The following is a 57671-nucleotide window of genomic DNA, read 5'->3' as shown; positions in this document are numbered from 1 at the left end:
ATCAGCGGATGGAAAACTGGTATCGACGTAGAAAATGACGAAACCCTTTCTTTCATGGGCACTTTGCTTAAAGTATCTGATGTTTCTTTTGCAGATGTAACTAACAAGTCTACGGGCAAGAAAACAGATGGTACCCCCGCAGCAGCAACTGCAGTATTCACTGAAAACGCAGCAGCAACAGGAGCCGGAAATGGCCTAAACACACCTACATGGGCAGCCGGATGGACATTGGCTTTCTAATCAAAAAAGACATTATAACTAAAAGCACCTCCTCGTGAGGTGCTTTTTTATTTCATCCTCTTGGGGTTTCGCTATGAGAAATCATGTAAAACAAACGCAAAACATAATAAAACACAATTTCCTAAGAACCACTAACTTTGGCTTAATAATTGAAATACATTTTATATATTTACAGCCAAAACCCCCAACTCATGAAAAAACAATACTTTTACTTTATCATACTGCTGCTTTCACTGTCTTCCGTTACAGGATTTGCACAGGCTAAAAGCCCGGACCAACCTATTGAAGGGCTTAACTTTTATCCAAACCCAGTATCAAACGGAAAGATCTACATCAGCTCAAAATCAGCGATGGACAAGGACATTACCATTTTTGATGTCCTCGGAAAAAAAGTACTTCAGGCAACAGTTACTGCCAAAGAGTTGTCAATTGCGACACTTTCACCAGGAGTTTACATTATCAAAATACGCGAAGGTGAGGCAACTGCCACAAGAAAACTGATTGTCAAATAGTTAATAAAAACATACGATTAGTTAATTAATATTTTTTTTACATTGTATTTTTTTAACCTAAAGAAATACTTTCTATATTTGTCACCGAAATAAATTAAAAATCTCAAAAATGAAAAAACTTTACACTTTAGCCATTTTGGCATTTACAACTGTTGCAATGAATGCACAGAACCTTGTGAACAACGGGGATCTTGAAGCATGGGCTAACGCAACTACACCAGAATATTTTACTGCTGTAACTTCAGGAACTTTCAGCGCAAACAATTTGCTTGCACAAGAATCTACTGTAAAACACGGCGGAAGCTATTCTGCAAGCCAAACTTCAGTAGACAGCCCTACACAGGTTTTTGGAAATCAGGAAATTGATGTTGTTCCAGGTCATTCTTACACCATCAGCTACTGGGTATTAGACAATGATTCGACTTCAAGATCAAGAATCTGGTCTGCTTGGGTTTCAGGAACTGGTGCTTCATCTGTTGACTTGACAGACAACGCTGACGTTTTGCACCCAACTGCATATTCTTCTGACAGTGCTAACTGGGTACAGGTAACTACTACATTAACAGCGCCTGCAACTGCTACAAGATTCAAATTCCAAATCAGAACTTACAGAGCAGCAACTGGTGTTTTCGGAGGAAAAATCTATTATGACGATTTGTCTTTCACGGACAACACACTTGGTTTGAAAGGAAGTACAATCTCTGGATTGAAAATGTATCCAAACCCGGTTAAAAATGGTAACTTGTTTATTACTTCAGACAACAACGACACAAAATCAGTTGCAGTTTATGATGTATTGGGAAAACAAGTAATGAACACTACAGTTTCTAACAGCCCAATCAATGTGGCGCACTTGAACGCTGGTGTTTACATCGTAAAAATCACTGAAGCTGGTAAAACGGCTACAAGAAAATTAGTTATCGAATAATTAGTTTTTTAATATATCTGAAAGCCTCAACAATGTTGGGGCTTTTTTATTTTACTTACTTTTGCAAGAAAAATTTTGATCACTGCTGAAAACATCTTTTCGATCCCTTCCCAAAAGCAATTTGAAAAAACAGCTTTAAAGGTTTTTCGTTTCCAATATGAGAACAACACCGTGTATAGGGATTTTTGTAACTTCCTCAATACCGATGTCCAAAAAGTAAAATCGTTACAGCAAATCCCTTTTATCCCGATACAGTTCTTTAAAAGCCATGATGTGGTTTCGAATGACAATCCGATCCAAACTACTTTCACCAGCAGCGGAACCACCGGAATGATCACCAGCAAACACCTCATTACTAACGTGTCTTTGTACGAACAAAGTTACCACCAGGCCTTCGCCCAATTCTACGGAAACATCGAAGATTATGTTGTGCTCGCTTTGCTTCCATCGTACCTTGAACGTGAAGGTTCTTCGCTTATTTACATGGTCGAGGATTTGATCAAACTGACCCATAACGAACACAGCGGATTTTACCTGCACAACCACGAAGAACTCATTGACAAGCTAATCCTTCTCGACAATTCAGGCCAAAACGTCATCCTGATTGGCGTAACTTATGCACTGTTGGACTTGATTGAAAAACGAAAATTCGGCCTCAATAATACCATCATCATGGAAACCGGAGGCATGAAAGGCAAACGCAAAGAGATGATCCGTGAAGAATTGCACGACCAGCTCTGCAAAGGTTTTGGCGTTACCGCCATCCATTCAGAATACGGAATGACAGAATTGCTTTCACAGGCTTATTCCCTTGGCAACGGCATCTTTGAATGTCCAAACTGGATGCAGATTTTAATCCGCGATACCGAAGATGCATTAACATATATTGAAACTGGAAAAACCGGCGGCATCAACGTCATTGATCTGGCCAACATCAATTCCTGCTCTTTTATTGCCACGCAGGATCTTGGAAAAAAATACCCAAACAACACTTTTGAAGTACTCGGGCGTTTTGACAACAGCGACATTCGCGGATGCAATTTAATGGTGATGTAATGAAGATGATTATTGCTTTATCATTTCTGCTTTTGTCTTTTTCGGCTTACAGCCAATTGGAAGTCAGAATCGATTCGATCGTTTCAAATGATTCGAACAGCCTGAAACGTAAATTCTCGCTGGCATATCGCATTACGAATAAGACAGCCAAACCTGTTTCTTTTTTCCTCCTCCCGGAAAGCCTGATCGCAAATGCTGCAAGTTCGCTGACATTGTTTGTAGTTTACAAAATCTACCAAAACCATGTTTTTCAAGATATGGACGGGCCTTTTTTTGAACACCAGATTCCGAAAGCTGAACTGCTTGATGATTTTCCAAACCATAATTCGCCAGAAGCGATAGAAATTATTAAGAAAATCAACGAGAAATACAAAGCCGAATATTTGTCGGTTTTGGAAAATTACAAAAACAATGGCGGTACTGCAACCGACAACAGTTGGATCATGCGAAACTATAGGTTATTGCAGTCGAAAGTGACGCTGCAGCCCAATGAGACCAAAGCGTTTGTGATTAAAACTTCTTGGGATAAAATCCGGGCTACCAGCAATGGTGACCTTGAATATTTCCTCAATGAAAAAGACCTTTTCGAGATCGAATTTGTTTTAGACCTTAAAAAATCGCTTTTTAAAGACGATCTTTCCGCAACTGAATTTTCCGAAATCATGAAAGACCCAAACTTCATCCAGGGCGTTTTTACCTCAGATAAAAAGAAAATCAATTTTGGCGAATAAAAAATCCGGCACTTTCGAAACCGGATTTTCATGAAATATCTTTTTGGATTTAAACAATCGGCAACTGCATTTTCTCGACTGCCGATTCGTCAGCAACCTTTAAAACAAAATAATTTTTCTTACCGCGCTGTAACAAAATAAACTGATTGTTGATTAAATCACTTACCGAAAATTTAAATTCTTCAGTCACTTTTTCTTTGTTTACTGCAATGGAGTTTTCTGTCAGTGCGCGTCGTGCCTCGCCATTCGATTTTAAAAAGCCGGTTTTTTCATTCAGCACCGAAACGATATCCACACCGTCAAGAATATCCTGTCGCAAAATTTCCGCTTGCGGGACACCATCAAAAACTTCAAGGAAAGTCTTGGCATCGAGTGTTTTCAATTCATCTGAAGTCGAATTCCCAAACAATATATTTGACGCCTGGATCGCTTTCTGCAAATCTTCATCCGAATGTACGAAAGTCGTAATCTCTTCAGCCAGCTTGCGTTGCAACACACGCAAATGCGGCGCTTGTTGGTGTTCTTCAATCAACGCATCAATCGCTGCCTTTTCCAAAAACGTAAAGATTTTAATGTATTTCTCCGCATCAAAATCAGTCGTATTAAGCCAGAACTGGTAAAATTTATACACCGAAGTCTTATCGGCATCAAGCCAGATGTTTCCGCCTTCAGATTTCCCGAATTTAGAACCGTCGGCCTTTGTAATTAATGGCGTGGTCAATGCAAATGCTTTCGCAGATTCGGCTCCGTCAGCATTCATCCGGCGCACCAGTTCGGTTCCCGTAGTAATATTTCCCCATTGGTCGGAACCGCCCATTTGCAACACGCAATTGTAGTTTTTATGCAGATGATAAAAATCGTAACCCTGGATTAATTGGTATGTAAACTCCGTAAAAGACATGCCGTCGCCCGTTTCACCGGTCAAACGTTTCTTTACAGAATCTTTCGCCATCATGTAATTTACGGTGATCCGTTTTCCAACTTCACGCGCAAAATCAATGAAGCTGAACGTTTTCATCCAGTCGTAATTGTTAACCATAATCGGCGCATTCGAACTGGTCGATTGAAAATCTAAAAACCGTGACAACACGCTTTTGATTCCCGCCACATTTTTAGCCAATGTTTCTTCGTTCAGCAAATTGCGCTCGTCTGATTTTCCCGATGGATCGCCGATCATTCCGGTTGCTCCGCCTACCAAAGCAATCGGCTGATGCCCGAAATTCTTCAGGTGCACCAACAAAATGATCTGAACCATACTTCCAATATGCAGCGAATCCGCCGTAGGATCAAACCCTATATAAGCCGTAGTCACTTCTTTAAGCAGTTGTTCTTCGGTTCCAGGCATGCTATCGTGGTACAAACCGCGCCACTTTAATTCTTCGACTAAATTCTTCATTTTTTGAAATTCTTTGCGCAAATATAGTTTGTAAGTGGCAGAGTTGCAAAGTAACAAAGTAACAAAGTTTCGAATTTGGGCCTGAAAGCAAAAAATGGCATTGACTTTTTTTAATCAACATCAAAAAACAGCTTTAAAACTTTCCAACTTTGTTACTTTGCAACTTTGCAACTATCTTTACCAAATGATTTTAGTCACAGGAGCTACAGGTTTAATCGGATCACATTTGGCGTTGCATTTGCTCGAAAGCGGCAGGAAAATCCGCGCAATTTACAGGGATAAAAATGGGATCGAAAGGACAAGATCACTTTTTAAGCTTCACGAAAAAGAATCCTTATTTGATTCGATCGAATGGCTTGAAGCCGATATTACTGATGTTCCGTCGCTTGAACGTGTTTTTACCGCTGTTGATTGCGTCTACCATTGTGCCGCATTCATTTCATTTGATCCTAAAGACGAGGAAAAACTCCGCAAAACCAATATTGAAGGTACAGCAAACATTGTCAACTTCTGCCTTGCAAATTCGGTAAAAAAATTGTGTTATGTCAGCTCGATTGCCACGCTCGGAGACCTCAAAGAACACGAAAACACCATTGTTGAGGAAACTGAATGGAATCCCGAAAAACCGCACAGCGATTATGCAATTTCAAAATATGGCGCTGAAATGGAGATTTGGCGTGGGTTACAGGAAGGCCTGGAAGCTGTTGTTGTAAATCCAGGCATTATCTTAGGCCCAAGCCCTGACATTACAGGATGGAAAACCGGAAGTTGCGAAATATTCACTAAGGTCGCGAACGGATTGCCATTTTATACCAAAGGATCAACTGGTTTTGTCAGCGTAAACGACGTGGTGAAAATTATGAAGTTTTTGATGGAAAGCGATGTATCAGGAGCGCGTTTTATCTTAATTTCTGAAAATCTTACATTTGAAAAAGTACTCAAAAAAATAGCTTCCGCTTTAAAAGTAAAAATACCATCAATATATGCAAAGCGCTGGATGACCGCAATGAGCTGGCGTTTCGACTGGATTCTATCGGTTGTGTTTCAAAGAAAAAGAAAACTCAGCAAGTCGATGGCGCACACTTTACACAGCACAGATTTGATTTCATCCCAAAAAATCAAAACTCTAATGGCCTTTGAATTTAAGCCGATCGACAAGGTTATTGAAGAAGTCGCGGCGTTTTACAAAAAATAAATTATTTTACTTGTGGCGAATCCGATGCAGGCGCGGCTGGAGTTGTTTTATTTGAAGGCGTAGTTTTCTTAGCCAAAGAATCTGCTGTATTTTTTTCTTTCTCTACACGTGCGTTCACCTTATCGTAAATCTTTTTATATTCCTGTATATCCGAAGCATAATATTCGTTATTCTGTGCGAATTGCAAACTGTCGACGTGGTACTTTTTGTAGATATAATCCCTTGTTATTCCGTGTTCAGCCGGCGATGGATTTCTCGCACGCATCGCTTCCAATATCGAAACATCATAGATGATGTTGACCATTTCTTCTTTATCTATAAGCTTTTCCGGTTTTTTCACCATAGCATCATTGCATCCGATGAGCAATATCAGCAAACTGAAAAAAAGCAATGATTTTTTCATATCGAATCTTTTATCGGTCAAACAAAAGGCGTTTCCCAGCACGGATCTCTTTTACTTTCGAATTGGAATACACCAATTGCCCGTTTACAAAAGTATGCATAATGCGCGATTTGAAGTTGTAATTTTCAAAAGGCGACCAGGCACATTTGTATAAAATATTTTCTTTTTTGACATTCCATGGCGAACCCGGATTTACAATGACCAAATCGGCAAAATAACCTTCTTTGATAAATCCGCGTTTTTCAATTTTAAATATTTTCGCCGGATTGTGCGCCATTTTCTCTACGATTTTCTCAATCGAGATTTTTCCCTGGTGAAAGGTTTCAAACATCGCGACAACGGCATGTTGTACCAACGGACCACCGGAAGGCGCTTTTAAGTAAGGTTGCTTTTTTTCTTCGAGCGTATGCGGCGCATGGTCGGTCGCAATGACGTCAATCCGATCGTCGAGCAACGCTTCCCAGAGCGCTTTTCTGTCGTCTGCTGTTTTTACCGCCGGATTCCATTTAATCAGGTTGCCTTTTGTCGCATAATCTTCATTGGTAAACCACAAATGGTGAATGCAGACTTCAGCGGTAATTTTCTTTTCTTCAAGCGGAATTTTGTTCGAAAACAACTCCATTTCTTTAGCTGTTGACAGGTGAAAAACATGCAATCTTGCGCCAGTCTTTTTAGCCAGGGCAATCGCTTTTGAAGACGAAATGTAGCATGCTTCAGCACTTCTGATCAAATGATGCGCCGTTACAGGAACATCATCGCCATACTCTTCAATATATTTTGCCAGATTGTCCTTGATCGTTTGCTCGTCTTCGCAATGCACGGCAATCAACATGGGCGTACTCGAAAATATTTTCTCCAAAACCGCTTCGTTGTCCACCAGCATATTTCCGGTTGAAGAACCCAAAAAGATCTTGATCCCGGCAACATTTTTCGGATTGGTTTTTAAAACTTCCTCAAGGTTGTCATTGGTCGCGCCCATCATAAACGAATAATTGGCATACGAACTGGCCTCGGCTATTTTGTATTTTTCTTCTAATATTTCCTGGGTAACCGCATTCGGAATGGTGTTTGGCTGTTCAATAAACGAAGTAATTCCGCCAGCAACTGCTGCCCTAGATTCCGATGCAATGTCGCCTTTGTGCGTGAGGCCGGGTTCGCGAAAATGCACCTGATCGTCAATAGCGCCCGGAATCAGATAATTCCCTTCGGCATCAATGATTTTTGTGGATGATGATTTTACGCTGATATTTTCGCCAATTTCTACAATTAACTCGTCTTCGATAAGCACATCGCCTTCGAAAATCGTTCCTTCATTTACAATCTTGGCATTCTTAATTAAAACCCTGTTCATCTATCTTTTTCTTGCTACAACCTGTTAAATAACTTTCTGATTTTTAAGGAAATCACTCCGAAAACTGCTTCTTTTATAATGGCATTGCTCATTTTAGACTGCCCTTTCGTGCGGTCGGTAAAAATGATCGGCACTTCCTGGATCTTGAAATTTTTAGCGTAAGCACGGTATTTCATCTCAATCTGGAACGCATAACCGATGAATTTGATTTTGTCGAGTTTAATCGTTTCAAGCACCTTGCGCTTGTAGCAAATGAAACCAGCGGTTGCATCATGAATCTGCATTCCGGTAATCATTTTCACGTATACTGATGCAAAATACGACATTAAAACGCGGTTTAACGGCCAGTTTACGACATTTACACCCGTTACATAACGCGAACCTACAGCCACATCGGCATTACCGAAATGGCAGGCATCATATAATTTTTCAAGATCGTGGGGATTGTGCGAAAAATCAGCGTCCATTTCGAACACAAATTCATAATGACGCGCCAAAGCCCATTTAAAACCATGCACGTAAGCGGTTCCAAGCCCCGATTTCTTACTGCGCTTTTCGAGAAAAAGCCTCTGCGGGAATTCTGCCTGCAGCGCAATGATTTTATTGGCAGTATGGTCGGGCGAATTGTCGTCAACTACCAGCAGGTCAAACGATTTGCGCAACGAAAATACTGCTCTCACAATGCTTTCAATGTTTTCAATTTCGTTATACGTAGGGATTATAACAATGCCGTCGCTCATACCAATCGTCCGATTTTAGCGCAAAAATAAACTTTTTACCCCAGTTGTATCCTAATAAAATTATAATTAAAAAAAATGCATCCTTAATTTGGGCTTATTCTTCAAAACGTTGTAAAATCAGGCCTTAAAAACAAATGAAACCTTATCAGAAATGCCATAAAAAATACTATTTTTGCAGCGTATGATGGATCAGATATTAGAGCCGCGAATGATGGAAGCCCGGGATTGGGCCACTGTGATATTTGTAGTCGCGTTGGTCCTGATCGCCATTGTGAGAACCGCATTTGAAAGCCGGTTCAACGACTTTTCGAAATTAATTGCCTCCGACAAATACATCAAAGTATACCGCGACAGTTCAAACTTAATGAGCGGATTTACGATTGTTTTATTTCTGGTACAACTGGTATCACTTGCTTTTTTCATCCAATTGACACTGAATGTCTTTGGTTATGTTTCAAAAACTGACTGGATTGTTTTCATTCAGATATTTACCTTTTTAAGTGTTTTTGTACTGTCGAAATTCCTGATCGAAAAGATCATCGCAACGGCTTTTAACATCGAAGAATTTACCGAACAATTCAATTTGCAGAAAGTCAGCTACCGAACCTATATCGGTTTAGTCATTTTACCCATTGACCTCATCTTGTTTTATAACAATAACTTATCAAAAATCATAATATTTACCACAATCATTATTGTTTTGATAACAAATTTAGTGACTTATTTATTTTCATTGAAGAATTATCAAAATATAATATTTGGCAAGTTGTTTTATTTTATTTTATATCTTTGCGCACTTGAAATAGCGCCCTATTATTTCATGTATTATTGGTTTAGTAAAAGTTAGCATATCAGAAAATGTCAAATATGAAAGTGAAAACGATTTTGGTGTCACAGCCTGAGCCTAAAGTAGAAAATTCTCCCTACTTTGAACTGCAGCAAAAGCATAAGGTAAAAATTGATTTCAGGCCATTCATACATGTTGAAGGCGTAAATGCCAAAGACGTCAGATCCCAAAAAATCGACCTTAACAATTACACAGCGATCATTTTAACGAGCAAGAATTCGGTAGACCATTTTTTCCGCGTAGCCGATGAAATGCGTTATAAAGTGCCGGAAGGATTGAAATATTTCTGCCAATCTGAAGCCATTGCTTTTTACCTGCAAAAATATGTGGTGTACAGAAAACGTAAGATTTATGTGGGCCAAAAAGATTTTGCCGACATGTCACCGCTGATCAAAAAATACAAAGACGAGAAGTTTTTATTGCCGGCTTCTGACCAATTGAATGCTGATGCGCCACAAACGCTGAACAATTTAAAAGTTGACTGGACACAAGCCACATTCTACAAAACCGTCATGAGCGATTTGTCTGATCTTGCCGATGTTTATTACGATGTTTTGGCTTTCTTTAGTCCAACCGGAATTAAATCGCTGTTTAAAAACTTCCCGGATTTCGAGCAAAACAACACAAGAATCGCCGTTTTCGGAAGCACAACTCAAAAAGAAGCTTTAGAGCACGGATTGAGAATTGATATTTTAGCGCCAACGCCAGAAACGCCTTCGATGACTATGGCTTTAGAGCGTTACATTTCTGAAGCGAACAAAGGAAAATAAAAATTTTACACTTATATACGAAAAGTCCCGACATCTCACATCGGGGCTTTTTTGTTTTTGAACCATTAAGTTCACTAAGCGTTGAAACTATTTATTTTTAAAAAACATTAAGGTATCGCTTAATGAAACTTAATACCTTAATGGTAAATTATTTAATTTTTCCATAAAAAAAAAGCTGCCCAAACGAGCAGCTCTTCATAATCCAAAAGTTTTATTACAACTGTGGCCCGGCTTTTACCAGGTTTTCCCCTTCTGAATTGTCTGTGTATTGTGCAAAGTTTTTTATGAACAAACCTGCAAGATCTTTTGCTTTGGTTTCCCATTCTGAAGCATCTGAATACGTTTTTCTCGGATCTAAAATTCCGGTGTCCACACCTTCTAAAAATGTTGGAATCTGGAAATTGAATATTGGCAAATTCTGCATTTCCGAATGTTCGATCGAACCATCTAAAATCCTATCAATGATCGCACGCGTATCTTTAATAGAAATTCGCTTTCCGGTTCCATTCCAGCCGGTGTTTACCATATATGCTTCGGCTTGGTGTTCGTTCATTTTCTTCACCAGCTCTGTTCCGTATTGCGTTGGATGCAAAGACAAAAATGCTTTTCCGAAACAAGCAGAAAATGTTGGTTCCGGTTTTGTAACGCCGCGTTCTGTTCCGGCTAATTTTGCTGTAAACCCAGAAAGGAAAAAATATTTTGTTTGCTCCGGAGTCAGTTTTGCCACGGGTGGCATTACGCCAAAAGCATCTGCCGTAAGGAAAATCACTTTATTCGCGTGTCCGGCTTTAGAAACCGGTTTCACAATATTGTCGATATGATAAATCGGATACGAAACACGCGTATTTTGCGTCACCGATCCGTCTTTAAAATCTATTTTTCCGTTTGCATCAACAGTAACGTTTTCCAATAAAGCATCTTTTCTGATTGCGTGGTAAATGTCCGGCTCGTTTTCCTCGCTCAAATCGATGGTTTTCGCATAACAGCCGCCTTCAAAATTAAATACGCCGTCGTTGTCCCAACCGTGTTCATCATCGCCAATCAATTGTCTTTTCGGATCAGTAGACAAAGTCGTTTTTCCCGTTCCCGACAATCCAAAAAACACCGCCACATCGCCATTTTCCCCTTTATTCGCAGAGCAGTGCATCGATGCAATTCCCTGCAACGGCAAATAATAATTCATCATCGAAAACAAACCTTTTTTCATCTCGCCGCCATACCAGGTGCCACCGATCAATTGGATTTTCTCGGTTAAATTAAAAGCGATGTACACTTCCGAATTGAGTCCGTGTGCTGCAAAATCTGCAAAGCCTTTTTTCGAAGCGTTCATCACAACAAAATCCGGCTCGCCATAATGGTCAAGTTCTTCTTCCGTTGGGCGGATGAACATATTTTTCACGAAATGCGCCTGCCACGCGACTTCAACAATAAAACGCACTTTAAGTCTCGTATTTTCATTCGCACCGCAAAACGTATCGACTACGAATAATTTCTTCTGCGACGACAATTGCTTCACCGTATTTTCTTTCAGTGCATTCCAAGTATCCTGCGAAATTGGCTTGTTGTCATTTGGTGCTTTTTCAGACGGCCACCAAATCGTATCTTCTGTTATCGCGTCTTTAACAATGTATTTGTCTTTAGGCGAACGCCCGGTAAAATCCCCGGTCATGACATTCACTGCGCCAAGTTCGGTGAGTTGCCCTTTTTCAAAACCTTCGAGATTCGGATTTAATTCTTCTTCAAATAAAAATTCATACGAAGGATTGTAGATGATTTCCTCAGCATTTTTAATTCCATACTTTTCCAACGAAATCGATTTCGTAATTTGAGCGTAGTTGTCCATAGAATTTAGTTTGTGTTGCATAATATTTAAAGTGCAAAAGTAAAAATTATATTTTACACAAATGAATTTTGTTGAAATATTATGATTTTTTCCTGATTAAATTAAGAAAAAGCCAAAACCACGCGCTAATTAATAGCAATCCTCCAATTGGAGTAACAATTCCGAAAGCTTTCATATCGATTCCTGAAATACTTTTAGTCGCTAAAATGTAGATTGATCCTGAGAATAATGCAATTCCGGCGACCGTTAAAATAAAAATTCCCTTCTTGTTTTTATCAGATAAAAAAGTGGTCGATCCAACGAACAAAAGAAATAACGCATGGTACATTTGATACTTTACTCCAGTCTCAAAAGTACCGAGTTCTTCAATTGTCAATACTTTTTTAAGTGCATGTGCGCCAAATGCGCCTAAAACAATTGCGATCATTCCTAAAACTGTTGCTGTTGCGGTGATTTTCCTATTCATTTTATTGGAATTTTAGACGCGTAAAGTTAGCCTATAACTATGAATTCTAAAAAATTATAAGTTTGTTTTTTAGAAGCTATTCCGGCTATCCGCTTATATCTTTCGCGCCGCTGCGCTTTGCAAAAGGATACTGCTGCACACGAGCGAAGCGAACTGGCCGAACACAAAATTAAAATTATTATTTTGTGAGGCAATCCGGGCTAAACCCAACCGCAACATCCGATATCGTTTTCGCATTGTTTTTTCCGAAACCAAATTCATACCTTTGTGGACTTTTTATAAAATATGATGAGAGATATCCTGATTATTGGCGCCGGACGTTCGGCATCTTCCCTGATCCAGTACCTTTTGAACAAATCTGAAGCAGAAAACCTGCATTTGACCATCGGTGATCTGTCGCTCGAACTTGCGCAGCGCAAAACGAACGGGCATAAAAATGCAACACCAATTGCCCTCGATATTTTTGACCAAATTCAACGAACGACCGAAATCCAAAAAGCCGATATCGTCATTTCGATGCTTCCGGCACATTTGCATATTGAAGTCGCCAAAGATTGCATCGTTTATAAAAAACACATGGTTACGGCTTCTTACGTTAGCGATGCAATGCAAAGCCTCGATGCTGCCGCAAAGGAAAACGGATTGATCTTCATGAACGAAATCGGACTTGATCCCGGAATCGACCACATGAGCGCCATGAAAATCATTGATGAAATCCGCGAAAAGGGCGGAAAAATGCTGTTGTTTGAATCATTTTGTGGCGGACTCGTAGCACCGGAATCGGACAACAATCTATGGAATTACAAATTTACCTGGGCACCACGAAATGTGGTTTTAGCCGGACAAGGCGGCGCGGCGAAATTCATCCAGGAAGGCACATACAAATACATTCCGTATCCCAAATTATTCAGGAGAACCGAGTTTTTAGAAGTCGAAGGCTACGGAAGATTTGAAGGTTACGCAAACCGCGATTCATTAAAATACCGTAGTGTTTATGGTTTGGATGATGTGCTGACATTATACCGCGGAACCATTCGCCGCGTAGGTTATTCAAAAGCCTGGAACATGTTTGTACAACTCGGAATGACTGATGACACTTATGTAATCGATGATTCGGAGCACATTACATACAGGGAATTTACAAACTTATTTTTGCCATATCATCCAACGGATTCTGTCGAAATTAAACTGCGCATGCAGCTTGGCATCGACCAGGACGACATCATGTGGGATAAACTATTGGAGCTTGATATTTTTAATCCGAGAAAAATTGTTGGATTAAAACACGCGACACCAGCACAAATCCTTGAAAAAATCCTAACAGACAGCTGGACATTGCAGCCAGATGATAAAGACATGATCGTCATGTACCATAAATTCGGTTATGAAATCGACGGCAAGCAAAAACAGATCGACTCTAAAATGGTATGCATCGGCGACGATCAGACTTATACGGCGATGGCAAAAACCGTTGGGCTGCCAGTAGCGATGGCGACTTTGCAGATCCTAAACGGAAATATTAAAACGCCTGGCGTTCAATTGCCAATCAATAAAGAGGTTTATCTTCCGATTTTAAAAGAGCTTGAAGAATACGGTGTGGTTTTTAACGAAAAGGAAACGTCCTATTTTGGATACAATCCGGATAAGTTGTTATAATTTGACAATTGTTGAATTAGCTTTCACTTTAAAATCATTTTATTACATTTGGTTTAAATTCACAATCAAATGAAAATAAATTCCCTCCAAATAGAAATCGATGGCATCGATAAAGAAATCCTTCGTGATTTAATGGAAGATGCCAGAAAACCAATCTTGCAAATTGCGAATAAGATCGGAATTTCGGGTGCGGCAATTCACCAAAGGTTGCGCAAACTCGAACAAGCCGGTGTGATTTCGGGATCGAAATTTACCGTCAGCAATAAGGTTTTGGGCTACAGCACAATGGCGTTTGTTGGGATCTATCTTGATAAAGCTGCGCGAAATCCTGAAGCTGTACGCGAACTCAAAAAAATCCCTGAAGTACTCGAATGCCATTATACCACCGGAAACTGGTCGATTTTAATTAAAATGATCTGCCGCGACAACGAACATTTGATGCATTTGCTAAATACCCGAATTCAGGCCATTGAAGGTGTTTCGAGAACGGAAACTTTTATTTCTTTAGATCAGCAAATTGAACGACAAATTCAATTGTAATTCCAATGCCTAGCCCCGATGGAGCCGGTATCCTTTGTGAGGTACGAACAAAGATAAAGGCGAGAGCGGGAAATTGCTCCTAAAAAAAATCCACAACTTACGCTGTGGATCTTCTAACTAACTCAAAATCTATCTTGGCCGGATCGTGCCTTCGTAAGCGCCTTCGGCAGTTCCTTCATTTGTGGTGACGTTAAAAGTCACTTTGTTTCCGTTTGGCGTGTTTAGGATCGTAACCGTTCCGCCGCTTAAATTGTAGCCCAGCGGATTCAAATCGGTCGTCACGGCACCCGACCAGAAATTGCTTTCTTCATGATACGTTGGGCTGTCACGCAAATTGTTGTAAGTAAACGTTCCTGTTGGGATGCTGCCGGTGTGGTCGGCGAAAATGATCTGTACATAATTGGCTGTTCCCGAGCCGCGGAAAAACAAATAGGTGTCGCCATCTGCGTATAAATATTCAGAATCGACAATCGCAAAAGTATTTCCGGCATACGTATATTTGTTCGGATTGTCTACCGTTGGCGACGCATTGTCGTCGTCTTTGCTGCAGCCTGTCGCAAAAACGATCGCGAACAGGATTGATAAAATGGAAGTTTTCATAGAATCAGATTTTATAGTTGTGATTTCTGATTCAAAACTACGCCGCGAATCGTGATGGTTTTCATCTGATTAAACCAACCGCGCTTTTTGGTAAATGAACTGCAAAAAAAATCCGCTTTGTTCTGCAACAAAGCGGATGTTATAAAGTGGAAACCGATTAATTTCTTCGGCCGCCCATGTAAATCATGATGTAATACAATAATGTTCCAAGCGAACCGATTGCGGCGACTACGTATGTCCGCGCTGCCCAGGTCAACGCATCTTTAGCGCCAGCCTGTTCTTCACGCGTCAGCATTCTTTTATTTTCGAGCCAGGCCAATGCGCGTCTGCTGGCGTCATATTCGACCGGAAGCGTGATGAATGCGAATAAAGTGGTTAAGGCAAAAACCACAATTCCGATCAATAACAATTGCGGAAAAGTGTTGATTAGTAAGATTCCGGCAATCAAGATCCACTGTACGATATTCGACGCGAAGGATACGGCGGGAACCAATGTGGAGCGCAAAGCCAGCCAACTGTAAGCAGTCGCGTGTTGGACTGCATGACCACATTCGTGTGCGGCAACTGCTGCAGCTGCGGCATTTCTTTGGTTGTAAACGGCTTCACTCAAATTGACTGTTTTGTCTGCAGGATTGTAATGGTCGGTCAAACGTCCTGGAGTGGAGATCACGCGTACATCGCGGATTCCGTTGTCAGCAAGCATTTTTTCGGCGATTTCGGCACCGCTCATTCCGTTTTGCAAATGCAGTTTGGAATATTTTTCAAATTTGCCCTGCAGGCGGTTGCTGACGGCCCAGCTTGCAAGCATGATCAATCCCATGATAATCCATCCAATATACATAGTTGTAGTTTTTTATGTTGTTTTTCGCAAGCATCAAATTTTGAACCACTTCAGGTTTATGGCAGGTTAATGAAATTTTGTCAGTTGGGCGTTGCGCTGCGCGCCGGGCTATCGGCTGCACGCGGTGCTTGCCTCTATCCCTAACGCGGATCTGCCAGATTCAGCATTTTAGCACTGACCTGCGTCAAGCAAACCAGTACAGCAATGTTGAATAACAGCAATTATTTTTAAAAATCAGCTATGCCAAGTTAATGATTTTTCCCGGAACATCTTTTTTATTTGAACCATTAAGATATTAAGTTTATTAAGCGCAACGCCTTCATTTTCTTAATCCCTTAATGGTTTAAAAAACGGCATTAAGGATAATTTGTTGTTGCATTTTTTAAGTTATTTTGTTGCAACAAATTTGCCTTTAAAATAAATCAGGCCTGCAAAAAACTGCAAGCCTGATATTTATGATTTTATACATTCGGGAAATATTATCCGACCAGGTTGATGATTTTTCCCGGAACGATAATCACTTTATTCGGCGTCCTGCCCTCGAGTTGTTTGATCGTACGTTCGTCTTTCATCACGATTTCCTCTATTTCTTCCTTGGATAAGTCCAACGGCAATTCGAGTGTAAAACGCATTTTCCCGTTAAACGAAACCGGATATTCTTTGCTGCTTTCAACCAAATGTTCGGCATTGAACTTTGGAAACGGCGCGGTGGAAATGCTCGTTTGATGTCCGAGTTTCTCCCACAATTCCTCAGCAATGTGCGGCGCGTAAGGCGAAATCAAAACCGCTAACGGTTCTAAAACCGACCGTTCGTGGCAATTCATCGCCGTCAGTTCATTTACCGCAATCATAAACTGGCTGACCGAAGTATTGAATGAAAATCCTTCAATGTCGTCCTGCACTTTTTTGATGGTTTTATGCAAGGTCTTCAACGCTTCTTTACTCGCCGGATTCGAATTGATAATCAATCCGTTATCATCAAAATACAGCTTCCAGAGTTTTTTTAAGAATCCGAAAACGCCGGTGATTCCTGCGGTGTTCCAGGGTTTTGCTTGTTCTAATGGACCGAGGAACATTTCGTATAAGCGCAACGTATCCGCACCGTATTCTTCGCATATATTATCTGGCGTGACGACGTTGTATTTGGATTTGGACATTTTTTCGACTTCGCGACAAACTCGGAATTTGCCGTTTGAATTTGTTAGAAAAATTGCGTCATCATAATCTTGATATAGTGGACGCTTTTTAAAATCTGTGATATTGAGCTCATTGGATGTATTCACAAGTGAAACATCAACATGTAACTTGTTTACATATTCAACCATATATGTCATTTCAGTTTTCTCATATACTCCCCACCTTTCTGCAAGTTTCTGATCTATTAATTCGCCTATCTTATCTGAAAGAGATTCCAACTCAATAAAATCATAACCATATCCATGTTTATCTTTTTCCTCGACAAATTCATTACTTATAAGCATTTCAATCTCAAAAAAATCCGTTTTAGTTTGCCCTTCAAGTAAGTTTGTTTTTTTTGTCCCAGTCAGTTTAGATTTATAGAAAAAAGCACTCATCCCCAAAATCATCCCCTGATTAATCAACTTCTTAAACGGTTCATCCTGGCTCACAAATCCGCGGTCTTTCAAAAATTTATTCCAAAAGCGCGAATACAGCAAATGCCCAGTCGCGTGCTCGCTTCCGCCAATGTACAAATCGACATTTTGCCAGTATTGCTCATCTTCCTTCGAAACAAATTCGTCATGATTATGCGGATCCATATAACGCAGCCAATACCACGAACTTCCCGCCCAGCCCGGCATGGTATTCAATTCCAATGGAAAGACCGTTTGGTTGTCGATCAAATCGTTGTTGACAACTGCATTAGTTTCGGTATTCCAAGCCCAAGTCGTAGAATTTCCAAGCGGCGGCTGCCCATCTTCCGTTGGCAAATATTTCTCTACTTCCGGCAAACGAATTGGCAAATATTGCGCGTCGATCATCTGCGGCAAGCCGTTCACATAATACACCGGAAACGGTTCGCCCCAATAGCGTTGGCGTGAAAAAACCGCATCACGCAAGCGGTAATTTGTTTTGCCTTTGCCTTGCCCGAGTTTTTCAAGTTCTTCGATCGCCTTTTTAGTCGCGTCTTTATAGTTTAATCCGTTTAGGAAATCGGAATTTGCAATTTCTACGTTGTCTTTTGAGCCATAGGCTTCCTTTGAAATATCCGCATTGGCGAAAATATTTTTAATCGGAAGCATGCCGTTTTTACCTTTGAAATGGTTCGCAAACGCATAATCGCGCTCGTCTCCGCAAGGAACGGCCATCACTGCGCCGGTTCCGTAACCCGCCAAAACATAATCGCCCACCCAAACCGGAATCGGCTCTTTTGTAAACGGATGTTCGGCATAAGCGCCGGTGAAAACACCAGAAATCGTTTTAACATCGGCCATTCGTTCACGTTCGGAACGTTTGGAAGTCGCTTCTACATATTGCTCGACAGATTCTCTCCATTCCGGAGTCGTGATCTTCGAAACCAATTCGTGTTCGGGAGCCAAAGTCATAAACGTCACACCGAAAATCGTATCGGGACGCGTCGTAAAAACGTCGATTTCATAACCGCTGTAATCGTTTCCGGACAACGCATAATCGACCGTACTTTTATTTTCTTCAGCATCGAGCACTTTGAAAGTCACCAGCGCACCAACCGATTTCCCGATCCAGTTTTCCTGTGAATCTTTTAGGGATTGCGTCCAGTCGATGTCCTTCAAACCGTCTAACAAACGTTGGGCGTAAGCTGAAATCCGCATGCTCCATTGGGTCATTTTTTTACGGATGACCGGAAAGCCGCCGCGTTCGGAAACACCGTTGATGATTTCGTCATTTGCGAGTACAGTTCCAAGTCCGGGGCACCAATTCACTTCGGTTTCAGCCAAATAAGTCAATCGGTATTGAAGCAATATTTTTTCCTGTTGTTCTTTTGAAAAATCATTCCATTGTTCAAATGAAAATGATTCGATATTGTCATCGGAAACCGCATTCACATTGGAGTTTCCAGCTTTTTGAAAAGCTTCAATTAAAGTGCAGATGCTTTCGGCTTTGTCAGAAGTTTTGTTGTACCACGAATTGAACAACTGGATAAAAATCCACTGTGTCCATTTGTAATATTCGGGTGAAGAAGTGCGCACTTCGCGATCCCAGTCGAACGAAAATCCAATTCTGTCAAGTTGTTGGCGGTAACGCGCAATATTTTCTTTCGTCGTTTTATCCGGATGCTGTCCGGTTTGGATCGCATATTGTTCAGCCGGCAATCCAAAACTGTCATAGCCTTGCGGATGCAACACATTAAAACCTTTGTGGCGTTTGTATCTTGCATAAATATCCGAAGCGATGTAACCCAGCGGATGCCCAACGTGCAAGCCGGCTCCCGAAGGATAAGGAAACATGTCGAGGACATAATATTTGGGTTTATGGGAATGGTTTTCGGCAGCGAAAGTTTGGTTTTCGGCCCAGTATTTTTGCCATCTGGCTTCGATTTCGTTCGGATTGTACTTCATAAAAAGTTTGTGAGTTGCTAAGTAACAAAGTGAAAAAGCTCCTGTCTTTGTCTGTAATGCGCGCAAATTTACGCTTATTGTACGAAAATTAAAACTTTGGGCGTTATAAACTGTGTTTAAAGAAATTCTTTATTATTTTTACGGCTTAATTCAGTATTTATGGCATCTTCATTCGAAAAATTTCAAAAACGGCGTTTGATTTCTTCTTACTTTTCGGTCGTTTTAAGTATTTTTCTCGTCCTTTTTTTATTGGGGATTTTAGGCTTGTTCATCATCAATTCGAAGCGTCTTTCTGATAATTTTAAGGAAGAGATCGCGATGACTGTTTTCTTTAAAAATGAAGCCAATGACACGATTATTAAGTCTTTCGACCAACAGTTGAAAGCAGAACCGTTTGTAAGATCGTTTGTTTATGTGCCGAAAGAAGTGGCTGCGAAACAACACCAGGATATTATTGGCGAGGATTTTATGACATTTTTGGGCATGAATCCGTTACAAAATTCGTTTGACATCCATTTAAAAGCCGATTATATCAATGCCGATCAGATCCGGAAAATTGAAAGCAGCCTGCGCACCAACGACATGGTTTCGGATATTGTTTACGACAAACAACTTGTAAGCCTTGTAAACGACAACATCCAAAAAGTAAGTTTGTGGATCTTGATCGCCAGCGGATTCTTAACTTTAGTCGCCGTTTTACTGATCAACAGCTCCATGCGCTTGTCGATTTATTCGAACCGGTTCATTATTAAAACGATGCAAATGGTGGGCGCGACGAAGTCATTTATCAGGAAACCTTTTATCTGGAGAAGTGTAAAGCTTGGATTTATAGGTGCGGTTTTGGCCGTTTTGGCTTTGATCGGATTGCTGTTTTATCTCGACAACAATTTCCCCGGACTCGGACTTTTACAGAATCAGTTGCTTGTAGGCATGGTGCTTTTGGCCGTTTTCTTCGTCGGAATCTTTATCAGTTGGATCAGTACCTTTTTCGCAACACAACGCTTTTTGAATTTACGAACAGACGATTTATATTAATTTCAGATTTTAAATCCGAAACATAAAATTACCTTATGAAAGACACGAATAAAGAACATTCTGATTTTCTTTTTGACAAAGTCAACTACAAGATCCTTTTGATCGGGATTGCAGTCATTGCACTCGGATTTATCCTGATGGCTGGCGGCGGAAGCGATGATCCGAAAGTTTTCAGTGAAGATATTTTCAATTTCCGAAGAATCCGCTTGGCGCCAACGACCGTTTTGATCGGATTCGGAATTACGATCTGGTCGATCCTGAAAAATCCAAAAAAAGACAATTAAGATTGCCGCAATCTGCGTAAATCGTAAATCAAACATCGTAAATTTTAATGAATACTTTACAAGCCATTGTTCTTGCGATTATCGAAGGACTTACTGAATTTTTACCGGTTTCTTCCACCGGGCACATGATCATCGCAAGTTCTTTTTTCGGGATTGCACATGACGATTTTACGAAATTATTTACGATTGTGATTCAGCTCGGCGCAATTTTATCAGTTGTCGTTCTGTATTTCAAACGCTTTTTCCAGACTTTGGATTTTTACTTTAAATTGCTGGTTGCGTTTATTCCGGCCGTGATTTTAGGATTACTGTTGAGCGATTTCATTGACGGATTGCTTGAAAATCCGGTAACTGTTGCTGTTTCTTTAGTTCTTGGCGGAATCATTTTACTGAAAGTTGACGAATGGTTTAAGGACACTTCAGGATCAGAAAATTCTACAGCAATTACTTATCCAACCGCTTTGAAAATCGGATTGTTCCAATGTTTGGCGATGATTCCGGGTGTTTCCCGAAGCGGCGCGAGCATTGTTGGCGGAATGTCGCAGAAATTATCCCGAAAAACCGCAGCTGAATTCTCCTTCTTTTTAGCGGTTCCAACCATGTTTGGCGCCACCGCTAAAAAATGCTACGATTATTATAAAGACGGATTTGTTTTGTCGCACGACCAGATCAATTTTCTGATTATTGGAAACGTTGTCGCTTTTATTGTTGCGATGCTCGCCATCAAAACCTTTATTGGATTCCTGAATAAAAACGGTTTTAAAGTGTTTGGTTATTACCGAATCATTGCAGGACTTATTTTACTTGCGATCCACTTTTTTATTCATCCGCTAACGATCATTTAATGACTGCCGAAGACTATCAAAACGGCCAGATCCTGTTGATTGACAAAGGATTGCATTGGACGTCTTTTCAGGCGGTCAATAAAATGAAATGGCTTTTAAAGAGCAAACTTGACTTAAAAAAAATAAAGATCGGCCACGCCGGAACGCTCGATCCATTGGCAACCGGCCTGCTTTTGGTCTGCACGGGAAAATTCACCAAAAGGATTTCTGAACTTCAGGGACAAATTAAAGAATACACGGGAACGTTTTACATTGGTGCCACGACGCCATCATACGATCTTGAAACCGAAATCAATGAAACCTTTCCAACCGATCATATTTCAGAGGACTTAATCCGCGAAACAACGAAGCAATTCCTTGGCGAAATCGATCAGAAACCTCCCATTTTCTCAGCGATCAAAAAAGACGGAAAACGTTTGTACGAACATGCCCGAGCAGGCGAAGAAGTTGAAATCGCGTTTCGGAAAACGACCGTCCACGAATTTGAAATTACGAGAATTGCACTTCCCGAAATAGACTTCCGAGTGGTCTGCAGCAAAGGAACTTACATCCGTTCGCTGGCTTTTGATTTCGGGCAAGCATTAGAATCGGGCGCACATTTAACGGCCTTGCGCCGTACAAAAATCGGAGATTACAATGTCAATGATGCGATGGATATTATACAGTTTGAAAATTCATTTGGTCCAGATTCAACATCATTGTAACGAGTTCGTTCTGCGTAGAAATTCCTTTGTCATGCAGATACCACAATTGCAGTTCGGTTTTCGCCGTTTCATCAAGCACCCCATATTGCCGTTTGTAGCTTTGAATTAAATCGGAAGCGCCTTTTGGCCTCGGGCCCCAATTTCCCAACGTGTTTTTAGATGCTTCATCAAGCACGATCAATTTTGGGATCGCCTTTCCGCCATTGGTCAGGAACATAGTCATCAACGCTTCATTTTCATCTCTGAACACAATTTTCAAATCAATGTTTGGTGTGATCACGGCTAATTTATTGAGTATCGGAAGAATCTGAGCTGCATCGCCACACCAGCCTTCAGACAAAACCAGCCAGGTATATTTGCTTTTTAAAGTTAGCAGTTTCTGGATATTTTCTTCAAAAATCACCGTCTTTTTATCGAGTCGGTTCATCCGCGCTTCGTTAAGTTCAGAATAATGCGTCAACGCTTCCGACTGCTGGTTTCCGGAAGATTTTCCTTGTTTCAGCAAATTCGAAACCACCGTTCGGTATTTTACATACGAATGGCTTTTAAGCAGGCTTTCGGCAACAGCAACTTTCATTATCTTGAATTTTAGACAACAAATTTACCATTTTAAAAACATTTTATAGCTATTGTTGGGTTGCGCTTAACATCTTTTGAAAAAACCATTAAGTTCATTAAGTTCATTAAGCGCGACGAATCTTAATGAACTTAATGCCCTTCATGGTTAAAAATTTAAAGGTTTATTTGCTCCTCAACATTTTTTAACGACGCTGTTTCACAAAATCAGAATATAACTATATTTGCACTCTAAAAACAACACATCTAAAAATGAAATATAAAAGAATCCTCCTGAAATTAAGCGGTGAAGCTTTAATGGGCGACCGCCAATACGGGATCGATCCGGCAAGACTGGCTGAATATGCCGAAGAAATCAAGCAAATCCACGACAAAGGCGTCCAGATTGCAATTGTCATCGGAGGCGGAAATATCTTTCGCGGCGTAGCCGGAGCCAGCAACGGCATGGACCGTGTTCAGGGCGATTACATGGGAATGCTTGCCACCGTAATCAACGGAATGGCGCTACAAGGCGCACTCGAAGACAAAGGCATGCTCACGCGTTTGCAAACCGCACTCAAAATCGAAGCGATCGCCGAGCCTTACATCAAAAGAAGAGCCGTTCGCCACCTCGAAAAAGGCAGAATTGTCATCTTCGGAGCCGGAACCGGAAATCCATACTTCACAACCGATACTGCTGCTGTTTTGCGCGGGGTTGAAATCCACGCCGACGTGATTTTAAAAGGCACAAGAGTAGACGGCATTTACACCGCAGATCCCGAAAAAGATCCTACAGCGACAAAATTCGACACGCTTTCATTCACCGATGTTTTGGCAAAAGGCCTCAATGTCATGGACACGACCGCATTCACACTCAGCCAGGAAAACGAATTGCCAATCCTGGTATTCGACATGAACAAAAAAGGAAACCTCACAAAAATTTGTGAAGGCGAAAATATCGGAACCTTAGTAAGCGTTTAAGGAAGCATTTTTAGGAGCTTTTTCCTGCTGTACGTTACAATCTTTTTTAATTATGATTTCCCCTACGCGATGCTTCGGGGCAATCCTAAAAAAAAAGGATTTCCACTGCCATCAGGGCTAGGGCTTTGAGTTCCAAATTAAAAGTTGTCAAACGACAAAAATCAGAAACAATGACCGAAGAAATTGATTTTATTTTAGACAGTACAGAAGAATCCATGAGCGGTTCTATTGCGCATCTCGAAAAAGAATTTTTAAACATCCGCGCAGGAAAAGCAAGCCCGGCGATGCTTGGTGCTGTTTTCGTAGATTATTACGGATCGGCAACACCATTGTCGCAAGTGGCAAACATTAATGTTCCCGACGCAAGGACGATTACCGTTCAGCCGTGGGAAAAAGCAATGCTGCATCCGATCGAAAAAGCGATCATGATTGCAAATCTCGGGTTCAATCCAATGAACAATGGCGACAACATCATCATCAACGTTCCTGCCTTGACTGAAGAACGCCGCCGCGACCTCGCTAAACAAGCAAAAGTGGAAGCTGAAGACGCAAAAGTTGGAATCCGCAATGCACGAAAAGATGCAAACACCGAAATCAAAAAACTTGAAAAAGAAGGCACTTCTGAAGACATCTGCAAAAGCGCAGAAGACGAAGTCCAAAACTTAACAAACAGTTACATCAAAAAAGTCGACGAAGTTTTGGCGCTTAAAGAAGCCGAAATCATGAAAGTCTGATTTTCACAAATGTTTTATAAAATCCGCCTCACGCGGATTTTTGTTTTTATAGACTTTGTATCTTGTACGACATCCGAATTCCACTCGCCTTTATGAAGAAAATCGCGTTGCTGCTGTTCTTTTTTTCGTTTGCCGCCCAGGCACAATTCCGCATTAACGGAATCGTGAAAGATGCTTCGACTAAAAAAGTGTTGCCGTTTGCGACAGTTTCAATCGGAAAGATTTCGGCTATTACAGATGTCGATGGAAAATTCGGAATCAACTCAAAAGATTCCATTGCCATTTTAAACATTTCTTACATCGGCTTTTACAAAACTGGAGTTGCCGTAAACAATCCAAAAAAATTCTACACCGTTTTCCTCGAACCTGAAATTGGAAATCTCGATGAAGTGGCAGTCTCGAATAAAAATCCGGCGCTTGAAATCATCCGGAAAACCATCAGAAATAAAACGGCAAACGATCCTGAAAAAAAAGCCAGCAGCTTCGAATTCAAAGCTTACAACAAACTGATTATTACTGCAAATCCCGATTCTGTCAGCGGCAGCATCGACTCCATATTCGTCCGGCGAAACGGCATTCAGAAACTAAAAAAAATAGATTCATCGGATTATAAATTCAAGAAAGTCATCAAAAACCAGCATTTGTTCCAGACGGAAAAAGTTTCCGAATACGAATTTGCCGATAAAACGCTCAAAGAAACCGTACTTGCCACAAAAATGGCCGGTTTCAAACATCCGATCTACGAAATCATGGCGTTTAATTTACAATCGTTTTCAGTGTATGACAACCGCTACGAGTTGTTCGAAACTAAATACAACAGCCCGATTTCTGACGATTCATACAACGATTACAACTTTAAATTGCTCGACAGTACAACCATCGATAATCGGAAAGTATACATGATTTACTTTAAAAACCGCTTAAAGCGAAAAGCCGCCGGACTCGAAGGCATGCTCTTCATCGACAGCCGGAATTTCGCAATTGCAAAAGCGATCATGCGCATCAAAGGCGTTTTAGACATCAGCGGCACGCATGAATTTACGTATCTCGAAAAGGAAAATTTGTGGTTTCCGACAAATAAAAACTTTAAGGTTGTCAAAGGAAAAAACAGCCAGGACATTCATTTTCTGGGCGAGACTTTAAAATTCGATACCGAAGACAACAACCAGAATGTGCCTCGCCAACGCTTTGCTTCTGATTTTACTTATGTCTTATCAGAAACCAATTATTTCGACATCCAATACAACAATCCAATCAAGGTCAGGAATCCATTTATTTCCATAGAAGTCAAAGACGACGCAGAAAACAAACCCGAAAGTTTCTGGAACAAATTCCGAAAAGACAGCCTAGACGTGCGCAGCCGCAAAACATATTTCGCACTGGACAGCATTGTTGGCAAAGAACGCATCGAAACAAGACTGTTTCAAGGCAGGAAATTACTGAACGGTTATGTGCCGTTTGGCCAATTTGACTTGGCGCTGCGTTCGCTTTTAAGCTACAACAATTACGAAGGTTTTCGTGTTGGAATTGGTGGACGAACAAATGAAAAATTCTCCAGAAAATATAAAATCGAAGGTTATACTGCTTACGGAACCAAAGATGGAAATTTCAAATACAATCTCAGTTTCAGCACCAGAATCGGCAAGTTTTCAAGCTCCTGGATCGGACTTTCCTATACTGATGATTTGCGTGAAATTGCAAGCACATCATTCGCAATTGATCCGAAAGGTTTTAAATTATATGATCCGAGGCCTATTAACTTAAGTACGTTTTACGGTTATCAAAGCTGGAAAATATTCCTGGAAACCAAAATCATCCCAAAAACTGAAAGCATCTGGCAACTCGATTACAGTACGGTCGAGCCAAAATTCAGTTACATTTTCAATTATAATGATGCATCGTACCAAAGCTACACGATAACAATCGCCCAGGCGGCGCTGCAATGGAACCCGTTTAGCGATTACATGCAAACGCCTTACGGCAGACTGGAAGTCAAGAAAAGGTTTCCGAGATTTACGTTTCAATTTACACAGGCTTTGCCAAAGATCCTCGCAAATGATTTTGTTTTCAGCAAACTCGATTTTCGTACGGAATATGAAAAAAACTTCATGAACGGTCAGAAAACGACATTATTGCTCGAAGCCGGTTATGCCTATGGTGATGTGCCGCTGACGCATTTGTACAACATCAGCCCGAATAATTTGAATAAAAACGGTTTGCTGCAGCGGATTACAATTGGCGGTAGAAATAGTTTTGAGACGATGTTTTTCAACGAATTTTTCTCCAGTAAATATGCGTTCATCCAAATGAAACACGCTTTTCCGCGCATTCCGATCATTGGAAACATCAAGCCTTCACCGGTTTTTGTAACCCGAATTGCTTATGGCGGACTCGAAAAACCGGAGCAACATTCCGGAATCGATTACAAAACACTTGAAAACGGCTATTATGAATCGGGCATAGAAATCAACCAGATTTACAGCGTTTTGGGACTATCTGCGTTTTACAGATATGGCGGAAACCAACTGCCGCGCTTTGAAGACAACATCGCGATCAAGCTGACTTTTGTGCTGAACCTGGGCATTTGATGTACGATTTTTGAACGCCGATCATGTAAATCGTACATCTGAAATCGTAAATCAGTTTACCTGAATTTATATCCAATTCCAAACGTCCATAACATCTTGTCTTTCGAGTCGTAGCCGTAATACGGCGTGATCAGCATCCATTTTTTGTATTCGACAATGGGCGAAACGGCCAGTCTTGGCACCGCTTTTTTATCCATAATAATCAACGATGGAAAAGCACCGACTCCGATTTTGAAGTCTTTTATTTTTAGTTTGAGGCTTGGGCCGCCGACATTGATTCCGACAATTCCGTCACCGACAGAAATACCGATCATGCCTTCAAGTGTAAGATTGATTTGCTTTTCAGCTTTAGTTTCAGTTGCCGGAATTTGTGTAACTGGCTGCGTAGGATTTTGCGTTTGGGCGAATGCAAATGTGCTTAGAAAAAGCATTGGAATGCCGATCCAAAAAGTTTTGAATGTTTTCATTTAGAAAATGCGATTGGTGATGGAACGCGGATTGACGCAGATTCACGCGGATTTCTGAGCTTCTGGAAATCCGCGAAACCGTGCGAAAGTTTAGTTGGTTATGGTTTAATGATTAAAACGGATGGCGTATTGTTGAGCCAGATGCTGTGTGAATCGATTAATTTTTTCCAGCTTTCAAGGCTGATGAGCATTAAATCCTGATCGTCAAGAAATTCTTTTTTAATCGTTTTTTCGTTCGTCACCATAATGTGGTTTGGCGCAGTTTGCTCAATCGACCGAATGCTTTCGCGGATCTGGGCGTTGCTTTTTATTTGCCCGACCGCATCCAAGACGACAATTTGGGAACCGTTGTTGTGGATTAATTTCTGTGCATATTCAATCAGGAAGGCGTCTTCTTCGGAAAAGATCGGCATGAAAACTTTGTTGATGTCATCGAGGTTTTTATCGACTAAAATCCCGACAGCCATTTTGCTTTTGGTTACGATCTGGCGTGTTCTTTCGTCGAATGGCGAGTTTTCGAACAAGCCTTCTTTTCCGGTGAATTTATCGATCAGGCGATCCGGATTGATGATTCGTGTAGTTAATCCGAGTACTTTTCCAAGCAATGTGCCTTCGAAAATCGATTGGCCCAAGCCAACCAATAATAAATCATATTCGCCTTGGTTTGCCGTTTCGACGATATCGGAATTGATATCGCTTGACGCTTTAAAAAGCGTATGGATTTTTTGGTCTAAATGTTCCGATTCTGAAACTACAGGCTCAAAAATATCACGTTCGTAATCTTTGACATCAAACGAATGCAACTCGGAACTCAACGACAAGTGCATCGCCGTAATTGCCGTATTGCTGCTTTGTTTTTTAACAAGGCTATTTGCCACTTTGAGCAAAATTTTTCCCTTATCCGGCGCACCGAAAGAAAGCAAAATCTTGTACTTGCTTTTACTGCTGATTTCTTCGGGAATGATCGTTTGTTTGTCTTTAAAAATATAGTTGATCAGATCCAATGCCGGGCCAGTCATAAAAGTCGTAACCAATGCCATGATGACCATCATCGTAAAAATTTCTGTTGATAAAACGCCGAGGTCGTAACCGATATTTAATACGACCAATTCCATCAGACCGCGTGTGTTCATCAAGGCTCCGATCGATAAGCTGTCTTTCCAGCTTTGCCCGACGAATTTTGCTGCGATCATGCTTCCGAAGAATTTTCCGGCCACACCGACAAAAATGATCAATCCGGTAATTTTCCATAAATACGGATCATTCAACAATCCGATCTGTGTGCGCAATCCGGTGAAAACAAAGAACAACGGCAGCAAGATCACAACTGAAACATCTTCGACTTTTTCGATAAAAATATTGCGAAAACGGCTGTTTTCAGGCATGATTGCTCCGGCCATAAACGCCCCGAATAATGCGTGAATTCCAATCAATTCTGAGGCATAAGAAGATAATAATAACGTCAAAAAGAAAATCGCAACGACCGGTTTGCTCAAACTTTCGCGTGTCGATTTCAAGTCTCCAACCCTTTTCAGAAACGGGCGAACGACTTTCAACATCACCAAAACATAAATCAATGCGAGGGCAATAACGTAAAGTGAACTCACAAAAGATCCGGCTTTTACAATCGCGATTACAGCGGCCAAAATACACCAGGCCGTGATGTCATCTGCGGCAGCGCAAGTAATCGCAATGGTTCCGAGCTTGGTTTTCTGGAGTCCGCGCTCCTGAACGATTCTCGCTAAAACCGGGAAAGCGGTTATACTCATCGCGATTCCAAGAAACAATCCGAATGATGCAAATTCAACACCTTTTGGCGCAAATTGTGTATAAATGAAAAAAGCCAATCCAACGCCAAGCGAAAACGGGATAATGATGCTCGCGTGGCTAATGACGACTGCGTCGTGTGCTTTGTTTTTTAAGGCTTTTAAGTCGAGTTCCATTCCGATGACGAACATGAAAAGGATCAATCCGATCTGGCTTAAGAACTGCAAATTCCCGAGTGATTCTTTTGGAAAAAGCATGCCTGAGAATTCCGGCCAGTACATGCCAACCAGCGATGGCCCGAGCACAATTCCGGCAATAATTTCACCAATAACCGACGGCTGCCCGATTTTTCTGGAAACCCAGCCGAAGAACCTCGCAACTAAAATAATGGTTACAATTTGCGCCAATAAAATAGCTAATGGATGCTGTAAATTGTGTGCCATCGAATCTATAAAATCCTTCCAATGGCCGTTTTCGACTGTTTTTGCAACGATATTTCTTCCGGTTTCGAGCGATTTCCCTTTTGTAATGATCCAATACATGACTGCCGAAAATCCTCCGATGATGACAATATAAAAGAAGGAATTTTTAAAATTTCTCATAGTTGCTAGTTTGATTCTGGTAAATTTTGCTGCAAATATGGGAAGTCTGTATGCTGAAATATAATTTTTAGTAAACCATTTTTGGCTTTATGTAACAAGACGGCAAAACTTTGTAACAAGTCAGGTTTTTGCTTTTGACAGAAAATCAGGACGGTAAATTTCGCTTAAAATTACGTTCAGAAACCTACCGTTTTTATCTTGCAAATTCATCGTGATCTCATTATGGCTAAAAAACTTTACGGCTTTCATCGCGATAATTTCTTTTTTGCTGATGCGGCAGAAATCCACTGTTGGAAGTTCATTTAATAGCGTTTCGAATTTAATATTTTTTAAAATCAGGACACTGTCATCATTCAGTAAAACCTCTTTATCGCGGCTTTCAGTTGCCGATGTCCGTATTAAAACGATCGTATTTGAATATAAAATCATCTTTCCTTTATCAGTGTTTAAAGTGATCGATTTTACAGGTGTTTGCTGGTTGAATTTCTCGACCGCTTTGTGAACCGCTTTCTGCAAACGTTCCATTTTTACAGGTTTCGTAATGTAGTCGACGGCATCGATATCAAATGCATCGGCGGCATATTCTTTATAAGCGGTCGTGAAAATGACAAGTTTATTTTTGAAGGATTGTGCCAATGTGAGTCCGTCGATTCCTGGCATTTCGATATCGGAAATGACCAAGTCGAAATCGAGCGCAGGCATTTCGTCCAGCAGTTTTTCCGGATCGGTGAATGATTTGACAATGTCGAGTTCGGGAATTTGTTCGCACATCATTTTGAGGTACGTTAAACCCGGAATTTCATCATCCAGCAGCAAGCATCTGAGCTTTGTATTCACGCAAATCGATTTTTAAATGGGCGATGTAAATGTCGTTTTCAACGAATTTATCGAGTTTGAAATTTTCTTTGTAAATGATTTTGAGCCGTTGTTCCAAAGTCGCTGCACCAATGCCGCTGCGTTCTTTTTTAAGCGCTTTTTTATCGGAAATCTTGTTTGAAACCGTCAGAAAAAAAGTGCTGTCTCGGAATTCAAACAATACTGAAATAAACGCATCGGCACTTTGCAGGTCTGCATGTTTAAAAGCATTTTCAATCAAATCGGTAGAAATTAAAGGTGCGATTAATTTTTGCTCGAATAACGGCTCCGACTCGTTGATTTTGGTTTTTATCTTGAGTTCAAAAAGCGGGCTGACTTTGATTTTATTGATCTCGATCAGGTTCAACGCAAATTCGATTTCTTCTTTAGGTGACACGAATTTTTTCTGGCTTTCATACAAAATATAATCGAGTACATTGGCGAGTTTGTCCAAAGCAAAATAGGTTTGATAAGCATGTGATTGGATCGAATTCAGAATGTTTTTAAACAAATGCGGATTGAGTTTCGACTCTAAAGTTTCGAGCTGTAAATCGTTGACTTTCGCCTCCAGCAGAAAGAATTTTTCCTGTGCCGATTTTTTGTTTTTATCCGATTGCAGCAGTTTATAAATCAAAATTACAACAGCAACAAGCAGCAAAATAACGATGCTTCCAAAAGTATAAACCGCTGTTGGGGAAATGTTCATAGTTAATGGCTTGAGACAAATTTGAGTCCGATGATCGAGGCAATTAAAGTTGATAAGAAGAAAATCCGCCAGAAAGTTGCGGGTTCTTTAAAAACTAAAATTCCGACTAAAACGGTTCCGACAGCGCCAATTCCGGTCCAGACTGCATAAGCTGTTCCGATTGGCAATTCCTGCGTCGCTTTATACAACAAGCCCATGCTGATCGAAAGGCAGACGAAAAATCCGGCCATCCAAAGCGTCGATTCGCTTCCCGAAGTTTCTTTGGCTTTGCCCAGACACGAAGCAAATCCAACTTCGAACAATCCTGCGATAATCAGTAAAATCCAGTTCATATTAAGGTTTGATGATTAAAACTGACGGAATGTTACTGAGCCAGATGCTTTGGGAATTGATTAGCTTTTTCCAGCTTTCGAGGCTAATCAGCATAATGTCCTGTTTGGCGAGGAATTCTTTTTTCATCGTACGCTCTTCCATCATTTTGATGTTGGCAGGCATGTCGTTTTTGATCTCAGAAATGTTTTCGCTAATGTCAGAATTGCCCTGGATTGCGTCATTTGGGTCGACAAATGTAATGTGTGAATCGTTGTTGAAAACCAGTTTTCGGGCATAATCGACTAAAAAAGCGTCGTCATTGTTGAAAATCGGAACAAAAATATGATTGAGGTTTTCTAGGTTTTTATCTACTAAAATCCCGACCGGCATTTTTGATTTTGCTACAATTTGCCGCGTTCTTTCGTCAAAAGGCGAATTTTCAAACAGGCCTTCTTTTCCGATGAATTTGTCGATCAAACGGTCCGGATTGATGATTCGCGTGGTATAACCCAGGACTTTCCCGAGCAAAGTGCCTTCAAAGATCGATTGTCCCAAGCCAACCAATAGCAAATCATATTCGCCGTGGTTTGCAATTTCTATAATATCGGAATCGATGTCGTTCGACGCTTTAAATAAAGTGACAAGCTGCTGATCCAAAACTTCAGCTTCGGAAAGCAACGGCGCAAAGCTTTTCTTTTCCTGCTCTTCCAGATCGAAAGTGTGCAATTCATTACTTAAAGTCAAATGCATCGCAGTCACAACAGATTCGCGGTTTTCCTTGCGGACAAAACTATTCGCGAGGCGCAACAACGATTTGGCGCGTTCTGAATTTCCGAATGAGATCAGGATTTTATATTTGGCTGCCGTTTTGATTTCCTCGGGAACCAGCGCGTCTTTTGTTTTAAAAATGTAGTTAATTAGATCCAATGCCGGTCCGGTCATGAACGTCGTCAATAACGCCATGATTACCATCATCGTGAAGATTTCGGTCGACAACACGCCAAGGTCGTAACCGATGTTCAACACGACCAATTCCATCAAACCGCGCGTGTTCATCAATGCTCCGATGGTCAAACTGTCGCGCCAGCTTTGCCCGACGAATTTTGCGGCGACAGCGCTTCCGACGAATTTCCCGACTACGGCAACAAGTACGATTAATCCGGTTACTTTCCACAAATACGGATCGTTGATCGCGTTGATCTGGGTGCGCAAACCAGTAAAAACGAAAAATAATGGCAATAATAAGATCACCGAAACGTCTTCAACTTTTTCAATGATGATGCTTCTGAATTTGGCATTGTCTGGCATAATCGCTCCAGCCATAAATGCCCCGAAAAGCGCGTGGATTCCGATAACTTCAGTAGCATACGCTGAAATGATCAACGTGAGTAAAAAGATCGCAACTACAGGTTTACTCAGGCTCGAACGTGAATTTTTGAGTGTGCCGACCCTTTCTAAAAATGGCCTTACGATTTTCAGCATCAGGAACACATAAGCGATGGCCATTGCAATTATGTAGATCGAACTGACAAAAGATCCGGCTTTTACAATCGCGATTACGGCCGCTAAAATGCACCAGGCCGTAATATCATCTGCGGCAGCGCAGGTAATCACGATCGTTCCCAATCTGGTTTTATGGATGCCACGTTCCTGGACGATCCGGGCCAAAACCGGAAATGCGGTAATGCTCATTGCGATTCCGAGAAACAAAGCGAAAGAAGCAAATTCGACACCCTGCGGCGCAAATTGGTTGTAGATGTAATACGCAAGCCCGATGCCGAGCGTAAACGGGAAAATGATGCTGGCGTGGCTGATCACAACGGCGTCATTTGCCTTATTTTTCAAAGCTTTCAGGTCGAGTTCCATACCGATGACGAACATGAAAAGAATCAGTCCGATCTGGCTTAAGAATTGTAAATTTCCAAGAGATGCTGTAGGAAAAAGCGTAGTGGAAAACTCCGGAAAATACAAACCCATCAACGATGGCCCAAGTACAATTCCGGCGATCATTTCGCCAATAACGCTCGGCTGCCCGATCTTTCTGAAAATCCATCCAAAGAAACGCGCGACTAAAATAATGGTAATGATCTGGGCTAATAAAATGGCCAATGGATGGCTTAAATTGTGTACCATCGACAGCAAAAATTCTTCCCACTGCCCTTTTCCGTTCGGGATTACGACATTCCGTCCGTGTTCCAGCGCTTTTCCCTGCGTTAAAATCCAGTAAATCAGTAAAGAAAAACTGCCCGTAATCGTAATGTAGAAGATGGTATTCTTGTAATTCTTCATGCTTGAAAATATCGGCGCTGATGGTGCAAAGTTGCGAATCCAAATATATAAATTTTAATGACTGGCGCAGACTTTATCGGCGTAGAAAATTTTGAGCGTTTAGCGTATGAGTCTTTTTTAAATTTACGCTTTCAGAAGTACGATTTATGCTATTGTCACTCGTAAATGGCACATCCAATCCCGATACTTCGGGAGTAAATAAATCTGACTGTTAAATTTAAACTAAAACTCAAATAAAACCGGCGCAATAAAACCGGCGAGCCTGATGTTTCAATACCTTTGCGGCCGATAAAAACTTACTATGATTAAATGGTTTAGTCTGGGATTCTGGGAATTGATTGCCAGGGTTGTGCTTCGAAATAAAATCCTGATGCTGTCGATTGTCGTAGTAATTACGATGCTTTTGACACTGCAATGGAAAAACATCCATTTCACTTATACCGAAGCAAATCTGCTTCCTGACGATGATATTGCGAATGTCGAATACAAAGCATTTTTGAGCAAATTTGGCGAAGAAGGCAACCTTGTGATCATCGGCGTGAAAGACGAAAAATTCTTTACGCCCAAAGCCTACGCGGCTTGGAGCCAATTGATGGAATCGCTCAAATCGGACAAAGGTGTCGATCTCGTTGTATCGATTAACGATTTGAAAAAGCTTCAAAAGAACGATTCGTTGCAAAAATTTGAACTCGTTCCGTTTGTCGACAACAGCAAAACATTGGACGAAAATTACCTCAAAAAAATAAAAACCGAACTGTTTCACGACCTGCCGTTTTATGAAGGCTTGTTGTTTAACAAACGTTCGGGAACGATCCGATCAGCGATTTACCTTGACAAAAAAATCGTTAATACGCCGCAGCGAAAAGATTTTATCCTCAAAAAATTAATTCCGGCAGTCGATCAATTCGAAAAAGAAACCGGAATCGACCTGCGTGTTTCGGGCATGCCATACATCCGGACGATGAATACCGAAACGATTAAAAGCGAGATCGGGATTTTCATCGGCGCCTCTTTATTGATTACTTCGTTGTTGTTTTTCTTCTTTTTCAGAAGTTTCCGCGCGACTTTAATTTCAATGGTCATTGTGATCATTGGCGTGATGTGGTCGTTTGGCGTACTCGGATTGCTGCATTATGAAATTACGGTTTTGACCGCTTTGGTTCCGTCATTGATCATTGTCATCGGAATTCCGAATTGCATTTTCTTAACGAATAAATACCACCAGGAGTACAAAGTCCACCGCAATAAAGCCAAAGCCTTGCAGCGCGTGACAACGAAAGTGGGCATGGCAACGTTAATGACAAATTTAACGACCGCGATTGGTTTTGCGACTTTTGTAGCTTCGAATAATAAGCTTTTACTCGAATTTGGCGTGGTGACTTCCATCAACATCATGGCGTTGTTTTTCCTCTCCTTGATCGTCATCCCTATTTTCCACAGTTATGTGCCCGCGCCTGTTGAACGCCATTTGCGGCACCTAGACCGCGGTTCTGTCAAAGCGTTTATGGACTGGATTTTGCGCACTGTAAAACAAGACCGTTTTTCGATTTATGTCGTTGCAGTCGTGCTTTTAGTGATTAGCATCATCGGAATTTACAAAATGCGCATCTCTGGAAGTTTGATCGAAGACATGCCTAAAAAAGCGCCGTTTTTTAAAGACATTGTATTCTTTGAAAATGAATTTGACGGCGTGATGCCGCTCGAGATCATGATCGATACGAAGCGTAAAAAAGGCGTAATGAAATTGTCTACGCTGAAGCGGATGGACGAATTTGAAAAAGAAATCAACCAGATTCCGCAATTGTCAAAACCGATTTCGATTGTGAGCTTAGTGAAATATTCGAAACAGGCATATTACAATGGAAATCCCGAATATTATGATTTGCCGACGTCACAGGAACAGGCTTTTATTTTATCTTATGCAAAGAATTCGGTTAAAGACAACAAGCAGAATCTGATGAAAAGCTACGTCGATTCTACCGGGCAATATGCCAGGATCACCACTTTTATGCGCGATGACAACGGCGATAAAATTCCGCTGATCGAAGCCGAAATCCGCAAAGAAGCCGAACAGGTTTTCCCAAAAGACCAATACAACGTCACGATCACCGGAAAGTCATTGGTGTTTCAAAAAGGAACCGGTTATTTGCTCGACAATTTATTATCATCGCTGGTTTTTGCCTTTTTCCTGACGGCCGTTTTGATCGGTTTTATGTTCCGGTCGTTTAAAATGATCTTGGTTTCGATCATCCCAAATTTATTGCCGTTAATGATTACTGCCGGGATCATGGGCTTTATGGACATTCCGTTGAAACCGTCTACGATTTTAGTTTTCGGAATTGCATTTGGGCTTTCGGTCGATGATACGGTGCGGTTTTTAGCGCAATACCGCGAAGAATTGAAGAAGAACAACTGGAAAATCCGGAAGTCGGTTTTTGCCACTTTTGCCGATTCCGGGCTTAGTATGTTTTACACGTCGATCGTGCTGTTCTTTGGGTTTTCAGTGTTTATGCTGAGCAGCTTTGGCGGAACGATCGCTTTGGGCGGATTGGTTTCGGTGACCTTGTTTTTCGGGATGATGTCGAATTTGATGCTGTTGCCGGCTTTGGTTTTGACGCTGAACAAAACACTCGCAAACGAACAGGAATTCATAGAACCGAAGATCGATATTATCGAACCTTCGGATGAAGAAATTGACAATCGTCCGGGACACCGCGATCTGGGAGCGAAAGATCAATAAATTTTAAAATCCGGTAAAATAATCAAAATAACTTTCGGTTGGTTTTTCAACTTTAATTTTGCGGACCAAATTGCCATTACGAAACAGTTCGAGCGAATCGGTAGTTTTCCTGAAATGATCGCCAACTTTAAAATCGACATCAGGAACCGCGTAAAAAAATTCGGTTGTGGAATAGTAAATTTTAATGCCGCGTCCTTGTTCAATTGCAAGCAGTTCGCCAGTGAAATACTTCTGGGAAAAAGCCTTTTCGTTTTCGTAAGCATCTTTTTTTGAATGGTATACCAATGTCAAAAAAACCATGATGACAACTGCAGCTGCAATAAACTTTGATGCTTTTCCCATATCAAACTTTTTAAGAAGTTCTAATATAAGACAATTTCCAATTGGTTTACGCAGATTTGAAAACCGTTTCGTGTTTTAGCCCGGATTGCAGCGGCATCCTTTTTTGTGGCGCAGCGCAGCGGAGCCATAAAAAAGATACAGCGGAAAGCCGGAAATAGCTCCTGAAAAATAACAAAATCCATTATATTTGCGCTTTGGTTCGCTAATTCAAAAATCATAAATCTTAAATCAAGATGAAGCACACAAAAGTTAAAGACTTGCTCAACAGTACGAAAACGCTACAGGAAATCAATGCAAAAGGCTGGGTCCGCACTTTTAGGAACAATCAATTTATCGCGCTGAATGACGGCTCGACGATCAATAACATCCAATGTGTCGTGGATTTTGAGAACACGCCTGAGGAAACTTTGAAAAGAATTACGACCGGTGCTGCAGTTTCTGTGATTGGCGATTTGGTGGAAAGCCAGGGAAAAGGCCAGAAATATGAAATTCAGGTGAAAAAGCTGGAGATTTTAGGCGATTCTGATGCAGAGAAATTCCCAATGCAGCCAAAGAAACACTCGCTTGAATTTTTGCGTGAAAATGCACATTTAAGGGTTCGTACAAATGCTTTCGGCGCCATTATGCGCGTGCGTTCGGTGTTGGCTTTTGCAGTACATCAATATTTTCAGGAAAAGGGTTTTGTGTATGTGAATACGCCGGTGATTACAGGCGCAGATGCTGAAGGCGCGGGGGAAATGTTTCAGGTGACGTCGTTGCCATTGGACAATTTACCGAAAAACGACGACGGAAGCATCAATTATAAAGAAGATTTTTTTGGAAAACATACGAATTTGACGGTTTCTGGCCAACTCGAAGGCGAAACTTTTGCGATGGCTTTGGGCCAGATTTATACTTTTGGACCGACATTTCGTGCGGAAAATTCAAATACTTCACGCCATTTGGCGGAGTTTTGGATGATCGAGCCGGAAGTAGCATTTAACGATTTGCACGATAATATGGATCTGGCTGAGGATTTTATCCAATATGTCATTAAATATACGGTCGACAAATGTGAAGACGATTTAAAATTCCTTGAAGGCCGATTGCTTGAAGAGGAAAAAGTAAAACCGCAGGCTGAACGTTCAGAAATGCCGTTACTTGAGAAATTAAATTTTGTATTGGAAAACAATTTCAAACGCGTGTCTTATACTGAAGCGATTGATATTTTGAGAAATTCCAAACCGAATAAAAATAAAAAATTCCAATATTCAATTGACGAATGGGGCGCTGATTTACAGTCGGAGCACGAACGTTATCTGGTTGAAAAACACTTTAAATCACCTGTCATTGTTTACGATTATCCGGCGAATATCAAATCGTTTTACATGCGTTTGAACGAGGACGACAAAACGGTTGCCGCGATGGACATTTTATTCCCCGGAATTGGCGAGATCGTTGGCGGATCGCAGCGTGAAGAGCGTTATGATGTATTAATTGAAAAAATGCGCGTGATCGGAATTGATGAAGAAGAATTGTGGTGGTATTTGGATACGAGACGATTTGGAAGTGCGGTTCATTCAGGTTTCGGACTCGGATTTGAAAGACTGGTTTTATTTGTGACCGGAATGACGAATATCCGAGACGTGATTCCGTTTCCACGAACGCCGGGAAGCGCAGAATTTTAATATTACAAAGCCGAAACAAGCTTTATTTTACTTTCTTTCTTTGATAATTTTATCCAAAAAAAGCCGGTAGTTGAAGCTTGTTTTTGTATTTTTATAAATCGTTATTTCAACTTATTTCTATGCTCAAGCAATTCCTAAACCTCAAGCTCTCTCAAAAATTATCTCCGCAGCAAATCCAGCTGATGAAGCTAATCCAGTTGCCTACCCAGGCGTTTGAGCAGCGTTTGAAAGAGGAAATGAACGAAAATCCTGCGCTTGAAGCCGGGAAAGAAGAAGACGAAGAATACGAAAAAGACGAATTCGACAACGAAGAAGAATATGACGATTTCGAGGACAATGAATCCATCGAAACCGACATCAACATTGACGAATACCTCAGCAACGACGAAACGCCCGATTACAAACTTCAGGCGAATAATTACAGTGATGAAGAGCAGCGCGAATCGCCTTTGGCCTCGCCGGTTAGTTTTCACCAAGATTTAATCAACCAATTAAACACGTTTATTCTAAACGACGAAGAACGCGAAATCGCCGAATTCCTTGTCGGAAGCATTGACGATATGGGTTACATTCGCCGCAGCATTCCCGATATTGTGGATGACATGGCGTTTACGCAGGGCATTTACACCGATGAAAAAACGGTCGAAAGAATCCTGCATATCATTCACGAACTCGAACCTTCAGGTGTTGGCGCACGCGACTTGCAGGAATGTTTGATGCTGCAATTGAAGCATAAAACGCCAACAGAATCTGTGGAACTCGCGACTGATATCATTGAAAATCAATTTGATGCGTTTACTAAAAAACATTACGACAAACTCCAGCAGAAATACGGTATTTCAAATGACAGCCTTAAAAAAGGCATCCACGAAATTGAAAAACTGAACCCAAAACCGGGCGGTTCTTTTGCAGGAAGCAGCAAGCTCACCGAACATGTCGTTCCCGATTTCGCGATCCGGATTGTAGAAGGTGAACTCGAACTGACCTTAAACGGACGAAATGCACCCACTTTACATGTTTCCAAAGATTATCAGGAAATGCTGCAGACTTATAAAGATTCGCGTGACAAATCGGCGCAGCAAAAAGATGCGGTAATGTTTATCAAACAGAAACTGGATTCAGCCAAATGGTTTATCGACGCGATCAAACAACGCCAGGAAACTTTGTTTGTCACGATGAACGCGATCATGCATTACCAGGAAGAATATTTCCTTGACGGCGATGAAACGAAACTGCGCCCAATGATTTTAAAAGACATTGCAGATCTGGTTGGACTTGATATTTCTACGATTTCGCGCGTGGCCAACAGCAAGTTTGTGGAAACCCCTTATGGAACCAAACTCATCAAGGAATTTTTCTCCGAAGCAATGAAAAACGATCAGGGCGAAGATGTTTCGACGTTAGAAATCAAAAAAATACTACAGAATATTATCGAGGATGAAGACAAGCACAAACCGCTTCCCGACGACCAGCTTGCCGATATGCTTAAAGACAAAGGCTATCCGATTGCGCGAAGAACCATTGCAAAATACCGCGAACAACTCGATATTCCTGTAGCGCGGATGCGGAGAAAAATGTAGCCTGAAAATCCATTGAAAAAAACACTTCCCGCCATTTCATACCTATTCCACCCGCTTTTCATGCCGGTGTTTGGCGTGCTTTTTTATTTTTTTCTGAATGAAAATTACTTTATCCCGGCGCAGAAATATTTGCTGCTCATCCAGGTTTCGATCATTTTAATCCTAATTCCAATTGCGATTTTTTACTTGCTGCGCACTTTAGGCAAAGCCGATTCGGTGATGCTTTCGGATGTTTCCCAGCGCAAAATCCCATTGGCTGCACAGGCTATTTTAATCGGATTATTGATCATGCAGAGCATCCGCGTGGATATTGTGCCGGAATTGTTTTTCTTTTTTTCCGGTGGATTTATCAGTACGGTGATCGCTTTTATCCTAGCCTTGGCAAATACCAAGGCCAGCCTGCATCAAATGGGAATTAGCACACTGACCTTTTTTGTCATCGGATTAAGCCTGCACAACCACAAAAATGCGATTGCGATCATTGCCGTTTTATTTCTCATCAACGGATTGATCGCGACTTCAAGGCTTTACATGAATGCGCACAGCGGAAAGGAATTGGGGATGGGGTTTTTAGCAGGCATGCTTCCGCAGATCGCACTTTGGTATTTCTGGCTATAAAATGTAAAACATCAGGCCGAGGTTCAGCGAATTCATAGCAACCGCCTGGTTGTTTAGTTTTGCAGATGGTTTAAACAGATCTGTAATTCCATAATAGGCGTAAAAATTCCATGTATTGTAACCTCCGGCAATGTAAGCGCCAGCCTGAAACCTATTGTAATCACTGTTTTTCGTGACTTTCACATTGTAATTGTCGTCTATGTAAACCGATTTTCCGGAAACCAGGTAACTCAGCTTCACACCCGAATACACACGCCAGAACTTATGGCTTTCGGGTGTTGACGTGCGCCATCGGAATTCCAGCGGCACATCCAGGAAAATATGGTCGAGCTTGTTTTTCTTATACGGTGTTCCGCTGGCAACAAGATTGTATTGTGGCACACCATCAAGTTTTGAAATGATCAGATTCTGGAAATACTTGTTATACGTAACGCCAAAACCAGTTGCAAGCGCAACAGTCCGGCTTTTGTTGACTGGCATATCACGCAAAATCCCGCCGGTAAAACCCGTTGAAAATTTGTTTTGTGAAACACCCTGTCTGGTATTTAATAGTAAATTGTAGGTAATACCCACATAAAACTGGTCTTCACGATACAACGAATCTACCGCGATCATTGGTGGCGGATATACTTTTTTCTCCTTTTCAGCTTCCTGGGAAAAAAGTTTGAAGCCCGAAAGTAAGATCATCAAAAAAACTGGAAATCGCATAAGAATTGTTTTGCGGCTTAAAGTTACAAAAAAAAGCGGTTTTACCATTTGTAATATTTGGCGATTCAAATTGGGGTAAAACCTGGTTTTCGTCCAACCCATTTAAAAACAATATCTTAAGAATTACTTAAAATCTACATTCTTTTCAATATTATCAAAATTTCTGCGTTAGTGTGAAACCCCATATGAAAAAATTGATGATAAAAAATCCGGTATTTCTTCTTTTAACCTTTGGTGTTATCGGCCTTCAGGCACAACAAATACCGCAGGACAGTATTATTCTCGATTCAAAATCCAAAAACCTGAATTTCAGTTACAAGCATTTGATCATTCCAACGGTGTTGATTGCGTATGGTGCCTGGGGTTTGAAAAGCGACCAATTGATTCGTTACAATAGGGAACTCCGCAATGAAATCATCGAAAATCCGCACAAGCAATTTCCAATCGATGACTATTCCAGATATGCGCCTGTTGTTGCCGTTTATGGGCTGAATGCCCTAGGAATCAAAGGCAAGCATAATTTTAAAGACCGGACGGTGATCATGCTGACTTCCAATATTATTATGTGTACGACGGTGATGGCTGTCAAAAAAAGCATCAAATCGGAACGGCCTGACGAAAGCAACCTGAGTTCTTTTCCTTCCGGACATACGGCGACTGCTTTTGCCGGAGCCGAATTCATGTGGCAGGAATACAAAGACAAATCCGTTTGGTATGGCATCAGCGCTTATGCTGTGGCGACAGGAACCGGGATTTTCAGGATGTACAACAACAAGCACTGGCTTTCAGATGTTGCAGCAGGCGCAGGCGTTGGAATCCTGAGCACGAAAGTGGCTTATTGGATCCATCCGTATGTCAACAAATTGATTTTCGGTACGAAAGAAACTAAAATGCCAACTTCCTTTATGCCTTATTACAATGGAAAGCAAGTGGGTTTCGGATTGGCGACTACTTTTTAATTCCAGATCAGCCGTAGTGCTAAATTTCGTAACTTGCCATTTGCAATTGTAAACGCAATCCAAAAACATGAAATTATCCGGCCTTTTCAATGATTTTTTCCACAACGAAAAAGCATCGGGAATTCTTTTGATCGCCTGTACGGTTGTTTCGCTTGCGTTGTCAAATTGCGGTTTCGACGGTTATCAGCACTTTTGGCATAGCCCGATGGCCGGGCAAACGATAGAATACTGGATCAACGACGGACTGATGACGGTTTTCTTTTTACTCATCGGACTCGAGCTAGAAAGGGAAATTTACATTGGTGAATTGGCTAATTTTAAAGATGCGCTGTTTCCCATTTTTGGCGCTTTAGGCGGAATGCTTGTTCCGGCGGGAATTTTCCTGATGTTTAATTTCGGAACAGCCACACAATCGGGCGCGGGAATCCCGATGGCTACCGATATTGCATTTGCGTTGGCGGTTTTGTCTCTATTGGGCAGCCGTGTTCCAATTGCACTTAAAGTGTTTTTGACAGCTTTGGCGGTTATTGACGACCTCGGTGCAATCTTGGTCATTGCTTTTTTTTATACCAAATCACTTGATTTTACAAACCTGTTCATCGCATTGGGCATTTTCGGATTGTTATTAATTTTTAACAGATTGAAAGTCAGAAATCTTTTCCCGTACCTGATCGGCGGAATTTTGATGTGGTATTTCATGCTACATTCCGGCGTTCATGCAACGATAACAGGCGTATTGCTGGCTTTTGCAATTCCGTTTGGCAATGGAGACGAGAAATCTACTTCATTTATCTTACAAGATTTCCTGCACAAACCGGTCGCTTTTTTGATCTTGCCGTTGTTTGCATTGGCGAATACTGCGATTTTTTTGGGTTCGGATGTTGGCGAAACATTGTCTCAACATTATAGCATTGGGATTGCGCTTGGGCTGATCGTTGGCAAACCGCTGGGGATTTTTCTGCTTACCTATGTTGCATCGGCGTTTGGATGGTGTAAACTTCCCGAAGATCTGAATTGGAAAACAATCCTTGGCGTAGGCTTCTTAGGCGGAATCGGATTTACCATGTCGATCTTTATAACTTTGCTTGCTTTTGACGATCAGGACATTATTAACAATTCTAAACTCGTTATTTTGTTGTCTTCGCTTGTTGCCGGATTGGCTGGATTTTTATTTCTTAAAATAAATCTGAAAGGGAATACAGCATTGGATATTAATTAAAAGACAAAAAGATAGGATTGCCTGCGGCCATCCCTGAAAGGTAAGCGGTTCAAAGAAAATCATTGCTTTGGCATTTCATGCCTTATCGCATTTTTCACGGCTTAAGCAAACCTTTCGCTTGCTGCGCCTGAAACTAAAAATGCTCCCGCAAGCGGAAGCATTGATTTTCTTTGGCAGAGAGGATGGGATTCGAACCCACGATACCCTTGTGGAGTATACACACTTTCCAGGCGTGCGCCTTCGACCACTCGGCCACCTCTCTAATTGTAACGGCTGCAAAGAACACGAAAAAATCCCAGTTATCGAAATATAATCTGTGAAAAATTATGACAATTCGCCGCGTATCGACGTTTCATAAATGGTTTTGAAAACATTTGGGGCCACTTGCTGCCCAAGCAAATACATCAGTTTCGAAATTGCCGCTTCGGTGGTGCTGTCTTTTCCTGAAATTACTCCGATTTTTTTGAGTGAAGTACTGGTTTCATATTGGCCCATGCTAACGCTTCCGCCTGAACATTGCGTGACGTTCACCACATGAAGCCCGGATTTGATTGCTTTTTTCAGGGCCAAAATCAGCCATTCATCTGTGGGCGCATTTCCTGATCCGTAGGTTTCAAGCACCATTCCTTTGAGGTTCGGAATTTGCAGAATTGCAGAAAGCACCGATTCATTAATGCCCGGAAACATTTTTACAATAACCACATTGTCGTCGAGTTCTTTATGGAAAATAATTTTTTTTGAGCCGTTTTTCGGAAGCATCAGATCGTTATTGATTTTCAGATGCACACCGGATTCGGCTAAAGGCGGATAATTTGGCGATGCAAACGCATTGAAATGTTCGGCATTGATCTTTGTGGTGCGATTTCCGCGGTACAATTTGTACTCAAAATACAAACAGACTTCATTGATCACCGGTTTGTTTTTATGCTGAAGCGATGCAATCTGTATGGCCGTAATCAGGTTTTCTTTCGCATCGGTACGCAAATCCCCAATTGGCAGTTGCGATCCGGTAAATACGACAGGCTTCGCCAGATTTTCAAGCATGAAGCTCAACGCTGAAGCCGAATAAGACATTGTATCTGATCCGTGCAAAACGACAAAACCGTCAAAATCATGGTAGTTGTTCTCAATGATCGTCGCAATCTTGACCCATTTTTGCGGGTTCATATTCGAAGAATCGATCGGATTTTCGAATGAAATCGTTTCGATCCGGCAATCAAGCTGCTTCAGTTCAGGAATTTTTTGCAACAGTTTGCTAAAGTTGAACGCCTTTAAAGCGCCAGTTTCAAAATCCTTCATCATCCCGATGGTTCCGCCGGTATAAATCAGTAAAATGGCCGGTTGCTCAGACATTTTCATATTTCATTTTGTTGACGACCGGATTTGCATACATCGCCAAAAAGCCCTGCATTTCTATAGGATTGTTTTCGTCGATGCGGATTTCGAGCCTTCTTTCAAACAATGATTTTTCGTTTTCGGTATATTTATCGGAGAATTTATCGGTCTTATTCAAAATGTCGTAAGCGATGTAATTTGTTGGCCAAAGTTTATACGAATTCAGGATGGAATCATCAATAACCTGTGCCAATGCCTGAATTTGTTTGTTTGAATTGTCAAATTCGGCAGCGATTTGGTCGAGTTCTGTATAGAGAACATCACCTACGTGAATGTGGATGCGTTTCTTTTGTCCCATAATTCCGCTGAGCAAAGTCATGAAATCCTCATTTTTCTCTTTGATGTAGATCTGGTTGTTTGCTTCGGCGCGCAATTGCGGCATTTTCAAAGCATCTGTTGGGTCGTATTCGTATGAAATCGACACCGGAACAATCTTTACTTTCTTAAAGTAATCCATCAGATTCGTTTCATCCGATGCCATGGCAAGCATTTTCAAAACACCCGGATGCGTGGCATCGTTGCCATCTTTCGTCCTGCCTTCGCGCTGTGCAATCCAAACCGAACGGTTTTCGCGCAGCAGCAGTTGGGCGATGTATTCCGACATTAATTTCGAGCTTTGCAGCAATTCGCGCGGTGGCAAACCCCTTTGAACCAAAAAGTTCCTGTTGAGTTTGGACAAGGCCAAAAGGAACGATTTCTTCACCAGATTGTCGCCAATCGCCGAAGCTGTCATCACCAATCCATGGTCAAAAAGACTGGCATTGAGCAACGATGTATCGAGGATGATGTCGCGGTGGTTCGATATAAAAAGGTAAGCCGTGTTTTTTTCTAAGTTCTCGAAACCCGAAGTCGTAAGTCCGTCAGAGCTTCTTTCAAGCACTTTTTGAACTGACTGGTAAATAAAATTACACTGGAAATCGCGGATCGAATGGGTTTTCCGGAGTTGTTCTTTCCAAACTTCATCATCTACATCGGGAAAGGTAAAATCCATCAGCGCTTTCATCATCGGATGGTTTACGGCTTTCTGGATGTTCTCATTGATCTCGGCGTCATAGAAAGGACGAATCGCGTCAAATTTCTGCATTTTTGTTCATTTTATTTAGGCATTCACAAAAGAACGAAATTTTATTGAAATTTTTTTCGGGTTTCTGCATTAAATGCCAAAAATTGCTTTCGAATTTTCGGTCGTGATGCGGGCGACTTCTTCAGGCGAAATGTCGTAAATCTCTGCAAGTTTGTTAACAACATTTACGATATAACTGCTTTCATTGCGCTTGCCGCGGAAAGGAACCGGTGCGAGGTAAGGCGAATCAGTTTCGAGTACGATGTTTCGGATGTTGATCTGGTTTAAGAATTGGTCGATCTTTCCGTTTTTGAATGTGACGACACCGCCGATACCGAGTTTCATTCCGCAGGAAATGGCTTGTAATGCCTGTTCGTAATTTCCGGTAAAGCAATGGAAAATCCCAGAAAGTTCCGGAGATTTTTCTTCTTCCAAAATCTCGAAAATTTCGTCGAATGCTTCGCGGCAATGAATGTTTATAGGGAGTTTGTATTGTTTTGCGAGCTGGATTTGCTTTCTGAAAGCGATTTGCTGGATGCCAAGTGTGGTTTTGTCCCAATACAAATCGATACCAATTTCACCGACGGCGTAAAATTTCCTTCGGGCGAGTTCGGCTTCAACAAAAGCGAGTTCAGCTTCATAATTTTCTTTGACATACACCGGATGCAGGCCCATCATCAGGAAAACATTTTCGGGAAACTGTGTTTCGAGTGCATACATTGATTCGGTGCAAGTGGAATCAATTGCCGGAATAAAAAATCTAGTAACGCCTTTGTCGATCGCGCGTTGAATCACTTCATTTCTATCGTCTGAAAATTCATCGCTGTAAAGATGGGTATGCGTATCGGTAACAATCATAATGTGATTTTGAATTTGCAAAGGTAACTTTTTGGTTTGAAAGGCGCTTTTATTCCCCAATAATTCCCCTATATTTGGGAATCAATTCGCAATATGAAAGACCTGTACGACATCCTGAAAAAGGAAAAATATAAAAAAATTAAATTCAAAGTGACCAAAACGCATCACTTGCTGATTAAAGCTACAATCAACAATGTCAAAGGTGATTTTATCCTGGACACTGGCGCATCGAACAGTTGTGTGGGCTTTGAAAGCATTGAATTGTTTAAGCTCGCCGCCGGGAATTCAAAGACCAAAGCTGCCGGTGCCGGAGCGATCGGGATGTTTACGCAAATTGCAAAAATGAATAAATTAAAGCTTGGGAATTGGAAAAATGACGATTTCAATCTGGTGATCTTTGATTTATCACATGTGAATTCGGCTTTGGAACAGCATAAAGTGAAACCGGTTCAAGGGATTATTGGAGCAGATGTTTTGATTCATGGAAAAGCGGTTATTGATTATGAGAATCGGTATTTGTATTTAATTTAAAAATCGAATTCTAATTCAAAACAAGCGTTTACTCATTAGTAATGACGGGGTATTCATTTTGCATTTATATTTGTGCGTAACATCTTAATAATGAATCATGAAACTAAAATACTTTTTCAGAGTCCTGTTTTTTGCCTGTATGCTTTTCATGCAGGGTTTTGTAAGTGCCCAACCCATACTGTTGGTTCATAATGACCGTGTTGTATTTGAAAATGGCAACATTGGTCAAATCTCAACAACAAATGTGCTCGACAACGATATACATAACGAAGAGCCTGCGACTCTATCCAATGTCACGCTCGTACAAATCGGTACCGAAAACCCAAACATCAATCTTTCTCCTGATGGTTCCATAATCCTCTCACAAGCAACAATACCCAATGGCCGTTATCGTCTGAAATACCAAATTTGCGACATCCTAATACCTTTTCTCTGTAATATTGGCACTGTTACCGTATTTATTGGAGATTGCGCCGCTCCTGAGTTTCAGGTATCCGCAACGACACCAACATGCCCAGAAAATTTTTCATCTGTAATTATATCCGGACTTCCGCAGGGACGCATCACTTCTCTTCAATATACCATCAATGGAAGTGCAGTCCAAACCATAGCAAGCAGTCCCAATGGAACGGTTTTTTTTTCCGCCTCGGCTTCTTCATTATTAGAATTTGAATATACCGATGCAGTGACTGGATGCAGGTCGGAAATTGTGTCACTGCAAATTGCAAATCCTTCGTGCCCGGATCTTGGAATGGAACTCAACGGCAACTATTCCGATTTCAACAATGACGGATTATTAAACGCGGGTGATACTGTTAATTACCAGATGACCATTGTGAACAGAACAAACATTAATTGTACGATGGTAACAGCCACAAGCATATCTATGAACATTATCGGCTCATTCATTGATCTGCTTCCTGCCGGAACTTCAAATAACAGTGCCTACAGCGGAATACACGTGATTACGCAACGGGAAATTGACAATGGGTACATCAACGGTTTCATTTTACTTTCAGGCCGGAATTTAAACCGCACAACCCAGTCTGTCATTCCATACAGCTATCAACTTACCAGCAGCGGCATGATGACTTTTAATGCTTTTCTTGACACCAATAATAACAATGTTAAAGATGCGTCGGAAGTTGATTTTTCCCGAGGAGGATTTCAGTATGACACTAACAACAGCATGCATAACATTACCAGTGGTGCGCATTTATCGTTGCAGGATAACAACCTGTCGAATACCTATAACGTAGGTTTTGTAGTAGATGGCGATGTGGCAGCTAATTACACTATCAGTCCGGCTGCCTATTTCAATGTTTCCGTTCCTGCTTCAGGCATTAGCAACTATAATTTCGCTGTCCATGCGAGCCCATACACAGATGTTTCTACAAAAATATATGCTTACACCCAGCCAAGACCCGGTTTCAGATATGTCAACGAAGTACTTTTTACAAATAATTCTCCGGTCACATTAAGCTCAGGAAACCTCCTTTTTACAAAAGACCCACTCCTCACCATAACCGATATTTCTGCCCCTGACGCCATTCGAACCGAAACTGGATTTAGCTTATCGTTTTCAGATTTACAGCCTTTCGAAACCCGTCAGGTTAGGGTAACGTGTCAGGTTCCTGTAATGCCAACCGTAAATCTTGGAGATCAGCTGACAAACACAGTAACGGCAAATCTTCCTGCTGGTGATATTAATACGTCGAATAATAACGATTCCCTTACGATGACAGTAATTGGCGCGTATGATCCAAACAATAAAATGGAAAGTCATGGAGGAAAGATCCTGCATGCCGCGTTTGGAGCAGATGATTATCTGACCTACACCATTCGTTTCGAAAATACAGGAACTGCTCATGCGATAAATGTTAAAGTCGAGGATATGCTGGACGAAAAACTCGACCCGGCTTCGGTTAAGATGACGGCAACGAGTTCCAATTGTTTTTTAGATCGGGTTGACAACAAACTGACATGGACATTTGCCGCGATAAACTTACCGCCATCTGTAGAAAATACCGATGTCGGAAAAGGCTACATTGCCTTTCAGGTTAAGCCAAAGCCTGGATTTGCAATTGGAGATATTATTCCGAATACAGCCGAAATTTACTTCGATTTTAACCCAGCCATTGTAACAGATATTTGTACTACCGAATTTGTTTCTGCTTTGGCTGCAGCCGATTTTGATTCATTCGGTTTTAGCAGTTATCCGAATCCGGTTCAAGATAACTGGACGATTTTTTCCGATAAACAGCTTATTGATAGTGTCCAATTTTATGACGTTTCAGGAAAAATCATCCATTCGGAAACCGTCAAAAACATCAAGACCACAATCGATTTGTCGTTTTTATCGAACGGATTGTATTTTGCAAAAGTCATTTCTGATGGAAAATCAAAAACATTTAAATTGATCAAAGCGTAAACGCGCTCTTCATCAACAAAAAATCCCGCTCAATCGAACGGGATTTTTTTATTTAGATTGCTTCGTTTCTTGCAATGACCTAAAGCTCCAATGCTTTCTTCGGATCGTTATTCATCAGCAATTCGCCAGGATTTTCCAAACCTTCTTTTACCGCTACAAGGAAACCAACCGATTCGCGTCCGTCGATGATCCTGTGATCATAAGACAAAGCGACATACATCATTGGATGGATTTCTACTTTACCGTTTACGGCGATCGGGCGCTCGATAATGTTGTGCATTCCCAAAATTCCGGATTGTGGCGGATTGATGATTGGCGTAGACAGCATGCTTCCGAAAACACCCCCATTTGTAATGGTAAATGTTCCGCCGGTCATGTCGTCAACGGTAATTTGGCCATCGCGCGCGCGCAAAGCCAAGCGTTTGATTTCTGTTTCGATGCCGCGGAAAGAAAGCGTTTCTGCATTTCTTACAACGGGAACCATTAACCCTTTTGGTCCGGAAACTGCGATGGAAATATCGGCAAAATCGTAAGATATTTTTTCATTTCCGTCGATCATCGAGTTGACGTCCGGGAACAATTTTAATGCTCTGGTCACCGCTTTTGTAAAGAAAGACATGTAACCAAGCCCGAGTCCGCCATGTTTTGCTTTGAACGCATCTTTGTATTCGTTTCTGATCGCATTGATTGGCGTCATGTTGACTTCATTGAAAGTCGTTAACATCGCGGTTTCGTTTTTCGCGGCGACGAGTCTTTCAGCTACTTTGCGACGCAACATCGACAATTTCGTACGTTCTGAACCGCGGTTTCCGCCAGTTGGCGTTCCCATAGACGGTACAGCGTTTACTGCATCGTCTTTGGTGATTCTTCCGTCTTTTCCTGTCCCGGAAAGGGTTGAAGGTGCGATGTTTTTCTCATCGAGTATTTTTTTAGCAGCCGGTGATGGCGTTCCTGTAGCGTATGTCGCTGCCGGAGCTGGCGCTGATTGTGATTCTACTTTTTTAGGTTCCTCCACTTTTGGAGTTTCGGCTTTCGCTTCTTCTTTTGGGGCTTCAGCAGCTGGTTTTACTTCTGCCGCCGGAGCTGATCCAGCCGGTTTTGCACCTTCGGTATCGATTAAGCAAACGACCTGTCCTACTTTTACCGCATCGCCTTCTTCGGCTTTTAACGTGATGATTCCCGCAGCTTCTGCCGGCAATTCAAGGGTTGCTTTGTCTGAATCGACTTCGGCGATCGCCTGGTCTTTTTCTACATAATCGCCGTCTTTTACAAGCCAGGTTGCAATTTCAACTTCGGTGATCGATTCGCCTGGTGAAGGCACTTTCATTTCTAAAATCATAATTTCTTACTTTATGGTTTTTATATTTTCTGTTGTTTCTTAGAATTCGTTAGCCCTAGCCCTGATGGAAGCGGCATCCTTTTGTGCAGCAAAGCGGAACAAAAGATACAGCGGACAGCAGGAAACAGCTCCTAATTAAATAAATTTTTATCAAAAACCATCGCAACTGCCGCAGCATGGCGTTTTTTAGAACGGGCATAACTTCCGGCAGCCGGCGCGCTGTAGGCTTTTAACGAGGCAACCCTTAATTTTACGAGATGGAAATTCATCAGCATAAAACTGTAAGCGCCCATATTTCTTGGCTCTTCCTGTGCCCAAACGTAATCGTCGGCATTTGGGTAAAAAGCGATAATTTCCTGTAATTGGTCGATGGGCAGCGGAAACAATTGTTCGATTCTTACCAATGCGACATCTTTTCTTTCTTTGGCTTCGCGCTCTGCCAATAAATCGTAATAGAATTTACCGGTGCAGAACACCAATGTTTTTACGTCTTTTTTATCGATGGTGCTGTCGTCGATGACTTCCTGGAAGCTTCCGTTTGCGAATTCATCAACGGTTGAAACCACTAATGGATGGCGCAACAAACTTTTCGGTGTGAATACAATCAATGGTTTTCTGAACGTCGTTTTCATTTGTCTTCTGAGCAAATGGTAGAAATTCGCTGGCGTTGTACAATCGGCAACATACATGTTTTCGTTGGCACATTGCTGTAAATAACGCTCCATTCTGGCAGAGGAATGCTCTGCTCCTTGCCCTTCGTAACCGTGTGGCAGCAACATGACCAATCCGTTTTGGTTGTTCCATTTGTCTTCGGCAGCAGAAATGTACTGGTCGATCATGATTTGCGCACCGTTCGAGAAATCCCCGAATTGTGCTTCCCAGATCGTGAGTGTTTTCGGACTTGCCAATGCATAACCGTAATCGAAACCAACGACTCCGTATTCAGAAAGCAGCGAATTGAAAATGTTGAATTTTCCTTTGGCTTCCGGCAATTGCTGCAATAAAATCACTTCTTCTTCAGAATCTTCGACTTTTACAACGGCGTGGCGGTGCGAAAATGTTCCGCGTTCTACGTCTTGCCCGGAGATCCGAACATCGTAACCTTCGGTCAATAATGAACCGTAAGCCAGCAATTCTGCCATCGCCCAATCGAGTTTGTCCGTTTCGAAATACATCGTTTTGCGGTCGTTGATGAGTTTGGAGATTTTGCTGATGAATTTTTTATCAGAAGGCAATTCGGTGATCACTTTTGCAATTTCCGTGAGTTTTTCTTTTGGGAAAGTCGTATCGGTCGCCATCAGCATTTCTGCCTGGTCTGCCTGGTGAAAACCCTGCCATTCGTTTTGCATGAACGGCGTAATGATCGTTAAATCTTTTTTGCGCGATGCTTCGAGGTTTTCTTCGAGAACCGCTTTGTATTGGTCTTCGAGCCCTTTCACATAATTCGCATCGATGATTCCGTCTGCCAGTAATTTTTCAGCGTAAATATCACGCGGATTCTGGTGTTTCGAAATGATCTTGTATAATTTTGGCTGTGTAAAACGAGGTTCGTCACCTTCGTTGTGGCCGTATTTTCTGTATCCTAATAAATCGATGAACACGTCGCTTCCGAATTCCATACGGTAATCCAAAGCAAACAGCATTGCATGAACAACGGCTTCCGTATCATCTGCGTTCACGTGTAATACCGGCGACAAAGTCACTTTCGCAACATCTGTGCAATAAGTTGAAGATCTTGCATCCAGGTAGTTCGTAGTAAATCCAACCTGATTGTTAATGATTACATGGATTGTTCCTCCGGTTTTATAACCGTCAAGCTGCGCCATTTGCACAATTTCATATACAATTCCCTGTCCGGCAACAGCTGCATCTCCGTGAAGAGCAATTGGTAAAACTTTTGAGAAATCGTCTGGAAAGTAATGGTCTTGTTTGGCACGCGTAATGCCTTCGATCACGGCACCAACGGTTTCGAGATGCGATGGATTTGGCGCCAAATTAATATTGATCGATTTTCCAGATTTTGTTCTTCTGTCGGATGTCAATCCCAAGTGGTATTTTACGTCACCGTCGAACAAAGCATCGTCATCGTAATCTTTTCCGTCAAACTCAGAGAAAATATCCTGGGTTGATTTTTTAAAAATGTTTGCAAGCACGTTCAAACGCCCGCGGTGCGCCATTCCCATCACGAATTGCTCTACGCCTTTTTCGGCTGCAGCCTCAATTAACGCGTCAAGTCCGGGAATGATCGATTCGCCACCTTCGAGTGAGAAACGCTTTTGGCCTACATATTTGGTATGAAGAAAATTCTCGAAAGAAACGGCTTCGTTTAATTTTTCGAGTATGTTTTTTTTCTGTTCTGCAGAAAATTTTGGGATGTTGTCGTTGTAGCCGATTTTGTCCTGAATCCATTGAATGACTTCAGGTTTACGGATGTACATGTATTCAACCCCAATCGATTCGCAGTAGATTTTATCTAAGTGGTTTAGGATTTCCTGAAGCGTACAAGGCGCCAGTTTCATTGCTTTAGCAGCGTCGAAAACCGTATTTAAGTCCGATTTTGAAAGTCCGTAATTTTCAATATCCAACGTTGGCGACCACGTTCTTCTTTCCCGTACCGGATTCGTTTTAGTAAACAAATGCCCGCGCGTTCTATAAGCGTCAATAAGTTTTAAAACGTTAAATTCTTTCTGGAGTTTTTCAGAAATTTTGCTGACATCTGCATTGTCGGCAGCGGCATAATTTGCCATCTGAACGGCTGGCTGCTCGTCATTGTAAGTCTGCATTCCGAAGTCGAAACCCTGAAAAAAACTTCTCCAGCTTGGCTCGACGCTGTCAGGATTTTCTAAATATTGATCGTATAATTCGGCGAAAAAGGCGGTGTGTGCTGCGTTTAAAAAGGAAAACCTATCCATAGTATTATTAAAATATCCTCAGTTAAAAATAGTCCCGCAAAAGTACGACAATTGAAATAACAATTTAAGTATTTTTTAGATACTTTTATGTTTTCAAACCCATTTATCAAAAAAGATGAAAAAGCCTGATTTTTTTACAGTTTGCAAAAATTTGTTTTGCGTTTTCGGGATATTTTTAGCAATCCCGGTTTTCGCGCAAAGTGAGGATAAAAAATTTCAGATCGGCGGCGGATTGGGTTTGAATTTTGGATCAGGATTTACCGATTTGACCGTTGCGCCAAGCGTTATTTATAGCTTTAACAGATATGTCGCAGCCGGCGTTGGGCTTCAGGGCAGTTATGTCCGGGTGCGCGACAATTATGAATCGTATATTTATGGCGGAAGTTTGATCGCGCTTTTGGCGCCGGTAGAACAAATTCAGGTTTCGGCAGAATTGGAGCAATTGCGCGTCAATACCAATTTTTCAGGAACTGAAGTGGATGACAATTTCTGGAATACGGCTTTGTATCTTGGCGTGGGTTATCGGACTCAAAACGTGACAGTCGGAATTCGTTACAACGTGCTTTACCGTGAAAGCCGCAGCGTGTATAGCGAGCCGTTCATGCCTTTTATCAGAGTCTATTTTTAAAAATTTGAATTATGGTAACGAAGCAAATCGCAAAACATTTCCGCGACGTGCATTTTGGTGGAAACTGGACGACATCAAACCTTAAAGGCCAATTGGAAGGCTTGAATTGGGAGCAGGCAACGACTAAAGCATATTCGTTTAATACGATTGCAACACTCGTTTTTCACATCAATTATTATGTCAGCGAAGTGCTGAAAGTGTTGCATGGAGAGCCGCTTGAAGCCAGCGACAAATACAGTTTTGATTTGCCTCCGATCACTTCTGAAGCAGATTGGCAGCAATTGAAAAATAAAGCTTTTCACGATGCCGAAGCTTTTGCGAATTTAATTGAAACCTTGCCCGAAGAACAGCTTTTTGAAGATTTTACCGATGCGAAATACGGGAATTATTATAGAAATTTACATGGAATTATCGAGCACACGCATTACCATTTGGGGCAAATTGCATTGATCAAAAAAGTAATCATGCAGCAGGAAACAATGCTTTAAAATCGGTTTCTAAACCACACTTTTTGCCACTCGCGTTTCAAAATTAAGAACGCAACCTGTTTAGAAAGCACTACCAAATCGGAGCCGTCGAGTTTTTTGATTTCGTTTTCGTTGACATCGATAATATACAAAAGATTCAAATATTCGGCGAATTTGTATTGGATCAAGCGGTAGACTTTTTCGTGCAGTTGCACTTTAAGTTCATTCGGATTCGTGCTCATCGGGAAATCAATTCCTTCGTTTGCGAGGTTGAAATCCTTATTGATCTGCTCGATGAGTTTGAGGTACAGGTTTTCTGTTTCGGCTTCAGCCAACAACAAATCGGTATTGATCGGCGCTACAAACATTATACTTTTCTTCCCATTAAATTTTCACCGAAAGCTTTCAGTACCATTTTCTTTTCATCTAAAACATGCATCTTTTCAAGCGTTTCGAAAGCTTTAAACGTATATTCTTTGATGGCTTTTTGTGTCGCCTCGGACGCGCCGGTTTCATCAAAAATCTGTTTGATCGAATTGATTTTTTCCGTGTTATCTACAGGCTGAACCGAATACAAATGCAGCAATTGTTCTTTGTGTTCTTTGTCTGCAAATTCGGTTGCTTTCAGGTACAAATACGTTTTTTTATTTTCGATAATGTCACCACCAACCTGTTTTCCGAAAGTTTCCGGGTTTCCGAAAGCGTCCAAATAATCGTCCTGCAATTGGAATGCGATCCCGAGATTCAACCCAAAATTGTAAACCGCATTACCATTTTCTTCAGAAGTTTTAGAAATGATCGCGCCCATTTTCATCGCGGCAGCAACCAAAACAGCGGTTTTGTATTCGATCATTTTAAGGTATTCGGGAATCGTCACATCATCGCGGTTTTCAAAATCAACGTCCCATTGCTGGCCTTCGCAGACTTCGAGCGCAGTTTTGCTAAACAATTTGGCGAGTGATTTGAAAACTTCAGGTTCGTATTGTTCGAAATATTGGTATGCTAAAATTAACATCGCGTCACCGGACAAAATTCCTGTGTTCAAATTCCATTTTTCATGTACGGTTTCATTGCCTCTACGCAACGGCGCATCGTCCATAATGTCATCGTGAACGAGCGAAAAATTGTGAAAAACCTCAACCGCCATTGCTGCCGGAAGTGCCTTTTTATAATCGGCATCAAAAACCTCAGCGGCCATTAATGTCAGCACCGGACGGATTCTTTTTCCGGCCAGGCCAATAATGTAATCAATAGGCTCATAAAGGTTGCGCGGTTCCTTTAACAGCTGCTGGCTTTTAATGTAATTGGCGATAAATTCCTGGTACTGTGGAATGGAATGCATGAAAATAATTTTCGGCTAATTTAGGCTATTCGACACAAATGGGCTGTCTTAATCAAATGTTAAATTTTTGTAAATACTTTGGAAACTATTTTTGTATTCAAAGTTTCCAATCTACATTTGCACCGGAATTTTAACATAATTCTGTTCAAGAGAAATGAAAGAGAAAATTATTGAAAAGGCGACAGACATGTTTTTGAAACTTGGTTTTAAAAGCATTACAATGGATGACATTGCCGGTGAAATGTGCATTTCTAAAAAAACGATCTACAAATATTTCATCAACAAAGAAGTCCTGATTGCCGAAAGTACGGAAACTTTAAACCGGACAGTGATGAATATCATTGATTCGATCATCGCTAAAAATTACAATCCGATCGAGGAGAATTTTGAGATCAGGAGAATATTCAAAGGCATTTTCCAATCAACAGAAACTTCACCTTTATACCAGCTTAAAAAACATTACCCTGAAATTTATG

53 protein-coding genes and 1 tRNA gene (2 of these 54 cut by a window edge) are annotated in these 57671 nt (G+C 41.3%); 28 read left to right on the top strand and 26 right to left on the bottom strand.

Annotation, left to right across the window (positions count from 1 at the left end; all coding sequences use genetic code 11):
• The 5 genes from BLS32_RS14165 to BLS32_RS14145 form a co-directional block, all read left to right on the top strand.
• Positions 1-240, top strand: partial view of a hypothetical protein gene (locus BLS32_RS14165; RefSeq protein ID WP_091397238.1) — the final stretch only. The gene continues 969 nt to the left of window position 1, outside the view; only the last 240 of its 1209 coding nucleotides appear in the window; the start codon falls outside the window, past its left edge; it ends in the stop codon at positions 238-240.
• Between the two features lie 191 nt (positions 241-431).
• Positions 432-752 carry a T9SS type A sorting domain-containing protein gene (locus BLS32_RS14160; RefSeq protein ID WP_091397235.1) on the top strand — a complete coding sequence of 107 codons (321 nt, stop codon included), beginning with the start codon at positions 432-434 and terminating at the stop codon, positions 750-752.
• Positions 753-861: 109 nt separating this feature from the next.
• The gene (locus BLS32_RS14155; protein WP_091397232.1) at positions 862-1680 is read left to right on the top strand and encodes a T9SS type A sorting domain-containing protein; all 819 of its coding nucleotides are present in this window, start codon (positions 862-864) and stop codon (positions 1678-1680) included.
• 75 nt (positions 1681-1755) lie between these two features.
• Positions 1756-2736, top strand: coding sequence for a LuxE/PaaK family acyltransferase (locus BLS32_RS14150; RefSeq protein WP_091397230.1), 981 nt, complete (start codon positions 1756-1758; stop codon positions 2734-2736).
• Positions 2736-3467 (top strand): hypothetical protein, encoded by a 732-nt coding sequence (locus tag BLS32_RS14145; RefSeq protein WP_170227569.1) that lies wholly within the window; start codon positions 2736-2738, stop codon positions 3465-3467. The genes BLS32_RS14150 and BLS32_RS14145 overlap by 1 nt, the downstream gene beginning before the upstream one ends.
• Before the next feature lie 49 nt (positions 3468-3516).
• On the opposite strand, the gene tyrS is transcribed toward BLS32_RS14145, so the two are convergent.
• Positions 3517-4863 carry a tyrosine--tRNA ligase gene (tyrS, locus tag BLS32_RS14140; RefSeq protein WP_091397226.1) on the bottom strand — a complete coding sequence of 449 codons (1347 nt, stop codon included), beginning with the start codon at positions 4861-4863 and terminating at the stop codon, positions 3517-3519.
• Between the two features lie 184 nt (positions 4864-5047).
• On the opposite strand from tyrS, the gene BLS32_RS14135 reads away from it, so the two are divergent.
• Positions 5048-6058, top strand: a complete 1011-nt coding sequence (locus BLS32_RS14135; protein WP_091397730.1) for an NAD-dependent epimerase/dehydratase family protein — start codon at positions 5048-5050, stop codon at positions 6056-6058.
• Between the two features lies 1 nt (position 6059).
• Here BLS32_RS14135 and BLS32_RS14130 read toward each other — a convergent pair whose 3' ends face one another.
• Genes BLS32_RS14130 through BLS32_RS14120 form a run of 3 tightly spaced genes read right to left on the bottom strand, consistent with a single transcriptional unit; the run spans position 6060 to position 8552 of the window.
• On the bottom strand, positions 6060-6461 hold the full coding sequence (locus BLS32_RS14130; RefSeq protein ID WP_091397224.1) for a DUF4296 domain-containing protein: 402 nt from the start codon (positions 6459-6461) through the stop codon (positions 6060-6062).
• 10 nt (positions 6462-6471) lie between these two features.
• Positions 6472-7812 carry a dihydroorotase gene (locus BLS32_RS14125; RefSeq protein WP_091397221.1) on the bottom strand — a complete coding sequence of 447 codons (1341 nt, stop codon included), beginning with the start codon at positions 7810-7812 and terminating at the stop codon, positions 6472-6474.
• A gap of 14 nt (positions 7813-7826) precedes the next feature.
• Positions 7827-8552 (bottom strand): polyprenol monophosphomannose synthase, encoded by a 726-nt coding sequence (locus BLS32_RS14120; RefSeq protein WP_091397218.1) that lies wholly within the window; start codon positions 8550-8552, stop codon positions 7827-7829.
• Positions 8553-8736: 184 nt separating this feature from the next.
• Between BLS32_RS14120 and BLS32_RS14115 the strand changes: the two genes are divergently transcribed.
• Positions 8737-9399 carry a DUF4271 domain-containing protein gene (locus BLS32_RS14115; protein ID WP_170227577.1) on the top strand — a complete coding sequence of 221 codons (663 nt, stop codon included), beginning with the start codon at positions 8737-8739 and terminating at the stop codon, positions 9397-9399.
• 20 nt (positions 9400-9419) lie between these two features.
• Positions 9420-10169, top strand: coding sequence for a uroporphyrinogen-III synthase (locus BLS32_RS14110; RefSeq protein WP_091397210.1), 750 nt, complete (start codon positions 9420-9422; stop codon positions 10167-10169).
• 214 nt (positions 10170-10383) lie between these two features.
• Here BLS32_RS14110 and pckA read toward each other — a convergent pair whose 3' ends face one another.
• On the bottom strand, positions 10384-12012 hold the full coding sequence (gene pckA, locus BLS32_RS14105; RefSeq protein WP_091397207.1) for a phosphoenolpyruvate carboxykinase (ATP): 1629 nt from the start codon (positions 12010-12012) through the stop codon (positions 10384-10386).
• 79 nt (positions 12013-12091) lie between these two features.
• A complete protein-coding gene (locus BLS32_RS14100) occupies positions 12092-12478 on the bottom strand; it encodes a DUF423 domain-containing protein (RefSeq protein WP_091397204.1) in 387 nt (128 codons plus the stop codon).
• Between the two features lie 288 nt (positions 12479-12766).
• Between BLS32_RS14100 and BLS32_RS14095 the strand changes: the two genes are divergently transcribed.
• Together BLS32_RS14095 and BLS32_RS14090 are read left to right on the top strand one after the other, a co-directional pair.
• Positions 12767-14134: a saccharopine dehydrogenase family protein gene (locus BLS32_RS14095; protein WP_091397201.1), complete on the top strand. Its 1368-nt coding sequence runs from the start codon at positions 12767-12769 to the stop codon at positions 14132-14134.
• A 69-nt stretch (positions 14135-14203) separates the two neighbouring features.
• Positions 14204-14674, top strand: coding sequence for an Lrp/AsnC ligand binding domain-containing protein (locus BLS32_RS14090; RefSeq protein ID WP_091397198.1), 471 nt, complete (start codon positions 14204-14206; stop codon positions 14672-14674).
• 129 nt (positions 14675-14803) lie between these two features.
• Here the strand turns inward: BLS32_RS14090 and BLS32_RS14085 are convergent, their stop codons facing one another.
• The 3 genes from BLS32_RS14085 to BLS32_RS14075 form a co-directional block, all read right to left on the bottom strand.
• Entirely contained in the window at positions 14804-15274 is a 471-nt protein-coding gene (locus BLS32_RS14085) for a flagellar basal body L-ring protein FlgH (RefSeq protein WP_091397195.1), read from the bottom strand.
• Between the two features lie 157 nt (positions 15275-15431).
• Positions 15432-16115 carry a zinc metallopeptidase gene (locus BLS32_RS14080; RefSeq protein ID WP_091397191.1) on the bottom strand — a complete coding sequence of 228 codons (684 nt, stop codon included), beginning with the start codon at positions 16113-16115 and terminating at the stop codon, positions 15432-15434.
• A gap of 479 nt (positions 16116-16594) precedes the next feature.
• A complete protein-coding gene (locus tag BLS32_RS14075) occupies positions 16595-19672 on the bottom strand; it encodes a leucine--tRNA ligase (protein WP_091397188.1) in 3078 nt (1025 codons plus the stop codon).
• 159 nt (positions 19673-19831) lie between these two features.
• On the opposite strand from BLS32_RS14075, the gene BLS32_RS14070 reads away from it, so the two are divergent.
• Genes BLS32_RS14070 through truB form a run of 4 tightly spaced genes read left to right on the top strand, consistent with a single transcriptional unit; the run spans position 19832 to position 22540 of the window.
• Entirely contained in the window at positions 19832-20707 is an 876-nt protein-coding gene (locus BLS32_RS14070) for a cell division protein FtsX (protein ID WP_091397185.1), read from the top strand.
• A 35-nt stretch (positions 20708-20742) separates the two neighbouring features.
• On the top strand, positions 20743-20991 hold the full coding sequence (locus tag BLS32_RS14065; protein ID WP_091397183.1) for a DUF3098 domain-containing protein: 249 nt from the start codon (positions 20743-20745) through the stop codon (positions 20989-20991).
• 47 nt (positions 20992-21038) lie between these two features.
• Positions 21039-21836, top strand: a complete 798-nt coding sequence (locus BLS32_RS14060; RefSeq protein ID WP_091397180.1) for an undecaprenyl-diphosphate phosphatase — start codon at positions 21039-21041, stop codon at positions 21834-21836.
• Entirely contained in the window at positions 21836-22540 is a 705-nt protein-coding gene (gene truB / locus BLS32_RS14055) for a tRNA pseudouridine(55) synthase TruB (protein ID WP_091397179.1), read from the top strand. The genes BLS32_RS14060 and truB overlap by 1 nt, the downstream gene beginning before the upstream one ends.
• Here truB and BLS32_RS14050 read toward each other — a convergent pair.
• Positions 22494-23117, bottom strand: a complete 624-nt coding sequence (locus BLS32_RS14050; protein WP_091397175.1) for a thioredoxin family protein — start codon at positions 23115-23117, stop codon at positions 22494-22496. The genes truB and BLS32_RS14050 overlap by 47 nt on opposite strands.
• A 251-nt stretch (positions 23118-23368) precedes the next feature.
• Between BLS32_RS14050 and pyrH the strand changes: the two genes are divergently transcribed.
• The 3 genes from pyrH (at position 23369) to BLS32_RS14035 (ending at position 27398) form a co-directional block, all read left to right on the top strand.
• On the top strand, positions 23369-24076 hold the full coding sequence (gene pyrH / locus BLS32_RS14045; protein ID WP_091397174.1) for a UMP kinase: 708 nt from the start codon (positions 23369-23371) through the stop codon (positions 24074-24076).
• A gap of 170 nt (positions 24077-24246) precedes the next feature.
• Complete coding sequence (frr, locus tag BLS32_RS14040; RefSeq protein ID WP_091397727.1) at positions 24247-24810, top strand: ribosome recycling factor; 564 nt, start codon at positions 24247-24249, stop codon at positions 24808-24810.
• A gap of 92 nt (positions 24811-24902) precedes the next feature.
• Positions 24903-27398, top strand: a complete 2496-nt coding sequence (locus tag BLS32_RS14035) for a DUF5686 family protein (RefSeq protein ID WP_091397171.1) — start codon at positions 24903-24905, stop codon at positions 27396-27398.
• 56 nt (positions 27399-27454) lie between these two features.
• On the opposite strand, the gene BLS32_RS14030 is transcribed toward BLS32_RS14035, so the two are convergent.
• The 6 genes from BLS32_RS14030 to BLS32_RS14005 form a co-directional block, all read right to left on the bottom strand.
• Complete coding sequence (locus BLS32_RS14030; protein WP_091397169.1) at positions 27455-27865, bottom strand: hypothetical protein; 411 nt, start codon at positions 27863-27865, stop codon at positions 27455-27457.
• 98 nt (positions 27866-27963) lie between these two features.
• On the bottom strand, positions 27964-30234 hold the full coding sequence (locus BLS32_RS14025) for a cation:proton antiporter (RefSeq protein WP_091397166.1): 2271 nt from the start codon (positions 30232-30234) through the stop codon (positions 27964-27966).
• Positions 30235-30354: 120 nt separating this feature from the next.
• On the bottom strand, positions 30355-31071 hold the full coding sequence (locus BLS32_RS14020) for a LytR/AlgR family response regulator transcription factor (RefSeq protein WP_091397163.1): 717 nt from the start codon (positions 31069-31071) through the stop codon (positions 30355-30357).
• The gene (locus tag BLS32_RS14015; RefSeq protein WP_091397161.1) at positions 31037-31795 is read right to left on the bottom strand and encodes a sensor histidine kinase; all 759 of its coding nucleotides are present in this window, start codon (positions 31793-31795) and stop codon (positions 31037-31039) included. The genes BLS32_RS14020 and BLS32_RS14015 overlap by 35 nt, the downstream gene beginning before the upstream one ends.
• A 2-nt stretch (positions 31796-31797) precedes the next feature.
• Positions 31798-32127 (bottom strand): DMT family transporter, encoded by a 330-nt coding sequence (locus BLS32_RS14010; protein ID WP_091397158.1) that lies wholly within the window; start codon positions 32125-32127, stop codon positions 31798-31800.
• A 1-nt stretch (position 32128) separates the two neighbouring features.
• Positions 32129-34396: a cation:proton antiporter domain-containing protein gene (locus BLS32_RS14005; protein WP_091397156.1), complete on the bottom strand. Its 2268-nt coding sequence runs from the start codon at positions 34394-34396 to the stop codon at positions 32129-32131.
• A gap of 301 nt (positions 34397-34697) precedes the next feature.
• On the opposite strand from BLS32_RS14005, the gene BLS32_RS14000 reads away from it, so the two are divergent.
• Positions 34698-37136 carry an efflux RND transporter permease subunit gene (locus tag BLS32_RS14000; protein WP_091397153.1) on the top strand — a complete coding sequence of 813 codons (2439 nt, stop codon included), beginning with the start codon at positions 34698-34700 and terminating at the stop codon, positions 37134-37136.
• Between the two features lie 3 nt (positions 37137-37139).
• Here BLS32_RS14000 and BLS32_RS13995 read toward each other — a convergent pair whose 3' ends face one another.
• Positions 37140-37478 (bottom strand): hypothetical protein, encoded by a 339-nt coding sequence (locus BLS32_RS13995; RefSeq protein ID WP_091397151.1) that lies wholly within the window; start codon positions 37476-37478, stop codon positions 37140-37142.
• 233 nt (positions 37479-37711) lie between these two features.
• On the opposite strand from BLS32_RS13995, the gene asnS reads away from it, so the two are divergent.
• The 3 genes from asnS to BLS32_RS13975 all read left to right on the top strand — a co-directional run bounded on the left by asnS (position 37712) and on the right by BLS32_RS13975 (position 41343).
• Complete coding sequence (asnS, locus tag BLS32_RS13985; protein WP_091397146.1) at positions 37712-39145, top strand: asparagine--tRNA ligase; 1434 nt, start codon at positions 37712-37714, stop codon at positions 39143-39145.
• 119 nt (positions 39146-39264) lie between these two features.
• A complete protein-coding gene (gene rpoN, locus BLS32_RS13980; protein WP_091397144.1) occupies positions 39265-40725 on the top strand; it encodes an RNA polymerase factor sigma-54 in 1461 nt (486 codons plus the stop codon).
• Positions 40726-40737: 12 nt separating this feature from the next.
• Positions 40738-41343 (top strand): hypothetical protein, encoded by a 606-nt coding sequence (locus BLS32_RS13975; protein ID WP_091397142.1) that lies wholly within the window; start codon positions 40738-40740, stop codon positions 41341-41343.
• Here the strand turns inward: BLS32_RS13975 and BLS32_RS13970 are convergent.
• On the bottom strand, positions 41338-42051 hold the full coding sequence (locus BLS32_RS13970) for a porin family protein (RefSeq protein WP_091397724.1): 714 nt from the start codon (positions 42049-42051) through the stop codon (positions 41338-41340). The genes BLS32_RS13975 and BLS32_RS13970 overlap by 6 nt on opposite strands.
• A 197-nt stretch (positions 42052-42248) precedes the next feature.
• On the opposite strand from BLS32_RS13970, the gene BLS32_RS13965 reads away from it, so the two are divergent.
• Together BLS32_RS13965 and nhaA are read left to right on the top strand one after the other, a co-directional pair.
• Positions 42249-43010: a phosphatase PAP2 family protein gene (locus BLS32_RS13965; protein ID WP_091397721.1), complete on the top strand. Its 762-nt coding sequence runs from the start codon at positions 42249-42251 to the stop codon at positions 43008-43010.
• 67 nt (positions 43011-43077) lie between these two features.
• A complete protein-coding gene (gene nhaA, locus BLS32_RS13960) occupies positions 43078-44229 on the top strand; it encodes a Na+/H+ antiporter NhaA (RefSeq protein WP_091397139.1) in 1152 nt (383 codons plus the stop codon).
• Between the two features lie 171 nt (positions 44230-44400).
• On the opposite strand, the gene BLS32_RS13955 is transcribed toward nhaA, so the two are convergent.
• The 4 genes from BLS32_RS13955 to BLS32_RS13940 form a co-directional block, all read right to left on the bottom strand.
• Positions 44401-44491: transfer RNA gene (locus BLS32_RS13955), tRNA-Ser, on the bottom strand.
• A gap of 62 nt (positions 44492-44553) precedes the next feature.
• Entirely contained in the window at positions 44554-45582 is a 1029-nt protein-coding gene (locus tag BLS32_RS13950) for an asparaginase (protein ID WP_091397720.1), read from the bottom strand.
• Positions 45575-46708 carry a 1-acyl-sn-glycerol-3-phosphate acyltransferase gene (locus BLS32_RS13945; protein WP_091397136.1) on the bottom strand — a complete coding sequence of 378 codons (1134 nt, stop codon included), beginning with the start codon at positions 46706-46708 and terminating at the stop codon, positions 45575-45577. The genes BLS32_RS13950 and BLS32_RS13945 overlap by 8 nt, the downstream gene beginning before the upstream one ends.
• A gap of 69 nt (positions 46709-46777) precedes the next feature.
• Positions 46778-47545, bottom strand: a complete 768-nt coding sequence (locus BLS32_RS13940; RefSeq protein ID WP_091397133.1) for a TatD family hydrolase — start codon at positions 47543-47545, stop codon at positions 46778-46780.
• A gap of 93 nt (positions 47546-47638) precedes the next feature.
• Here BLS32_RS13940 and BLS32_RS13935 point away from each other — a divergent pair, with 93 nt between their 5' ends.
• Positions 47639-48076, top strand: coding sequence for a retropepsin-like aspartic protease (locus tag BLS32_RS13935; protein ID WP_091397131.1), 438 nt, complete (start codon positions 47639-47641; stop codon positions 48074-48076).
• Between the two features lie 97 nt (positions 48077-48173).
• The gene (locus BLS32_RS13930) at positions 48174-50507 is read left to right on the top strand and encodes a T9SS type A sorting domain-containing protein (RefSeq protein WP_091397129.1); all 2334 of its coding nucleotides are present in this window, start codon (positions 48174-48176) and stop codon (positions 50505-50507) included.
• A 79-nt stretch (positions 50508-50586) separates the two neighbouring features.
• Here BLS32_RS13930 and odhB read toward each other — a convergent pair whose 3' ends face one another.
• Both odhB and BLS32_RS13920 read right to left on the bottom strand, forming a co-directional pair.
• Positions 50587-51846, bottom strand: coding sequence for a 2-oxoglutarate dehydrogenase complex dihydrolipoyllysine-residue succinyltransferase (odhB, locus tag BLS32_RS13925; RefSeq protein ID WP_091397127.1), 1260 nt, complete (start codon positions 51844-51846; stop codon positions 50587-50589).
• Positions 51847-51977: 131 nt separating this feature from the next.
• Positions 51978-54758, bottom strand: coding sequence for a 2-oxoglutarate dehydrogenase E1 component (locus BLS32_RS13920; protein WP_091397123.1), 2781 nt, complete (start codon positions 54756-54758; stop codon positions 51978-51980).
• A 115-nt stretch (positions 54759-54873) separates the two neighbouring features.
• Here BLS32_RS13920 and BLS32_RS13915 point away from each other — a divergent pair, with 115 nt between their 5' ends.
• Positions 54874-55386 (top strand): lipid-binding SYLF domain-containing protein, encoded by a 513-nt coding sequence (locus tag BLS32_RS13915; RefSeq protein ID WP_091397120.1) that lies wholly within the window; start codon positions 54874-54876, stop codon positions 55384-55386.
• An 11-nt stretch (positions 55387-55397) separates the two neighbouring features.
• Positions 55398-55874, top strand: a complete 477-nt coding sequence (locus BLS32_RS13910; RefSeq protein WP_091397118.1) for a DinB family protein — start codon at positions 55398-55400, stop codon at positions 55872-55874.
• Here the strand turns inward: BLS32_RS13910 and BLS32_RS13905 are convergent.
• Positions 55871-56221 (bottom strand): hypothetical protein, encoded by a 351-nt coding sequence (locus BLS32_RS13905; RefSeq protein WP_170227568.1) that lies wholly within the window; start codon positions 56219-56221, stop codon positions 55871-55873. The genes BLS32_RS13910 and BLS32_RS13905 overlap by 4 nt on opposite strands.
• Positions 56221-57195, bottom strand: a complete 975-nt coding sequence (locus BLS32_RS13900) for a polyprenyl synthetase family protein (RefSeq protein ID WP_091397113.1) — start codon at positions 57193-57195, stop codon at positions 56221-56223. Before BLS32_RS13900 ends, BLS32_RS13905 begins: the two co-directional genes overlap by 1 nt.
• Positions 57196-57349: 154 nt before the next feature.
• On the opposite strand from BLS32_RS13900, the gene BLS32_RS13895 reads away from it, so the two are divergent.
• Positions 57350-57671: the 5' portion of a TetR/AcrR family transcriptional regulator gene (locus BLS32_RS13895; RefSeq protein WP_091397112.1), read on the top strand. The gene runs 275 nt beyond the window's last position; only the first 322 of its 597 coding nucleotides appear in the window; the start codon lies at positions 57350-57352; its stop codon lies beyond the right edge, outside the window.

It is taken from the genome of Flavobacterium noncentrifugens (assembly GCF_900100375.1).
In the GTDB taxonomy this organism is placed as follows: Bacteria; Bacteroidota; Bacteroidia; order Flavobacteriales; family Flavobacteriaceae; genus Flavobacterium; species Flavobacterium noncentrifugens.
Note: the sequence above shows the minus strand (reverse complement) of the source record. Positions and strands in the feature narration are given on the sequence as shown.

Excerpts from the sequence above, each read along its gene's own strand:
- BLS32_RS14035 (WP_091397171.1), top strand. The coding sequence starts at position 24,903 with ATGAAGAAAATCGCGTTGCTGCTGTTCTTTTTTTCGTTTGCCGCCCAG.
- BLS32_RS14090 (WP_091397198.1), top strand. The coding sequence starts at position 14,204 with ATGAAAATAAATTCCCTCCAAATAGAAATCGATGGCATCGATAAAGAA.
- BLS32_RS14120 (WP_091397218.1), bottom strand. The coding sequence starts at position 8,552 with ATGAGCGACGGCATTGTTATAATCCCTACGTATAACGAAATTGAAAAC.
- BLS32_RS14135 (WP_091397730.1), top strand. The coding sequence starts at position 5,048 with ATGATTTTAGTCACAGGAGCTACAGGTTTAATCGGATCACATTTGGCG.
- asnS (WP_091397146.1), top strand. The coding sequence starts at position 37,712 with ATGAAGCACACAAAAGTTAAAGACTTGCTCAACAGTACGAAAACGCTA.
- BLS32_RS14155 (WP_091397232.1), top strand. The coding sequence starts at position 862 with ATGAAAAAACTTTACACTTTAGCCATTTTGGCATTTACAACTGTTGCA.
- frr (WP_091397727.1), top strand. The coding sequence starts at position 24,247 with ATGACCGAAGAAATTGATTTTATTTTAGACAGTACAGAAGAATCCATG.
- BLS32_RS14160 (WP_091397235.1), top strand. The coding sequence starts at position 432 with ATGAAAAAACAATACTTTTACTTTATCATACTGCTGCTTTCACTGTCT.
- BLS32_RS13995 (WP_091397151.1), bottom strand. The coding sequence starts at position 37,478 with ATGGGAAAAGCATCAAAGTTTATTGCAGCTGCAGTTGTCATCATGGTT.
- nhaA (WP_091397139.1), top strand. The coding sequence starts at position 43,078 with ATGAAATTATCCGGCCTTTTCAATGATTTTTTCCACAACGAAAAAGCA.
- BLS32_RS14095 (WP_091397201.1), top strand. The coding sequence starts at position 12,767 with ATGAGAGATATCCTGATTATTGGCGCCGGACGTTCGGCATCTTCCCTG.
- BLS32_RS14010 (WP_091397158.1), bottom strand. The coding sequence starts at position 32,127 with ATGAACTGGATTTTACTGATTATCGCAGGATTGTTCGAAGTTGGATTT.
- BLS32_RS13950 (WP_091397720.1), bottom strand. The coding sequence starts at position 45,582 with ATGTCTGAGCAACCGGCCATTTTACTGATTTATACCGGCGGAACCATC.
- BLS32_RS14100 (WP_091397204.1), bottom strand. The coding sequence starts at position 12,478 with ATGAATAGGAAAATCACCGCAACAGCAACAGTTTTAGGAATGATCGCA.
- truB (WP_091397179.1), top strand. The coding sequence starts at position 21,836 with ATGACTGCCGAAGACTATCAAAACGGCCAGATCCTGTTGATTGACAAA.
- BLS32_RS13920 (WP_091397123.1), bottom strand. The coding sequence starts at position 54,758 with ATGGATAGGTTTTCCTTTTTAAACGCAGCACACACCGCCTTTTTCGCC.
- BLS32_RS14015 (WP_091397161.1), bottom strand. The coding sequence starts at position 31,795 with ATGAACATTTCCCCAACAGCGGTTTATACTTTTGGAAGCATCGTTATT.
- BLS32_RS13970 (WP_091397724.1), bottom strand. The coding sequence starts at position 42,051 with ATGCGATTTCCAGTTTTTTTGATGATCTTACTTTCGGGCTTCAAACTT.
- BLS32_RS13910 (WP_091397118.1), top strand. The coding sequence starts at position 55,398 with ATGGTAACGAAGCAAATCGCAAAACATTTCCGCGACGTGCATTTTGGT.
- BLS32_RS14115 (WP_170227577.1), top strand. The coding sequence starts at position 8,737 with ATGGATCAGATATTAGAGCCGCGAATGATGGAAGCCCGGGATTGGGCC.
- BLS32_RS13945 (WP_091397136.1), bottom strand. The coding sequence starts at position 46,708 with ATGCAGAAATTTGACGCGATTCGTCCTTTCTATGACGCCGAGATCAAT.
- BLS32_RS14075 (WP_091397188.1), bottom strand. The coding sequence starts at position 19,672 with ATGAAGTACAATCCGAACGAAATCGAAGCCAGATGGCAAAAATACTGG.
- BLS32_RS14050 (WP_091397175.1), bottom strand. The coding sequence starts at position 23,117 with ATGAAAGTTGCTGTTGCCGAAAGCCTGCTTAAAAGCCATTCGTATGTA.
- BLS32_RS14060 (WP_091397180.1), top strand. The coding sequence starts at position 21,039 with ATGAATACTTTACAAGCCATTGTTCTTGCGATTATCGAAGGACTTACT.
- tyrS (WP_091397226.1), bottom strand. The coding sequence starts at position 4,863 with ATGAAGAATTTAGTCGAAGAATTAAAGTGGCGCGGTTTGTACCACGAT.
- BLS32_RS14145 (WP_170227569.1), top strand. The coding sequence starts at position 2,736 with ATGAAGATGATTATTGCTTTATCATTTCTGCTTTTGTCTTTTTCGGCT.
- pyrH (WP_091397174.1), top strand. The coding sequence starts at position 23,369 with ATGAAATATAAAAGAATCCTCCTGAAATTAAGCGGTGAAGCTTTAATG.
- BLS32_RS13900 (WP_091397113.1), bottom strand. The coding sequence starts at position 57,195 with ATGCATTCCATTCCACAGTACCAGGAATTTATCGCCAATTACATTAAA.
- BLS32_RS14080 (WP_091397191.1), bottom strand. The coding sequence starts at position 16,115 with ATGTATATTGGATGGATTATCATGGGATTGATCATGCTTGCAAGCTGG.
- BLS32_RS13965 (WP_091397721.1), top strand. The coding sequence starts at position 42,249 with ATGATAAAAAATCCGGTATTTCTTCTTTTAACCTTTGGTGTTATCGGC.
- pckA (WP_091397207.1), bottom strand. The coding sequence starts at position 12,012 with ATGGACAACTACGCTCAAATTACGAAATCGATTTCGTTGGAAAAGTAT.
- odhB (WP_091397127.1), bottom strand. The coding sequence starts at position 51,846 with ATGATTTTAGAAATGAAAGTGCCTTCACCAGGCGAATCGATCACCGAA.
- BLS32_RS13905 (WP_170227568.1), bottom strand. The coding sequence starts at position 56,221 with ATGTTTGTAGCGCCGATCAATACCGATTTGTTGTTGGCTGAAGCCGAA.
- BLS32_RS13940 (WP_091397133.1), bottom strand. The coding sequence starts at position 47,545 with ATGATTGTTACCGATACGCATACCCATCTTTACAGCGATGAATTTTCA.
- BLS32_RS14110 (WP_091397210.1), top strand. The coding sequence starts at position 9,420 with ATGAAAGTGAAAACGATTTTGGTGTCACAGCCTGAGCCTAAAGTAGAA.
- BLS32_RS14125 (WP_091397221.1), bottom strand. The coding sequence starts at position 7,812 with ATGAACAGGGTTTTAATTAAGAATGCCAAGATTGTAAATGAAGGAACG.
- BLS32_RS14065 (WP_091397183.1), top strand. The coding sequence starts at position 20,743 with ATGAAAGACACGAATAAAGAACATTCTGATTTTCTTTTTGACAAAGTC.
- BLS32_RS14005 (WP_091397156.1), bottom strand. The coding sequence starts at position 34,396 with ATGAAGAATTACAAGAATACCATCTTCTACATTACGATTACGGGCAGT.
- BLS32_RS14030 (WP_091397169.1), bottom strand. The coding sequence starts at position 27,865 with ATGAAAACATTCAAAACTTTTTGGATCGGCATTCCAATGCTTTTTCTA.
- BLS32_RS13915 (WP_091397120.1), top strand. The coding sequence starts at position 54,874 with ATGAAAAAGCCTGATTTTTTTACAGTTTGCAAAAATTTGTTTTGCGTT.
- BLS32_RS14130 (WP_091397224.1), bottom strand. The coding sequence starts at position 6,461 with ATGAAAAAATCATTGCTTTTTTTCAGTTTGCTGATATTGCTCATCGGA.
- BLS32_RS14000 (WP_091397153.1), top strand. The coding sequence starts at position 34,698 with ATGATTAAATGGTTTAGTCTGGGATTCTGGGAATTGATTGCCAGGGTT.
- BLS32_RS13930 (WP_091397129.1), top strand. The coding sequence starts at position 48,174 with ATGAAACTAAAATACTTTTTCAGAGTCCTGTTTTTTGCCTGTATGCTT.
- BLS32_RS14025 (WP_091397166.1), bottom strand. The coding sequence starts at position 30,234 with ATGAGAAATTTTAAAAATTCCTTCTTTTATATTGTCATCATCGGAGGA.
- BLS32_RS13935 (WP_091397131.1), top strand. The coding sequence starts at position 47,639 with ATGAAAGACCTGTACGACATCCTGAAAAAGGAAAAATATAAAAAAATT.
- rpoN (WP_091397144.1), top strand. The coding sequence starts at position 39,265 with ATGCTCAAGCAATTCCTAAACCTCAAGCTCTCTCAAAAATTATCTCCG.
- BLS32_RS14070 (WP_091397185.1), top strand. The coding sequence starts at position 19,832 with ATGGCATCTTCATTCGAAAAATTTCAAAAACGGCGTTTGATTTCTTCT.
- BLS32_RS14085 (WP_091397195.1), bottom strand. The coding sequence starts at position 15,274 with ATGAAAACTTCCATTTTATCAATCCTGTTCGCGATCGTTTTTGCGACA.